This is a genomic window from Williamsoniiplasma lucivorax ATCC 49196 (genome assembly GCF_000518285.1).
GTDB classification, from domain to species: Bacteria; Bacillota_I; Bacilli_A; order Mycoplasmatales; family Mycoplasmataceae; genus Williamsoniiplasma; species Williamsoniiplasma lucivorax.
This window is the reverse complement of sequence record NZ_JADH01000004.1, coordinates 1-57,671: the sequence shown is the minus strand read 5'-3', so window position 1 is coordinate 57,671 and position 57,671 is coordinate 1. Positions and strand designations below refer to the sequence as shown.

Here is a 57,671-nt window from a genome sequence, read left to right as displayed (position 1 = left end):
CATTATTGCATTTTAATTGGTCAATCAGTTAGAGTAATGTGACTTAATCAAGGTTTATTTGTGTTTTTGTGGTAATAAAGACTTGATATTTTTCACCTTTTACAATAGAATTAAAAAGTCTTTCGGAATATAGCTCAGCTGGTTAGAGCACTCCGCTGATAACGGAGAGGTCGTTGGTTCAAGTCCAATTATTCCGACCATTGAAAAAAACAAAGCACACAACGTGCTTTTTTTGTGTATAATTCCATAATGAAGGGTATTAAAAGGTAAAAAATTAAAAATGCAAGAATTAAAAACAACTAAAAATAAAACATCTCGATTATTTACTAAACATCAATGATATAAAGCTGCCATTTTAATTATTATCTGAGCAATTTTGCAAGAAATGATTATGGCATCAAGTGATATTATTGATAATATTTTCGTTAACTTCTTACATGAAGATCACGTTGATGGTTTGAAAGATTTAAGACATTTTATTCAAATAAATTGGGTGGATGGAGTAAAAAACCCCGAATGACTAAATCAAGCAAATATTAGTCTTAATTATTTTGGTGATAAATTAATGTATGATGCCGGACAAATCGCTGTTAATGGTGTCACTGCATCTAACCAATTATATGTCATCATGTTTGTTTCTATTTCAGGATTTTGTTATGGTTGTGGAGTTTACTCATCACAATATTTTGGGTCTGGTGATCACGAAAAATTAAGAAAAGTAACCACTATTAAAATTTATGTTGTTTTTGCCATCACTTCTTTATTTGCCATCTTTGCCATTCCAGGGATTATTGATGGTTTGATTGGCTTTACAACCCAACCAACACCAGCCTCTTGACAAGATGGAACGCCAGTCACTCAAAATAATGTCAAACAATTATTTGATTATATTCAATATCGTGCTGCTGTCTTGTCCACTCAACAAGGAATTCAATACTATCAAATTATTGGACCAACTTATATTTTATTCACCATTAACGAAGTAGCGATTACTACATTAAGAGAAACCAAACGTGTATTTTACGCTTTCTGAATGTCAATTATCTCACTAGCTGCTAATGTTGTGATGAATGTATTTTTAACTTCACCAACTTTCTTAGGAAACTTCCACGGGTTGGGAGTGCAAGGAACTGCACTAGCAACTGTGCTTGGACGTGTATTACAAACCTTATTTATCATTGGTCTTTTAAGTTGAAAAAGATTTGAATTTATTCCTCATTGGTCATCATTTAAAGTTGAAAAACCAATTTTGATGAAAACGATGCATAAAGCAGCACCGTTGCTATTCAACGAAATTCTCTTTTCAGTTGGGTTAATGATTCAAGTGAAACTAAGAGGTTCTTACTCATTGGATGCTTTAACTGCCAATGCAATGTTTGCCACAATTACGGGTGTGATTTTTTCACCACTCTATCATGGCATTAATGCCGGAATCACGACCTTTGTTGGTAATGATCTCGGGGCGAATAAAATTGAGCAAGCCAAACAAAATTCTAAACATTTAATTTTTATTGGACTTGTCATTGCCTTGCTTGCTGGAGCATTGCTTGCTGGATTATCATTCGTGATTCCGGGAGTATTGTTTTCTAACTCGGTAGCTGAAGCCCAAAGAATTGCTATTTGAATGATCTTCATTTATAGTTTGTTTTATATTTTTGTGATGACTTCAAATATTTTCTATTCTGTCTTGCGAGCTGGAGGAAAAGTCTGGTGATCATTGGCGATTGATTCGATCTTTACTTGAACCATCACAATTCCAGTTTTAGCAATTTTGATTTCCTTAAATGGTAGTGGTATTATGCCATTAGATATTATTTATATTCATTTAATTGTTTGTAGTTTAGAAGTGTTTAAAGTGTTCATTGGCTTTATGTTCTATAAAAAAGGAAACTGAGCACAAAACCTAACCATTGACCAAGAAAGTGAAAAAAATAATTGATTAAAATTATTCACAGCTAAAGTGAAAAAACCAATCAAGAAAAAAACAATTAAAAACTAAAAAGTTAATTTCTTAACAAGGATAACTTTCTAGTTTTTTTGTATAAATATGGAAATTATTTATCTCTTTTTTGGAAAATTTATTCTACTAAATATATGTTACTTTGTGTTTTAATAATTTTGTAAAGCGAGGTAAAAAAATGTTTAAATCTTTACTATTATGCAGTTCTGTTTTAACTGTATCTCCAACAATGAATATTGTTGTACAAAAAACACAAAACAAAAATGAAAACCCATCACTTTTTACATTACAAAATGATGCTAAAATAAGTAATTTATCACAAAATGAAAGAAAAAATAATGTAGAATATCGTTTATATTTGGATTCAACAAACGACACATTATCACCCGAAGATAATAAAATTGATTATAACTTGGGTTATTTAGCTAAAGATAAGTGATATGACGTAGAGTTACCATTAATTCAATATAATTTTAGTGATTTTGCCACAAATAATAAATATGAATTAATTTCTAAAATTGGTTCTAAAATTGAATTGAAATATTACTATGCATTTAATATGTGAGATTCTAAATTAGGTTGAAGATATAGTGAAGGGAAAAATGTGCCATTAAAATGAACAACCTCTGACATATCTTTAAGACCTGAAGAACACACAGAACAAGTGCAATATGAAATGTCTGGTACAGACACTGAAGCTGGAAGAATTGAGGTTCAACAAAAATGGGATTCGTCTGGTTTGAAAATAAATGTAAAAATGGGTGTTTGATATCATTGAGCTTGGGGTAGCATATATAATCATGCAACTTTAACAAAGTTTAGTTTGGATAAAATTGAAGGAAATAATTCAAATATTAATTTGGATAATAAAACTGAACCAGTATTTGCCAATATGCCATTATCAATAGGAACTCATTATATTTCATTAGATTCCTTATTTGATAAAGCAAGAAATATTTTTGAAGACAAAATTAAGAATTCTTGAAAAATGGTTGCACCAACATTAGTTTCTTATACAGTTTCAGGTTTTTGTAATAGTGGTAACCAAAGCATTTATGCAACCATAAATGCTTTGAACTACTCATATTTGTTAAATGATATTTCGTTAACAATGATTTCTGGAAGTTTATTAAATGGGAAAATAGTTTTGGAAAATAGTCAAGTTGGTTCGCAAATTCGTAGTTCATTATATTATAAAAATATTAATAATGCACTATATTTTATGGGGCAAGCTTCATCAAAAAGAATTTCAGGATGTAACAATATCTCACTTATTGGACTTGAGAGTATAAATTACATATATATGAGCAATTCAATTTAGGAGAACGATTAATGGAAATAAAGGTTACTAATTTAACAAAAAAAATTAAAAATAAAAAAATTTTAATTGATGTTAATGCTATTTTTAAGCCAGGAAAACACTATGGATTATTAGGTAATAATGGAGTTGGCAAAACGACACTTTTGAAATGTATTTTTAATGAATATGATTATGAAAGTGGAACAATTACATTTGATAATCAAAAAATGAATGAAAAAAATTTAAGTCAAATCTATTATTTTCCTGATAATAATGATTTACAAAAACATTTATCTATTTATAACTTATTAAGAACACAGTATTTATTCAACAAACAAACACTAAAAGGTTTTGAAAAAAAACTCAATGAAGAAAACATTTATTTTTTACAAAAAAATTTGAAAAAAACATTAATTTCCTCTTTATCTAGTGGGCAACAAAAATTGGTTTCTTTGTTAGCTTGTAAAATTTTGAATCCAAAAATTATATTTTTTGATGAACCAACAGCAAATTTAGATCTTTCAAATAAACAAATGATTATTGATGAAATTAAAAAAATTGCAAATAGTGATAAAACAATTATTATTATTACTCATTTGGTCGAAGAGTTTAGCAATTTTTTTAATGAAATAATTATTATTGATCAAGGAACCGTCAAATTTCAAGGGCCAGCTAAGCCAAATGTTAAACAGCAGTTTTTAGAAGCGATCAACTACAAGGGGGAAGTTTATGAATAAAACAAAAATTATTTACTTTGGATTAAGATTTTTCGATTTAATTAAAACCCCATATTTTATTGGCATTGTTTTTTTCAATTTAGTTTTCGGAATTATTTTTGGGTTAATTAGTTCATTTGGACTGAATGCTTATATTGATCATACTAACATTTACTTTTTTTATGTTGCTGAAACTTTGGTCTATTCATTAATAAACATTTTGTGAACTATATTTTGTTTTTCAAAATTATACCAATATGATAATGTTGAAGGTGTCAATAAAATGGAAATGCGTATTGGTCTAAAAAAACATTTCATGTATTTTTATCGTTTATTGATTATTGTTTTATTAATTTCGATAAGTTTATTTACTCAATACATGGTTAATACTATATTTTATGTAAGTACAGTTCAAATTCATGAAACACATTCATATCGTTTATTTATTTCGTTTTTTGGTTGAATTGCCTTCATCGCCTTTTTAACACTACTAATATCTATATTTTTGTTATTTATTTTTAAAGCAAAAATGACAAATGTTTTCGCAACTGTTGTTATGGTATTGCTTTTAATATTTAGTGCACTGTCTGGAAATTTCATTAGCAATAAAGTAAAACCAGAACCTTTATCTAGAAATATGATTTTCTCTAGTTCAAAATCAGAAGTTATTGGTGGTGGAGTAACTAGTTCATCTGATGATTTTTCAGATGGTGATTATATGGGTATTGGTAATTATTTAAATGAATCTTTTGAGTTTTATCAATTGATGGAAAATGATAATAAGTATAATTTTTTAAAAATGATGAATGAAGGATACTTGCCAAATGAAACCGAAGAGATAAATCGTAATAATTTTTTAGAATTGGCAAATAAAAAATTTATAGAAATAAATGATGTTTTTAAAAGTCTTGAAAGCAAATATCCGAATGATAGTTGAGGTACTGAAACGGCTCAAGACTTAATACAAAGTGATGATATTATTTTATCTAAATTTGGTGATTATTTATCTAAAGCTAAATTACGCTCTTATGCAAATAAACGTGTGAACATCAATGAGACTGCGCCCAGACTACAATCAAAATTGTACACCTTACTTTATGATGCGTTCTTGCTAAAAGAAAAAGGAAAAATCATTTCTGATGCTGATTTATTTAAATTAGAATTATTTCAAAAATTTAATAATAAAATGAAAAATAACAATTTCTTTAACCCATTATTTGGTTTGAATTTAATGTTTTATGGTGGTAATAAAAATTATTATTATGATAATTGAGATGGTTTAAACAAACCATTATTCCCACAAGTTTTAAATATAAAATTTGAAATAGCATATGATCAAATTCCTTTGCAAGGAAATCCAAATGATCCAACTAATCTTCATGATAAAAAAATTCAACTTAAATCTATAAACCATAACAAAGTGGTTGATTCATCTTATTTAATACCGATTAATATTACTGTTTTTCTTATTCTATTAACAGCACTATATTTTGGTTATAGAATTAGAACATAATCATCTTAGCTACACTAAAAAAGCAATTTCACTAATTAGGAATTTAATGTTTTAAAATCGAAATTTTAAAACATTACTACTGACCAAATTAGTGTTTTTCTTTGCATTTTTTTGAATCTCATTATTATCCAACATTTAGTTTTTTAATTTTCAATAAAAATAGTACAATTAATAAATGAAATAAAGGAGTAAAATGGATTTTTCACATAAAGCAATTGAAAAAAAATGACAAAAAATTTGAAAAGAAAAGGATGTTTATCAAACCACATCAAACAAAGATAAGAAAGCTTATATTTTAGATATGTTTCCATATCCCAGTGGGTCTGGTTTACATGTTGGGCATGTTAAAGGTTATACAGCAACTGATGTCTTTTCTCGTTTTCGTCGTATGCAAGGTTATGATGTTCTTCATCCAATTGGATGAGATGCTTTCGGGCTACCAGCTGAACAATACGCTTTAAGTACAGGGAATGATCCAAGAGAATTTACTTTAAAAAATATTGATACTTTTAGAACTCAACTGCAAACTCTTGGTTTTGGTTATGATTTTAATAAAGAAGTGAATACTGCCCATCCAGAATTTTACAAAACAACCCAATGAATTTTTGAACAATTATACAAATTAGGCTTAGCTGAATTACGAGATATTGAAGTTAATTGATCACAAGATTTAGGAACGGTCTTAGCAAATGACGAAGTTGAAATTAAAGATGGAATCATGGTTAGTGAACGTGGGGGTTATCCTGTTGTTAAAAAAACTATGAAACAATGAGTTTTAAAAATCACTGCTTATGCTGAAAAACTCTTAGCTGGATTAGAAACATTGGATTGACCACAATCAGTCAAAGAATTACAAAAAAATTGAATTGGTAAATCTGAAGGCGTGGAAATTAGTTTCAAAACTCAAACTGGAGTTGATTTAAAAGTTTTTACAACCAGGGCTGATACGATTTATGGAGCAACATATTTAGTTTTAGCCCCAGAACACGAAGCTGTGCACTTAATTTCAACTTCAAACCAACTATCTGAAGTTGAAACTTATATTAAACAAACCAAACAAAAATCTGAAATTGACCGTAAAGATGATTCTAAACCAAAAACAGGTGTCTTTACTGGTGCTTATGCCATTAATCCCATCACAAAAGAAGCAATTCCGGTTTGAATTGCTGATTATGTGTTAAATGATTACGGAAGTGGTGCTGTCATGGCAGTTCCTGCTCATGACCCACGTGATTGAGAATTTGCCACTAAATTTAATTTAGCAATTAAATTTGTTTTAGCAGCAAAAGATCAAAGTAAAGCATTTGTTGGTGAAGCTAAACATATTAATTCTGACTTTTTAGATGGTTTAGATCGTCAAGAAGCCAATCGAAAAATTCTTGAAAGACTAGAAGCTGAAAATTTAGGAATCAAAAAAATCAATTACAAGTTAAGAGATTGATTATTTTCTCGCCAAAGATTTTATGGTGAACCATTTCCGGTTTATTATACAAATGATGGGAACATTGGTTTAATTGATGTTAAAGACTTACCAGTCACTTTACCACAAACTAGTTATATTAAACCAAGCGGCACTGGCGAATCACCTTTAGCAAACGTTAAAGAATGAGTCGAAATTGAAGTGAATGGTCAAAAAGTTAAACGAGAAACTAACACTATGCCCCAATCTGCTGGTTCATCTTGATATTATTTAGCTTATATTCTAACTGATCAACCAAATCAATTAATTGATTTGGAAAGTGAAGAAGCAAAAGCGCGTTTTAATAAATGAATGCCTGTAGATTTATATATTGGTGGACAAGAGCATGCTGTTGGACATTTGTTATATGCAAGATTTTGAAATCATGTGCTCTATGATTTAGGGATTTTAAAAACTCAAGAACCATTTCAAAAGCTTTATAACCAAGGAATGATTTTAGGACCTGATGGTAAAAAAATGTCTAAATCTTGAGGGAATGTGATTAATCCTGATGATGTGATTCAATCACATGGAGCTGATGCTTTAAGATTATATGAAATGTTTATGGGGCCACTTGATGCCTCCTTACCTTGAAGTTATGATGGATTAGATGCTGCTTTGAAATGATTGAACCGTGTTTTTAGATTAGTCAATAACACTACTTTTTCAACAACAAATAATCAAGAACTTGATTTTGTGTATCATGATGTTGTTAAAAAAGTGACCATTATGGTTGATGAATTAAAACTCAATACAGCTATTTCACAATTGATGGTTTTAATGAATGCTTTTTATAAATATGAACCATCAACAATTTATCAGCCTTATATTGAGGGGTTTGTCAAGATGCTGGCTTTATTTGCCCCACATCTAGCTGAAGAAATCTGATCAATCTTAGGACATGAAACTAGTTTGGTCAATGAAGCATGACCAATTTATGATGAAACCAAATTAATTGCTTCAACAGTCACAATTGCTTTCCAAGTTAATGGTAAATTAAGAGGAACCAAAGAAGTGGCAATCGGATTAGATAAAGAAACTTTAATTAAATTAGCAAAAAGCGATGAAAATGTGGATAAATTCATAAAAAACAAAAAAATAGTGAAAGAAATCGTGATTTTTGATAAAATTGTAAATATTGTGGTTAATTAACCATAATGGCCAAAACTACGTTGGCGTAGTTTTTATTTGGTAAATAAAAAATAATAGAAAGGAAATATTTTTTACATGAGAAAATTAACTAGACAATTAGTTATTTTGTTTGTCGTGTTTGTAATCTACTTTGGATATACAACTTTTGTTGATGGGGTATCACTATTTCATACAAATTTTGACGTTTATGACGCGCAATCAACATTAGATAAACTTATTATTGTAGTTGGTAAGGGTGCTCAACAAGGTTCATCATCTTTTGATAAATACATCGCCTTCTCTGATGGAAACTGACAAGTCAAAGAAGCGCTTATGATAATGGTAGATGGAGCATTAAAACCATTGGCAAAAGGTGATATCATTAACGCCACAATTCCAAATTTCTTTGGCGGATTCTGAGCTGCTAATTCATTAACAGCAACAATTCTGGCACCATTTAAATTAGTGTTAGTTGGGGGGGTTTTTGCAATGTTAGTACCATTGACAAAAACAATCTTCTTTGGAACTGTGATTGGCATCAAATCTTACTTGAAAGCAAGACGATCAAACATTTTATTCAATTGTCAAAATGCAATTAAATTTGCAAATGATTTACACGATAAACTAGTAGCTGGAGACTTTGAACAAGTTAAAACTGCTTATGGTTCATACAATGGACTAGCATTTAAACCAACATACTTGATCAATATGATGGATGAAATCGGAGACGTTTTAATCGTCGAAGGAAACTTAAAAAGATTTATTAAACCATGTGAAGTGGTTATTATGTCATTAAAAGAAATGTATGAAAAAGAACGCATTAATGCAATGACAACAAAACAAGATGAAATGTTCTTTGACTTTAAACGTGGTTATGAATATACATCAATCGGATCAAAATACTCAATCGCTTATTACAAAGCTGTTGAAACTAAAGTGGACACACAATCTAAATTAGCTTGAAAACTATTCTCACTAGAGATGTTTAGAATGTATGTTTTCCTAATTTTTGCAATTGTGCCAACAATTGCAATTAATGCAGTTATTCTGCCATTAATTGGAGCCTTAGGAATTTCAGGAGCAGCATCAAACACTGCCCCAGCCTTAATTATTGTGACTTGATTCATCATCACTATTGCATTACATGCTGGATTCACAATTTCTAAAGCCTCATACAAAAACATGAGAAAAGATCTAATTATTCCAGCGGTATCTTACTATTCATTATTCATAGTGATGGCAATTACTTTAGCAATTGGAATTAATGGAATTATTGCCATGGGACCAATTACTGCACCCGGAACATCTTCATCAATGATGAACATCTTCTTCTCAAGATTAGGGACAGCTGTTCTATCAACTTGCTTAATCTTATATGTTATTGCAACATTAATGGATGCAAATAAATCTCCAGAAGGAATGAGCAAAAAAGTTTTAATTGATGGAGTAATCTTACCAATTATCGCTTGATTCTTATCAGTCGGAATTAACATTTTAGGAATAATTCTAGGAATGTTGAATGTAACTTGAAATACTGATTTACTTTCAACATTATCAATTTTAGTTTTAATTCTATTCTGAGTTTATCTATCAGTTTCTGGTGTGTTATTAAACAACATCGTCATCCCTTCACGTAAAAAAAGACAAGAAATTAATCTTGCTTTAGCTGAAGAAGGAAAACAAGCAGAAGCTAAAACCAAAGCTAAAAAATAAGACTTATCAAAAACACTAAATTTAGTGTTTTTTTTATTTTATAATCATTAGTAGAGGTATTTGTTGTGAGAAAACGAAAAATCATGTTTGCTGGTAGTTTTGACCCTTTTCACCAAGGGCATTTAGCTTTGGTTAAAAGAGCTTTAACTTTTTTTGATCAAGTGGTGATTGTGGTCACTAACAATCCTGATAAACAAAACCAAACCCCTATTGAATTACGAGTTGAACAAATCAAAGCGATGATTAAAGGGAATAAAAAAATTAAAGTGATGGTGAACTATAAACAATTAACAATTGATTTTGCGATTGAACATCACTTTAATTTTTTACTACGTGGGGTAAGAAACAAACAAGATTTTGACTTTGAAGTGGAAATGGCCCATGCTAATAAAATGCTGAATCCACACATTGAAACTATCATTTTAATTGCTGATACTGAAGAGTTGGCCATCTCTTCAAGACTACTGCAACAAATTAAAACAATCAGGGAAGCGAAATAAACACTTTATCAGTCAATCTGATTTGACATTAACTAGTACATAATTTATTATCTATATGTTGCTATATATGGCGTATATGGCGAAGTGGTTAACGCACCGGGTTGTGGTCCCGGCATTCGAGGGTTCAATTCCCTTTATACGCCCCATTATTTTAGAAAATACTAACCTTTTGGTTAGTTTTTTATTTTTTTTAGCAAATCTTCACAAAAAATTTCTAATCTAATAAGGGGTATGTATGATTGGAGAACATATAAATATTAAAAGAGATATGCTAGTCAATGGTTGAAACATTCAAACTTCAGCCACATTTATGAACAAAATTGTCCATAAAGATAAAGAAGCATATTACAAAATGTTGATTTGATTTAAGTCAACAGATGTTAAAACTTTAAAAAACTTTAACATCAATTTTTTTATTAATGCAAATAATAAAAAAATTAAATTAGAAACGAGTGAATTCAAAACCGATTTCACAACTAACCAAGATGTGTTAGTTGTGAAAATTCCTCAAGAAGCATATGCTGAACAAATGCAAATTAACTATGCTTATCTTTTTGATCACTATTATGAAGGACGAGGAAATATTAAAATCGATTTAAAACTGAAAGATGAAAATTTCATTGATAATGAAATTTTAATCTTTGATGATGTGGAAAAGCAAGCAATTGTGCGATGAGTGAAAAATGAGTCGCAGGCATTTTTTTATAACTATCACTACCAAAATTTATTAAAGGTGAAATATAAAACGATTGTGCCAAATTATGCCCAATTACCAAATTTGGGGACTAAAGAAATGGTTGATAATGTTTTGGATGAAGTTTATGCACCGAATTTTAATTTTGAAAAATTTGCAATTATCAGTGATTCTGAAAAAAAATATGAATTTAAAGCTCAAATGGATATTCAAAATCAGAAAGATTATTTTGCAATTAACTTGCATAATAATTTATTTATTAATCAAACAAAGCAAACAATTCAAGAAGGAGGAGAGGAAAAAGGTTTAATCTTTAACCCATACAATAATGGAGGTCAATATCTTAATTTGAATTATGAATTATTTGGCCACAAATATTTTATGAATTTAAAGTTAGCGATTCCGCAATTAAGTTATGAAAAAAATAGTCATTAGTAAAAGCAAAATGTTAAATTTAACTTTTGTCTTGCTTTTTTGATTAAGTATTATGGGAACAAGTATTGCCTTAATTTTAAAATTTACTAGTTTTAATCAGCAAACAAATGAAGCATTAGAACCAATTGTCTTAACTCAACCAGAAGTTAATATGATTAGTGACCAAAAAACAATCAATATTGATAAGTTATATCAAGTTTTAAAAACAAGAAATCCGCATCTTAAATATGATATTCAATTTGATCAAAACAAACCAACACAAGTAAAAGTTAACTATGAAAATAATGGTAGTGCAAATTATTGGATTTATAAACTTTCTTATGATTAATGTTGATACAATAGTTTCAAGTAAAAAGTAAGTCAGCTTTGCGTTTATGAATTGATGATTTATAATTTTTATAAAAATAGTATAATAATTTAAGAGGACAAAGACATGGATAAGATATATGATCAAATTATAAAAGCACTAAAAACAAAAGGTGCCAAAGGTGCTATTAACAAACAAACCAAGTTTGTTGATATGGGTGTCGATTCTTTAGATTTAATGGATATGGTTATTCAACTAGAAGACGAATTATCAATTCGTATTCCTGATGACCAAATTTTAAGTATTGAGAATATTGATCAATTACTTAAAATCATTGAAAAACTAAGTAAATAATGGATGCGATAGCTCAAAAAAAATATGACCAAATTATTGGCAAACTAAAAAAAGATGGCATTCGCGTCACTAACATTAGATCTGAAGTGATTAAAGCCATTATTACCACTGATCACCCAACAATTAATGACATTATTAAAATTGTTGAAAAAACAAGTGCCAACACTAATGTAATGAGTGTTTACAACACCTTAAACTTGTTGTTAGAAAAACATCTCTTGTTTGCCAACACATTTAATGGCAAACAAATTGTTTATGAAATTCAAGATGTTAAATCAGTTCATTTAAAATGTGATAGTTGTTTAGCTATTCAACACTTAGATGATCAGGAGTTGCAAGTTATTGATGAATCAAGATTAAAACAATTGGCCCAAAATCACCAGATGACTTTTGACCATTTTAAAATTGAAATTCATGGTTTGTGTCAAAAATGTTATCAAAAAGCCACTTAGTAAAAATAAAAGTATGACAATCACAATGTTATCGTTTGTCAAGAGTAATCATATCAACTTTGAGTAAGCTATTTCAAATGCGAAATAGCTTTTTTTAAATCTTCATCTTGCCTTATTAAGGACTGATTGCTATAATTAAAAAGTCTTTTGACAACTATTATAGGGGCATAGTTCAGTTGGTAGAACATCGGTCTTCAAAACCGAGTGTCACGAGTTCAAGTCTTGTTGCCCCTGCCAATTTAAAACTATCGCGCATTTGTGCGATTTATTTATTTAGGGGTGTAGTTCAATGGTAGAACAGTGGTCTCCAAAACCGCGTGTTGAGAGTTCGATTCTTTTCACCCCTGCCAATAGCAAATAAAAAAACGACTTTTTTAAAAGTTGTTTTTTAATATTTTAAATCAGTCACTAAGAAACCAATTGTTTCAATTCCGGCATGCACAGGATAGAGTGCAGAAATTGGTTCAGTGATGTATTTAATTTTAGCTTCTTCAAAAGCCTCTTTAACAGCATCAATATATTTTTGACTAACTAGTTGTGAACATAAGAAGTAAACACGAGCATTTCCGCCATTAAATTCGGTTTTAACGGTTTCAATCACTTTATGCATAATGGAATGCATTGTTCTTCCGATTGCTTGTTTTTCTGGTTTTTCGTTTCATCTAATTAAAACTTTAGTTTTCAAAATATTCAAAACTGTAGAAATAACTGTTTTCGCTCTTCCACCACTAGCAAGTTTTTTCAAATTACTTGGCACAATTGCAATGTACATTGAATGACATTGGGCATTGTATTCTTTAACGATATCAGCTGGTGTTGTTAATTTTTCTTGTTTCACTAGTCCATCTAAATATAAAGCCATTTCACGAATTCCTTGAGCAGGAATTGTTTTGTTATCAATAACTGTAACTTTATTTTTAAATTCATCACTTTTTGCAACCATCATTGCTGTTGAAAGCATTGATGATAAGTTTCCTGGAATTGGAATATGAATCACATGATCATATTTAGTTAACATTTCATTATATTTAACTTCTAATTCACCTGGAGATGCTTGGCTAGTTTTGAAATCTTTACCATTTTTAATTAATTCTCAAAAATTAATCTTTTTTACATTTTCTGGAGTATCTAAAATATCAATTCCATCAGAAGAAGTAATATGTAATGGAATTACTTCAATGTGCGTTTTTGTAAAATCATCAGTATTAATAATAGCTGAACTATCGATTAAAAATCCTATTTTCATTTTATTCTCCTTTATCTCATGCAACTAAGGCCACTGTTTCTGGCCCAGTGTGTGAAGCAATTACTTTTGGTAGTTTTGCTTCTAAGTTAATTGTAAAGCCTTCTTTAGCAATTAGCGACTTTAATAATTCTAATGTTTCTTCTTGAATCTTAGAATAACTGATATCAATTTCTTTGATACCCTTCTTCTCTTTTTTAAGTAGTTCTAATGCTTCAAGAACTGCTTTTTTAAAAGTTCTGGCAGTTCCTTGTTTGTCGATTTGGCCATTATAGCGTAAGATTGGCGTGATTTTTAGCATCTTAGCTAAAGCGGCAGCAGCAGGAGTAATTCTTCCTCCACGTTTTAATGTTTCTAAGTTTTTAGGAATAATAAAAGCTGAGAATTTGTTATGTTTTTGTAAAGTTAATTCCATAATTTCAAACCCAGTTTTATTTTCAGCAATTCACACTGCAACATTTCTAACTAAATGTTGCAAAATAATTGAAACACCATTAGTGTCAACGACAAATACTTTTCCTTTATATTTATCTTCAGTTTCACTTAGCATTCTAAAGGTTGCAAACTGACCACTTAACCCTTTTGATAGTGACATGAAGATAATTTGATCATATTCAGTCAGTAATTTATCTCACATCTCTAACATGGTTTTGGGAGTTGTTAACGAAGTTTTTAAAGCTTGTTTTTCTAAAAGTTCATAGAAATAATCTTCTGTTAAATTTTCGTCATCTGGGATGCCATTTCCGTTTTCTTCAGTAATCATTAATGGGACTTGGTAAAGATCTTTAAAATCTTTTAAGCTACCACCATATGATGAATCTGTTAATATCGCAATTTTCATTTTCCTTTTTCCTTTAAATTTGTACAATTTATATTATACAATATTATATATAAAAAGGAGTTTTTGCTAATGGAAAAAAAATATGGCATTTTTTATAATGTTGAATTTGATACACTTTTAATCACATTAGAAAAACCAAGTTCTCATCCAGAAATTGAAACAAAAGGAAATATTACAATTATCAAGTCAGGTGATGAAATCACTGGCTTTAACATTGCAAATATTAGTGATGAAATTGTTTTCACCCCAGGTTTAATTAGTGAAACAAGAAAAGCAATTAATTTTGTTGAACAACAATTAAGAAACATTTATCCTTTAACCCAACTTCCACAATTCGTGATTTGCCAAGTTTTAGAAATCCAACCAATTGAAGGCACACAATTAAAAGCATGTAAAGTGCAAAACAATGATGGTGTTGTTGATGTTGTGACGGCTGCTAAAAATGTGGCTGTTGGGACATTAACTGTGATGGCGACTGATGGCACTTGATTACCAAACGGAAATGTAATTCACAGCGGGATGATGCGTGGTTATCCGACTGTTGGCATGTTTTGTTCGGTTAATGAATTGAATTTCCGAGACAAAGACTTTAATGAAGAAGGTGTGATTATTTTAGATCAATCATATCAGGCACATGTTGGAGCAAGCTTTTGAGGTGTTTATGAAACTCGTCAATAATTTTCAATTCGACCCCCGCATTAAAGATGGTTATTATATTGCTGATTACTTTAAAAAAACAGTGCATATTTTAAAAACATTTCATCCCAATCAACAAATTACAATGCAATGATTTCAAAGAAAAGACAATATTATGTTGTCTGGTATCCAAGAAGTTTTAGCTTTAATTAAATTTGCTTCACCAAATTATCAAAATTTAAAAATTTGAACTTTAAATGATGGTGATCTCATTTCGCCACTAGAACCAGTTTTGAGAATTGAAGGATTATATCAAGACTTTGGTTGATTAGAAGGGATGATTGATGGAATTTTAAGTCGCAATTGTTCAATTGCAACTAACTTTTATGAAATTCAAAAAGCTGCCAATCATAAAACAGTTTTAAATATGAATGATCGTGCAGACCTTTATGCGAACCAACAAAGTGATGGGTATTCTGCTTACATTGCTGGATGTAAATTTTTTGTGTCTGATGCATCGATTGAATATTTCAAAGATGATTTAACCATTCCTCAACCGAGTGGGACTATGCCACATGCTTTAATCCAAGCTTTTGATGGTAATACCTTAGAAGCGACCAAAGCTTTTGCTCAAGCATTTCCAGATAACAATTTAGTTTCTTTAGTTGATTACAATAATGATTGTGTCACTCAAGCTGTGGAAGTGGCTAATTATTTTGGTGAAAAACTTTATGCTGTGCGTTTAGATACATCAGGTAATTTAATTGATCAAACATTAGCTCAGAAAAAAGATCAATTTCCCATTGATGCTAATCTTTATGGAGTTAATCAATATTTAGTTAGAGAAGTTAGAAAAGGTTTAGATGCTGCTGGCCATCAGCATGTTAAAATTATTGTTTCATCTGGTTTTACTGCTGAAGTTATTGCCCAATTTGAAAAAGCAAATGTTCCTGTTGATATTTATGGTGTTGGTCAAGCCATTACTAAAAAACGCACTGATTTTACTGGGGATGCTGTTTTAATTGATGGAGTCAAACAAGCTAAAGTTGGTAGAACTTATCTAGAATCAACAAGATTAAAAGTCTATAAATTTTAAAGGAGAGAAAATGAATATAATTCAAGAATTAGAATGAAGAGGATTGCTCAAGCAAGCAACCAATGAGGACAAAATTAACCAAGCTCAACAAAATGGGGCTGGAGTTTATTGTGGGTTTGACCCAACAGCTGATTCATTGCATGTGGGACATTTAATTCCGATTATTTTATTATCACGTTTTCAAAAAATGGGTTTTAAACCAATTGCTTTAATTGGTGGGGGGACTGGTATGATTGGTGACCCATCATTTAAATCACAAGAACGTGTTTTACAAACTAATGAACAAGTTTTAGTTAATGTTCAAGGCATTCAAAAACAATTAAAACAAATGTTACATGATGTAACATTTGTGAATAATTATGATTGATTAAATAAATTGTCACTCCTTGATTTCTTACGTGATGTGGGAAAAGATTTTACGCTTTCTTATTTATTAGCCAAAGAATCAATTGCTTCTAGAATTAGCACAGGGTTATCAATTACTGAGTTTTCTTATACTATGCTGCAAGCTTATGATTTTTATCAATTATATACAACCAAGAATTGTAAAGTGCAAATTGGTGGTTCTGACCAATGAGGAAACATTACAAGTGGTATTGATTATATTGGTTCACAAATTGGGAGAGATAAAAGTGAAGCTGCTGGAATTACCATTCAACTATTAGCAAAAAAAGATGGTCAAAAATTTGGAAAAACTGAATCTGGGGCTGTTTGATTAGACCCGAACAAAACTAGTGAATACTCATTTTACCAATTCTGATTTAACCAAAATGATGATGATTGTGAAATGTTTTTAAAATTTGTCACTTTCTTAGACCAACAAGCAATTCAAGATTTAATGGCTCAACACCAGAAAAATCCAGCCCAACGCATTATGCAAAAAGTCTTAGCTGAAGAAGTCACTAAGTTTGTTCATGGAGCTGAAGGTTTAAAAAAGGCATTATTACTCACAGAAGCTTTTTTTAATGGTACTGTGCAAGATTTAGATGCTAATTTAATCACTATTGCAATTGCTTCTCTACAAGCACCAGAAATTGATAGTCATGAAACTGTGATTGATGCTATTGTGCAAAGTGGTGCTGCTTCTTCAAGAAGAGAAGCTCGTGAATTCATTAATAATAAAGCAATTTCCTTCAATGAAATTATTCTTGAACAAGAAGATCAATTGCTCAAAGATTTCCCAAAATTAATCAATAATCAATTTATTTTGATTAAAAGAGGGAAAAAAAAATATTTTGCTTTAAAATTAAAAACCTCACAAAACTAGACATTCCTCAATTAAAATATTGTTTTATAGATTAAAAATGTTATTATATTTGTGTGAGATGCAGAAGCATCTCCGAATTTACCTAATTTATATATCATTATTTTGCTTTAATTTTCTTAGGCTATTATATACCAGAAAATTATTAACCTTAAAGAGCATACATATAGCTAATAAAGCTTCGTTTTCTCTCACGTTCTTTAAAAGTTAAAAAAGAGCAAAAGAATGACAAAAAAACACCATTAATGGTGTTTTTTTTGATCCACAGTTGACCAAAGTAAGAAAAAACACCAATGCGGTGCTTTTACTATTTAATCAAACGATTGTATCATTCTACGATCAATGCGTCGTTAATTTCTTGGTTTAATTCTTGACGTTCAGGTAATCTAACAAAAGTACCTTTAAATTTAGTTTTATCAACTTTAACAAATTCCACTGTTGATTCATTGTTTTGTAATGCTTCAGCAATTTTATCGTTTTTCTTCATTGATTCCTTGATTTCTAACACATCATTTGGTTGTAATGTATATGAAGGAATATCAATTTTTTTACCATTTACTAAAATGTGACCGTGGTTAACTAATTGTCTTGCCCCTTGTCTTGTCATAGCAAATCCTAAACGATAAACAATGTTGTCTAAACGTGATTCTAATAAGATTAAGAAGTTTGTTCCAGTCACACCTTGTAATTTTTTTGCTCTAGCAAATGTGTTACGGAATTGTCTTTCACTTAATCCATACATGAATTTAACTTTTTGTTTTTCTTGTAATTGTGTACCATAACCAGAAAGTTTGGTTTTTTTAGCACCATGTTGTCCTGGAGCTGATGTACGTTTTTTACCTTTGCTAAATTCTTTTCCGTTTTCAAGAATTGAGAAACCATAACGACGAGATTTTTTGAATATTGATTCAGTATATCTTGACATGTTTTTTCTCCTATATTGGCGTTATTAAAAGACATTTGAATAGATCCTGCTTTAATCAGTTTATCGTTTCGCCCTTTGACTGCTATGGGTTACTTTTTAAAGTGATAAACAGGTTTTAAAACATATCTAGATGCAGATATCGAAATAACATTGTTTATTATAACTCAATTTTTTCAAAGGTGTTAATAAGTATTCATTTTTATCATTGCATTTTTATGTTGGGGTAAACTATTTTGGATAGTTAGATCTGAAATAAATCTTTTTCACTATATCTTTTCTTGGTAGACAAAAATTTTCAAAATTAGCATGGATGCATAATCATGTTTTTACTACTAAAAATTTGCTCTACTTGATTAAGGAGATTCAAAATGAATTTTGTAGCTTAAAGTTATGCACATTGGCGTGCGTTTAAGGTCCCTAAAATCACCCTTTGTTGATATAATTAAATAAAAGAAAAGTAGGTAAAAATGATTTTTAGTAAAGGCTGAAACATTTCGCATGGATTATCAACCATTCAAATCACGTCATTAGTGATCTTTTTTATTTTGTTAGCCATTTTAATTACTTCTTTTTTAATGATTTGAATTTATAAAACAATGTTAAAAAATTACATTGATGCTTATCAAGAAGCAACCAAAATTGCTCGTAATGCTGTGCAAGTGCGTTTAAAAAGATTATCAATCACAGTGATGAAAAACCAGACAAGTTCAGCGCAAGAAAAACATGTTGTGGAAATATGAAAAGTTCGTTATAAAAATTTAATTGAAAATAATTTTTATAACGAAATCAACAATATGATTACCTTTTTTCAAAACTTTAATTATAAAAAACCAAATTTGCAAAATTTAAAACGTTCAGCTGAAGTGAAAAAACATTTAAAAGAAGTGAGTTGAGAACTTTATATTATGTTTAAAGAAATGGATAAAATTTTGCAAACAGAATTTATTCAAAGAGATGCCCGCATTCAAGTGCGTGAAGTATTTAATGAAGTCAAAAAAGAAGCAATGATGAAAATGAAAGATAAATCACTGAAATTTAATCAAGAACTTTTAAAAAGGTTATTAGAAAATATTGAGAATGCCATGATTGCAATTAATATTAAATTAAAAGAGGGGATGTATGGTGATTCATTAGTTTATCAAGACAAAACGAGTGACAAAATTATGCAATTAATTCGAACTTTGGATCTTTTTGAAACATCAGAAAAGTTTTTAAATAAAACTTTACCTTTAAAAATTTTGGCAATTAAAAAAAATATTATTGAAACAATGTATGAAGTTAAAGAAAAAGTGATTAATGAAACCAAAATTCAAAATTGTGAGAATCAATTCCTTTTTTATAAAACTAACATTCAAAATAGTGTATTTAATTTAGATTACACGAAAGCTTTTAATGAGCTTTCAGAAATTTCAGAAGTCATTATTAATTTTGAAACCAATATTGAATTTGAAGAAATTATGAAAATGTTTATTGAAAATAATTTTAATAAAATTAGCCAAATTTTTCAAGATATTAAACAAGACTATATCAATGGGATTAAAGCGATAAAATCTAATGAAAAAGCACATATTAAGTTAAACAAAGCCATGGAATTTGAAAAAATATGATCACCAATTCCGCTTTTAGAAACTAAGTGGTCGCAGCTTTATGATGCATACAAAATTAATTTAGCTCAAAAAAAGAAAATTGATTATTCATGATTAAAAAATGAATTGATCCCAATTGTTGCCACACTTTCTTTAACTTATAAAAAAATGATTGAAATCACAAGGGGAATCAAAACAACCAATCCTTACAAAAATCAAATTGAACATGATTTAAATTCAATTAAATCAATTGTAGCTTTAAATGAAAACTTAAGTAAAAAATTTGCTCGCATTGTTCACTTTACAAATATCGGTAAACAAAATGATCACATTTTAGAAAAGTTATTAAAGATTGAAAATATTATTCATGCACCCAACTTTGAGTTCACAGAAGAAGAATTTACACTAGTTAAAGCTCGCTTTTCTAATTTAAGAAGTGAGGCATTAGCAGTGAGGCATAGTGTAATTAATGCAATTGAGCAAACTTTAATTGCTGAAGCTTTGATTTTATATTTTGACCGCTATGCAAATTACATTAATTTTGAAACTTATTTCAATCAAGTCATGGCCAACTATGACAACAAAGATATGGCATTAGTGATTAACCAATTGCTCAGCACCATCAAACAATATCAAAGAGAAAAGAGGTAAAGATGAAAAACATTTTAATTAGATACGGAGAGTTAACTTTAAAAGGGAATAACCGCAATGTTTTTATTAACAAATTAATTCAAAACATTAAATTTCAATTAAAAGAATTTAAAGAAGAGGTAACTTACATCAAAGATTACAATTCTTTGATGTTAAATGTTCAAGAGAATGTTTTAGATTTAGTGTTAAGTAAATTACAAAATGTTTTTGGAATTTACTCGATGTCTGTGATTGAAAAAACCTCATGAGATTTTGAAGACATCACCCAAGCTGTTTTAAAAATTGCCCAAAACTCACAAGCTAAAACTTTTAAATTAGAAGTGTATCGTAAAGACAAAGCTTATCCAGTCACATCGACTGAACTAAAACAAAAATTAGCGCCCATTGTTTTAAAAGCAAACCCACATTTAAAAGTTGATGTTCATCATCCAGAATTAAAAATTGAAGTGGTGATTAAAAAAGATCATGTCGACATTTTTGATTCACGTATCCCAGCTTTAAAAGGTTTACCAGTGGGAGTTTCAGGAAAAGCAATTTCATTATTGAGTGGAGGGATTGATTCTCCTGTGGCTTCTTTTCTAACAATGAAAAGAGGTATGAATGTCGATTTCATTCATTTTATGACCCCGCCCCATACTTCAGCTGAAGCACTTGGTAAAGTGTTTGAATTAGCCAAAATTATTGCCAAATATAACTACAACCACTTTAGTTTATTTGTCTGTAATTTTACTCCATTACTTGAAGAGTTAAATCATATGCCAAATGAAGGTTATAAAATTAACATCATGCGTCGTATGTTTATGCGTATTGCTAATCAATTAGCATTTAAAATCAACGCCAAAGCCTTGATTACAGGTGAGTCTTTAGGTCAAGTGGCATCACAAACCATTGAATCAATTAATACGATTAATACTGTCTCAACATTGCCGATTTTACGACCACTATTAACTTATGATAAAGAAGAAATTGTGCTCATCTCGAAAAAAATTGGCACTTATGAAACTTCCATTTTACCTTTTGATGACGCTTGTTCAATGTTTGTCCCAAAAAATCCAGTCACAAAACCCAAATTACGCGAAGCAGAATTTAATGAAAAAGATTTACTTTGAGAAGAATTGTTGCAACATACAGTTGATAATTTAATTGAAGAATTTGTTTGAATGAATGGAGAGTTCACTAAAAAAGAAAGGGGATAAAATGAAATTTTCACCACAATTGAATGTTAGAACTGAATATAATTTTCAAGAGTCTTTAATTAAAATTAAAGATTACATTTCCTTTGCTAAAACACAAAATTTTGACTTTGTGTTTTATGCTGAAAAACATTCAATGTATGGTGTTGCTAGTTTTTATACCCAAGCTAAAGAAAATAATTTAAAACCAATTATTGGTTTAGCAATTGATAATCCACAAACAAATAAGACCACGCTTTTATATGCCAAAAATAAAATTGGTTATCAAAATTTGTGCTTTCTATCAACGTGATTAATGGAAAACATTTTCACAAATTTTGATGAAAATTTTTGAACTATTTTCAATCAAGCACTGGATGGTAATATTTTGATTTCAGAAGATGAGGAAATTATCAAAGCATATCCGACATTAGTTGAACAATTAAATATTCCTAAAATTAGTTATCTAGCACAAAATGAATATGAACATTTTGTTGTTTTATCTGCCATTAAAAATAACCAAACCATTAAAGAAATTACTAACGTTCAAAATGAACATTATTTTTCTGATCAAGAAATGCAACAAAAATACAATGTTGATCAAACTGCAAAAATTACGAACATTGCAGCATCATGCAACCTTACTTTATTTGCCCAAATTGAAGATTATCATATTGCTAATTTTAAAACTCCCAATAATTTACCATCCAATGTGTTTTTAAAACAGTTGTGTCATGAAGCTTTAATGAAACACTTTGAGAAAAATAAAACAACCATCAATCGACAAGTATATCTTGATCGTTTGGAATTTGAATTAACAGTTGTTGATAAAATGAACTTCAATAATTATTTTTTAATTGTTTGAGATTATGTCAATTTTGCGCGCAGTCAAAATATTGTGGTTGGTCCTGGTCGTGGTTCTAGTGCTGGTTCATTAATTGCCTTTTTATTAGAAATCACCCAAATCGACCCAATTAAATATGACTTATTATTTGAACGTTTTTTAAATCCTGAACGAGCGACGATGCCTGATATTGACATTGATTTTCAAGATGATCGTCGGGAAGAAGTTGTTGAATATTTATTTAATAAATATGGTGCTTATAATGTGGCGACGATTTCTACCTTTCAAACCATTGGGGCTAAATCAGCGATTCGCGATGTCGCAAGAGCTTATGAAATCAATTTAGAAATTGTGAATGCCATTACTAAAAATATTGATTTAATTTATCAAAATGATTTAGCAGCAGCGATTGCTAATAATAGTTATTTACAACAATACGAAAAAGAGTATCCCGAACTTTTTGAGATGGGTAAAATTTTAATTGGTTTACCTCGTCAAACTAGTACACATGCCGCTGGAGTGATTTTAGCAGATTTGGATTTAAGAAATATTCTCCCAATTAAACTCGGACATAATGGAATTTATCAAACCCAATTTGATATGAATTTTTTAGAAGCTCTTGGCTTAATTAAAATGGATTTGTTAGGTTTAAGAAACCTCACAACTTTACAGATGATTCAAAATAACATTTTAAGAAGTCGCCAAATAAAAATTGATTTAAGCAAAATAGATTTAGATTTAAAAGAGGTTTTTGAAACTTTAAATAGTGGTGATACTTCAGGTATTTTTCAATTAGAATCTCCGGGAATGACTAATGTCATCAAAAAAATGCAAGTCAATTCGATTGAAGATATGTCGATTGTTTCTGCTTTATTTAGACCTGGTCCGCAAGATATGATTGATGACTTTATCCAAAGAAAAAAAGGTAAAGTAAAAAAATATTTAATTGATCCGACCTTGGGTGATATTTTAAATCCAACTTTTGGGATTATTGTTTATCAAGAACAAGTTATTCAAATTTTACAAAAAGTTGCTAATTTTTCATTAGCAAAAGCCGACATTGTCAGAAGAGCGATGGGTAAAAAGCAAGCTCAATATATGGAAGAAGTAAAAGCAGAATTTATTGAACAAGCAATCAAAAACAATTACCAAGCAGAGAAAGCTGAAATTATTTGAAATTGAATTGAAAAATTTGCCTCATATGGTTTTAATAAATCACATTCCATTGCTTATTCATATATTAGTTACTGATTAGCTTATTTTAAAACTAAATATCCAGCAGAATTTTATGCTGCTTTATTAAGTGGTGTGATTGGAAATGAACATAAAACTGCCCAATATTTAAACGATGCTAAAAAAAGAGGGGTGGCGATTAAAAGTCCGAATGTTGCTAACATGAGCTTTAATTACAATTCAAGTCAAAAATTATTGTTTTTACCTTTAATTACGATTAAAGGCATTGGCAATGAATTTGTCAGAAAATTAAGAGAAACTTACGAAGAAGATAAAAATTTATTTAGTTCAATTTTTTATTTTGTGACTAGAATGTTGAGCAAAGGTTTGAATAAAAATCTCTTTAAATCATTAGTTTGATCTGGAGCTTTTGATGCTTTTAAATATAGTCGTCAAACATTAGAAAATAATCTTGAACAAATTTTTACTTTTGCTGAATTCAATAAAAATTCTTTAGTCATTGACACAGAATTAATCCCTATTTTAGAACCAGAAAAAGATCGTCCTGAAATCGTTTCAGCAAAAGAAAAAGAAGTTTTAGGATTTTATGTTTCCACTCACCCAATGACTATGATTAAACACGAAAATGAAAAACTAAAACCATTACCCATTGAGTTCATCAAAGAAAACCAAGGTTTCACGAGAATTATTGGTGAAATCCAGAACATCCGTATTTTAAAAGATAAAAATCAAAATGATATGGCATTTATGGAAATAGCCGATGAAACTGACGCCCTTTCTGTGACCATCTTTGCTTCAACATTTGAAGATGTGAAAGAAAAAATTAAACTTGGTTCAGTTCTGGCATTGGATGTTAAAATAGAAAAGTATAAAGGTAAAGTTTCTGCGAGTTTACTGAAAATAGTTAAGGTCATTAAATAATGGAATCAACATATCAAGCACTAAGTGCTTTGGTTTATAATTTCACAAATGGGGTAAATCATGACATTGATGGTGACATCACTTTTTATAAACCACACCTTTTACCTTTAGAAGAACCAATTTTAGAATTAGGGACTGGTAATGGTCGTTTTCTGATTCCATTTTTAAGGTATGGCTTAAAAATGGAAGGATTAGAAAATTCACCAGCGATGTTAGAACTTTTAAAACAAAATTTACATGACTATGGTGTGCAAACAACAATTCATAATTTAGATGTTTTAAAAATGGATTTCAATCAACAATTTAAAGCGGTTTTATTTACGAACGGATTTTTAAATTTGCTTTTAAATGAAACAAATATGCAGTTAGCTTTAAGAAAAACTTATCAAGCTTTAACCCCGAATGGTTTTGTGATGATTGATTTGATTTATCCTCAACAATTTGTTCAAGGCAAAGAAATTAAAAACATTTTTGTCATTGATGGGCAGGAAATTATCGTCACTAATAGTTTTCAAAACATTAATCTTGTCCAGAAAACCACCACAAACATTATCCGATATCAAAGTGGTGATCAGATTGAAACACAAAATTTTCAATTAACTTGAATTGAGCAAACTAACATTGCTGCAATGTTAAAGGAAATTGGTTTTTCTCAAATTGAGTTTTTTAAACAAAGTGAGCATACAATTATAGTTAAAGCATATAAATAAAAAAGGAGAAATATGGCAAAACAAATTCTTTTAATTGATGGAAATTCATTAATTTATCGAGCGCATCACGCAAACAGTTACCAAGGACGGGGTGCTTATTTAACTACTTCAAATGGTGTCCCAACAGCTGCTGTTTACTCTTTTGCTAATATGCTTTTGAATATTTTAAAAAATAACGACTTTTACGATGTTAAAGTTGCTTTTGATAAAGGCAAACAAACTTTTAGACATGAACATTTAGAAAATTATAAAGCCGGGAGAAGTGCAACACCAGAAGAATTAATTCCGCAATTCAAATTAGTAAGAGATTTATTAACGGCGATGAATATCCAATGATTTGAATTAGAAAATTTTGAAGCTGATGATATTATTGGAGCACTAACAAAACAAATTGAAGCTCTTGATGATGAATATGAAGTCAGAATTTTAACTAGTGATAAAGATATGTATCAAGTGATTTCATCAAAAACCAAACTCTTAAAACCAAAATCTGGAACTAGTGAATTAATTGTTTATGGGTTAGAAGAGTTACAAAATGATTGAAATATTACCCCTAATCAAGTTCCTGATTTAAAAGGGTTGATGGGTGATAATTCCGATAACTTAAAAGGTGTTAGTGGGATTGGTGAAAAAACCGCAATCAAACTAATTAGTGAATTTGGTTCAATTGAAAATATTTACACTAATATCGAAGGAATCAAAGGGAGTGTCAAGGATAAATTAATTGCTGACAAAGATTCGGCTTTTTTAACAAGAATGGTCGCCACAATTGTGACTGATTTTGCTATTCCCGGTTTTGTGATTGAAGCTTTAAAATTGAATTTAAAAACCTTGCATGAATTTCTTGTGCAATATGAAATGTTTTCGATTGCAAAAAAAATTGGATTTAAGGAAATTAAACCAGAACAAAAAATTGAATTCAAAATTATTGATCAATGATCAAAAGATTTTGAAGCCGAAGAGAATTTCATTTATGTCGAATCATTAAACCCCAATTACCATCAAGATAAAATTGTTGGGATCGCAATTGTGAATGAAAAAGGCAATTTTTATATTAATAAAAATGCATCCCAAATTCAATTAAAATTTTTTGAAGAATTCAATGAAAAAACAACTTTTGATCAACAGTTAAATCAATTTCTAAATAATCCTAACTTAACTAAAAACACATTTGATTTGAAAAAAACTATCACTTTATTAAAAAATGAAGGTTATGAAGTTTGTGATCAAAGTTTTGTTTATGACATGATGATTGCTGTTTATGATTTGGATTCAACTATTCCTTCGAACTTGCAAATTCAAACCAACTTCATTGATAAAACAATTATTTTAGAAAGTGATGAAATCATTTTTGGTAAAGGTGTCAAAAAAACAGCAAACATTGATTTGAAAACAAAAGCCAAGTTTATTGTTGAAAAAGCATGAATGATTCAACAATTAAAACCCATCATTTTAAAAACATTAAAAGATAATAACCAATTAAACTTATATCAAAAAATTGATTTACCTTTTGCTTTTGTTTTAAAAGATATTGAACAAACTGGTGTCAAAATTGATTTACCAGAATTAGCACAACAAACCAATGACACGATCACTAAAATTGCTGAAATTGAAAAAACTGTTTTTGCGATGATGAATTATCAAGTAGATGAACAAATTAATTTAGCATCACCCAAACAATTACAAAAGTTACTGTTTGAAGATTTAAAGTTACCAAATCTTGATAAAGGTAGCACCGGGAGAGAAACTTTAGATAAACTAAAGCATCTTCACCCGATTGTTGATTTAATTATTGAACACCGTAAGTATGCTAAATTGTATTCCACTTATTTGAAAGGTTTTGAAAAATATATTTTTATTGATCAAAAAGTGCATACGATTTTTAACCAAACATTAACTAACACCGGCAGATTGAGTTCGATGGAACCAAATCTGCAAAACATTTCCATCAGAGATGATGACCAAAAACAAGTCAGAAAGATTTTTATCACCGAACCTGGTAAAACATTTTTTAGTTTTGATTACTCACAAATTGAATTACGTGTTTTAGCCCAGATTGCTCCCGAACATCAAATGTTAGAAATTTTTAAGGCTCATGGAGATATTCATACTGAAGCTGCTAAAAACATTTTTAAAGTTGATGCATCCCAAGTCACTCCAGACATGCGTCGAGTTGCTAAAGTGTTTAATTTTGGGATTCTTTATGGATTAAGTGATTATGGTTTGGCTAATGATTTAGGGATTTCTATTCCCCAAGCTAAAGAATATATCAATGCATACTATGAGTCATATCCAGATTTAGCAAAATTTAAAACTGCCATTGTCGAATTTGCTAAAGCTAATAATTTTGTCTTAACTGATTCTAACCGTAAAAGATATATTAGTGAATTAAAATCACCAAACCACCAAGTGCGCGAATTTGGGAAACGCATTGCGATTAATATGCCAATTCAAGGAACGGCTGCTGATATTTTAAAAGTTGCAATGATTGAAATCTATTTTGCTTTTGAAAAAAACAATTTCAAAAGCAAAATGGTGGCCCAAATTCATGACGAAATTATTTTTGAGATTGCTGAGCAAGAACAAGCACAAGTCTTACCAATAATTCGTGAAAAAATGTTAAATGCTTATCAAGAATTACTAAACATTGTGCAAAAAACAGAAGAAGTAAAAGTTAATTTAGAAATCAGTGAGTCTTGTGGAGATAATTGATTTGTTTTAAAGTAAGGAAAAAATGCCAGAATTACCAGAAGTTGTGACGGTTGTTAAATTATTAGCACCAAAAATTATTCATCAAACCATTGTTAAATTCGAAATTTATTATCGAAAACTTTTGTGACGCAATGAAGTTGATGATTTTAAACAAAGAGTTGAAAATCAAACGATTCAAAATATTTATAATAAGGGGAAATATATCATTATTGAATTAGAAAATGATGTGATTATTTCACATTTGCGCATGGAAGGGCGTTGAAGTGTGGAACCACAAAAACAATTATCATACAAAGAAAATTGGCTAGAAGCGCAATTTATTTTTCAAGATGGCAATGTTTTAAGATATTATGATTCACGCAAATTTGGGACTTTGGAAATTGTTTCCAAAGCAACATTTTTAAGTGGGGAAGCACTTAAAAATGTCGGTCCAGCAGTTTTAGACCCTAATTTAACCGCTAAATACTTATATGATGTTTTCCGAAAAAACAAAAGACCAATTAAAACAGTTTTATTGGATCAAAGTATCATAGCTGGGATTGGAAATATTTATGATAATGAGATTTTATTTGCTGCTAAAATCAACCCTTTGACATTGGCTAATCAAATTAGTTTAAAAAAGGTTGAAAATATTTTAAAACATGCCCATAATATAATAGAACATTCAATAAGCGTTGGCGGCACAACAATTCACTCGTTTGCACCACAAAAAGACGTTATTGGAGGATATCAAGACTTTTTAAAAGTACATGGCAGAGAGAAGCAAGAGTGCTATGTATGTCAAACAAAGATTGAAAAGATGAAAATCCAAGGGAGAGGGACTTATTTTTGTCCATTTTGCCAAAAATAACGTTGAAAAGACGTTTTAAAAATTGCTTTTTTACAATGTGGAAAAGTGTAAATATTCAAATAAATCAACTCAAATAAGGGTTTTAAAATTTGCTAAAAACTAATTAAAAATATTCTCACACTTAACATTTTTTTTTATTTTTTATCCATTATTATTTATGTAGCAAGGAGGGCTAATCTATGGAAAAAACAACTATGATATATTCAATTGAGTTAAAAGATTCAGACATTTTAGCTCAACAACCAAACCTAGTTACTTTATACCAACCAATCATTGGATCATCAGCGGTTGGACTCTACCATTCGCTATTTAATGAGTACAAAACACTAAGAAAATTAAAATTAAAATTAGAAACACCAAGACTGAATAAGATTTCTGGTTTAACTGAGAAACAATTTGCCGACGATCTTAAAAAACTAGAAAGTTTAAGGTTAGTGAAAACTTTAGTTTCTAAAAATGGGAAATCAATTATTTACCAAATTTTTGCTCCATTAGATATTGAAGAATTTTTTAACAATGCGATGTTTGAACAAGCATTAACTAAAAAAATCGGTTTAGAAAACTTAGAAATTATTAAATTTACTAATCAAGAAGTGGTTTCTAAAAACATTAACGAATCAGAATATGATGAAGTCACTGCCATTTTTGAAGATGTTTTTGCTGATGAAATTGATGAAATGGAAAACACCCCAACGCTAAGAGAGACTATGGTGGTCCAATTTAAACATAAGAAAAACAGTTTATTTGATAAATTTATTAATGTCGAAATTTTAAACAAAATTTTGATTGAAAATAATGTTGCCCTTGATCTGAAATCAAGACGTAACCAAAAATTATTTGTTGAAGCTTTAACTAAACAGAACTTTACTGAAAAAACCTTGGCCAAATTAATTACTTCAGCATTTAATTTTGAAACAGCTAAAATTGAAACTGAAATTTTTTACAAAAATTTAAACAGTTTAATTGCGAAAAAATTAAAAAAAGATATCAAAGGTATGGAAAACAATTTAACTGCTGAACAAATTGAATATGTGAATTTAATGGAAAACTTAACTCCTGAGGAATATATTTTTGAAATGGCACATCATCTAGCTGATTATGCAACAAGAAAAATGATTGCTATCTTACAAGAAAAATATGCTTTGTTAAATGGACCAATCAATTGTATGATTCAACATTCAATCCACAAAAATAATAAAATAGTGCCAAATTATATTTATAAAATTGCTGATAGTTTAAATACTTATTCAATTAATAAAACAGTTGATGTCCTTTCTTATTTAAATTTTTTTCAAAAAGAAAATAATGAGCATAGTGAGGAATTAGTCCCAATTAATTGAACCAAAACAGATGAGGAGCTAATCGCTTTATTTGAATAAAAGAAAGGAGATTTTATGAAACATCTTAAAACACTAATGGATCAAGTTGCTTTAAATAGTGAATTAAAATCTCTGATTGCTTCTTTAAAAAACATGTTTATTAAAGAAGGCAAAACTGAAGATGATGCAAAATTAATTGTTCAAAAAATCATTGATAATAACCAAATTGTTTTAGAAGATTTTTTGACACATTTTAAAATTTGTACCAAAGCACCAATGACAGAGTGCGAACAATCAAATCCGGGTTACCAAACTTTTATTACTTATGAAAATGGTTTTTTCTATATTCGAACTAAACATTGTGCCCATTGATTTTTTGATAACAAGAATGAAGAATTAAAGAAACATTATTTATATTCAGATTTTGATATTGATAGTTTTTCACTATCTGCCAAAGAATACATTGATCAATTAAGTGGTGATGCTGATATTTTTAATGAAAATGAACAAAAAATCCGTAAACAATTTTTAGATTCAGCGATTACTAAAATTAAAACCAATAAACATAAAGGTTTCTTTTTAACTGGTGAACCTGGAGTTGGTAAAACAACATTGTTAAAAGTTCTAGCTAATGGAATTGCTTCTTTAAAAAGTGAATTTATGACCGTTTCTTTTATTAATGTTGCTCATTTAATGAGTCAGGTGAAAGGTTCAAGTTTTAATGAAAAACGCATTGAAACTCAAAAAAAATTATTTGATAAGTTAAAATATGCTGATGTTTTATTTTTAGATGATATTGGTTCAGAAGTCCCATCAAGCTGATCAAGAGATGATATTTTATTAAATTTATTGAATTTCCGAATGGAAAACAAAAAAATTACTTTCTTCAGTTCCAATTTTTCAATTAAAGAAATTCATAAGCATTACTTTTTAAAAAACCAAGATATGACAGTTGAACAAGTTAAACAAAAACGTTTTATGGAACGTATCCAAGCCTTATCTGAAGAATTTGTCTTACCAGGTAAGTCAAAAAGAAGTTAATAATCATTAAAATTATTATCTCCAAAAAACCACCAAAAGACAAAAACGTTTTTGTCTTTTGGTGGTTTTTTCCTGTTTCTTATTTAAAAAAAGATATAATAATCGTGTAAATTTTTTATTTACACTTCAAGACAATCTTTATGTTGTTGTAATATAGTTTGAAAATATAAAAAGTAGTAAAGCTATTTTTGATATTTTTTTTAAAAAAATAGCAAAGATGTTGTTTCTAATTAAGCTATCTAACACTTCCATAAATCTAAAAATTTTTACAAGAGGTAATTAAATGAAAAAAATACCAATAAAATATAAAATTTTTATTCCATTATTAATTTTATATTTTATCGTGAGCTGAGCTCTGATTATTCCCGGGATGGGACTTGATGCTAAATTATTTATTAATTCTGTTTCCAAACAGATTAATCGGATTATGCCGAAAAATAAATATGTTTTAGATCCAAACACAAAAATGTATGATGTCATTATGCATGGACCTGTCAAAAATTCATATATTGCTGATGCAGTTTCCACAATTAATTTTGCCAACCAAGAAGAATATGACATGCATTATGATCAATATATTGCATTTGCAACCAATTGATTTAACAACCGTTGAGGAGCAACAATTAAAAACAAAGAAGCAATTGATTTTAATGATGTGGCTAATGACATGATTACTTTTGATGAAGCAGTCGCCACTAAATTTCATTCTTTTGGTTTTGTACATACTGGTATTGAATGAATCTTTCATCAAGATGGCATGCAAGAATTGTTTTCATCAAATGTCCAAGCCATGGCTGAACACCAAGATTTTATTTGAACACAAGAATATTATGATGACCAAATTGAACTGGAAATGCTGCCAGAAATGTTAGGTTTACGAGTTAAAAATTCAATTGGTGCAAGCATTGTGAATAACAAAGTGTGATTTTTAAATAAACAAGTTGATTCACTAAAATTTGCCTTGAGTATGCAAATTTTAGAAAAACCATTTCTCGATAAAACTTTACAAGCATCTGATGTTACATCATATGTTGGGATTAATGATCTTTATCACCCTAACTTTGCACTAACAAAAAACTTAATGAAAGCAGCAACTATTCACTGATTATTAAGTTTTGCCATTGTGACATCAGCAACAGTTTATTTAGTTCTTAAAATTAAAAAAATTAAAAACACAAATAAAATGTTGCACATTCCAGCGGAGGTCAAATAAGATGAAAAAATTATTAAGCTGATTAACCCCAATTTTATTTGTTCTACCAGTGGTGGCAACGACTGTTGCATGTTTTCAAAAAACACCAATTAATCCCCATGAAAATCCGCTATATATTGGGCGAAATATTAATAAAAGTAATGCTATTGATAGTAGCAAACAAACAACATCAGGTTTTACCAACTACTTTGTAGTTGGTGATAGTTTATCTGATGTTGATGGTTTAGGAACTTTGGCCAATGATAAATTTGGCAGTGACTTACTTGAAATCACCGTTAAAACTGGCGGGGTTGGATATGGAGATAATAATCAAGCTGATAAAAATGGGCATAATGCCTTTACTAATGGAGTCACTGCCGGATATTTATTAACAGAAAAACTAGGTTTTGAAGAATTTGAGATGAAACCTAGTAATATATATACAAAGGAACCAAAACATGCTGCTGATTTTCAACGTACTAAAATGATTTATGGTAAAAATTATGCAGTTGGTGGTGCCACTGCTGGGAAACTTGCTTTTCCTACTTCTCTGCTTCTAAATGAAGCCACAATTGACGTTCAAACCAAAGCATTACTTCAACAACACCAAATTAAAGATCAAGATTTAGTGTTTATGGAAATTGGGGGTAATGATCTCTTTTCTTTAATTGGTTTTGAACCAGGAGATGATGAACATCGCGACAAGTTTATGCAAGATGCAATTAATCGTATTCGCATAGCATTATTTAATTTATTAAATAATGGTGTTAAACATATTATTTTCATGACCCCTCCAAGTATGAATTTTGTCCCTCGTTATGGACAACATTTTGATGATAATTTTAAACCAATTCAAGGTGATACAGAAGCGCTTCGTATTTTAGAAATTTGCCAAAAATTTTATCAAGGTATTATGCAAGTTTTGAACCAAGTCAAACAATATTATCCAGATGTTGTGAAATTATTTGATCTTTTCCAAGATGCAGTGATGAGAGAGTTGCAAAATGACTTCAAAGCAACAAGACCAGAAAGTGAACAAACCAAAGTTAATTTTAAAGAAAGTTTTTCTAAAGATGCTAGTTTTGAAATTAAAATTGATGGGCAAGCACTTGCATTAAGTGGGATGAATTGACAAAGTTTAGTCACAGATCAAGATGCACAAAGAGCATTTATCGCTACCAGACAACAAACCAGTCAAATTAAATTAGAAGTGACCATTAAAGCTAACGAAAACCCAAACCATGCTGGACAAAACATCGATAATTATTTCTTCACAGATTTTGTTCACCCAACTAAAGGAGTACATCAAATGTTTGCTGACAAACTATTCGAGATTGCTAAAGGAATTAAAAAATAATGAAAAAGTTATTAACCATCTTAGGGGTGATGATGATTGGTTCATCATCAGTTGCCACTTTAGTTAGTTGCACTAACAACACTATTACCAAACAACAACTTAGTGACCAAGACTTAACAAGATATTTACAAGAAACTGCTAAAATTGCTTATTTAAGTAAAACAAAAGGATATGATGCTAATTATTTGTTTGAAACTTTTGTTGCTCATCAAAAAAGTAATGGTCAAAATTTCAAACAAATTCAAGAGCAATTATTTACTAAGCAAGTTGTTGCTCAAGAAATTGAGTTGAAAGAAGGAAAGAAACCTGACAAAAGTACGAGTCTTCCTTTGGATATGCTTGCTAAAATTATCAAAATGGGTTCTGATAAAAATACTTTTTTAATGATCGCCAAATTAATTCCAGCAATTCTACCAGGTTTTCATCTTGATGGTGAAAATGGACTTGGGGGGATGTTAGAAAAATTGTTAACCAAAGATGATATCAACTATTTCAGTGCTAGTTTAGGTAATGAAAAATATCAAAACAAAACCTTTCAAGAAGCCATTGATATTTCTTTAATCAAATTTGTGAATGCAATCAATAAAATTATTGGTGTTCAAACTAATAAATTTGATGAAACTGAAACAAGTGCTAGTGGGTTAAAAGATGCGGCTTTAAAAAGTTTAGTTAAAAATTTAAACCAATTTATTCAAGAAAAACAACCACTTAATCTGACTGTTTTATCTAATTTAAAAGAGATTGCTGATATCATCGATTTTGTTAGATTGTTATTGATTTATATTAATGTGATTAATAAGGAAAAAGAACCAATCACTTGAGAAAGATTAAATGGAGAAAATGGTATCTTAAATTCACCAATTAATTCTAATGAAGTTGATTTTAAAACTATCCTTAGTGGACTTGGTAACAATGTCAAAACACAAAACTTATTCAAAGGTTTATTTTGAAGCCAAGAAACCTACCAAACAATGAATGGACTTGGGGATATTGGTAAATTTATGGAGAATTTTGATAATGAAAATTATGATGAAAAAGGTTTCACACCGATTTTCAAAGCTTTAATTAATGCATTTATACCTGGAATTGGTGGTTATATTACTGGACTTTTGGGAATTGTTTCGACAAATACACCAATAGGATCTGAAACTATAGCTGGTTTAGCTCAAAAATTCCCAGATTTAGTTATTGGGTTTCTACCTAGTTCTATTCCGAAAAATTTTAAAGAGATGTTGAAAAGAATGATGAAATATAAACAGTTATTTCTTCAACCATGAGAGTTTTTATGATCTGCAGATTTTATTCAAGCACTCACTGAAAAAGAAAGTATCAAAAATCATAATATTTTAACTGCACCATTAACTGAATTAACTGGTTGAACATCAATTTTTCAATACCAATTATCACCAACAACTTCTATCCAAAGCATCATTAATAAAATCACTACTCAAACTGGAAATTTTAAAATCAATTTTAATAACTTACAAAATGTAATCAAAAATATTCCAGAATTAATTAAAGTGATTAAAAATCCAAAATATCCAGCTTCTAATCTTGGAGTTAATGGTAATGCTTTTGTGAAAGGTAGCTTTTTTGACGGTTTATTTAACACCCTTGCTGATTTTCAAGGATTTGCTGGCTTCATTGAAAGTATTGCTCATGGTAAAACAACTTACCAAAATGAGCAAAACAGGTTAGCAACAGAAATGTTGGCAGCTTGAAAAGATGTGGAAGTTACTAAAACTTTCATAGCTGATGGATATTATGTGTTTAATTTTAATGAACCAATGCAAGATAAAAGAAGTGTTAGTTATGTTGATGGCAAATCAAGACTTGAAAAAATTAAAATTAAACTCAACAAAGTTAATCATAAAAACGAAATTTTAGAAATTAATTTTGATGATTAAAACACCAACTAAAGCAATGATAAATATAGATTTTCTTGTCAACAAGAAAATCTTTTTTGTGTTTTTTCAAAAACCAAGATCAAAAACAAACATAAAATTATCCAAACAAAGTTGGGCAAAAGATTAATTAACGTCATAAAATAAAAATTTATGGTCATCTTTTAAAATATTGGCATTAATTAAGCAACTTTTATTGAGTTTTTAGGGGGTTTAAGCAAAAAAAAAGATGATTTTCTTTTTACAAAAAGTTATAATATCCCTTGTATAGGAGAAAAATATGGCAAAAAAAGTTGCAATTAACGGATTCGGAAGAATCGGACGTCTAACATTCAGACAATTATGAGAAAAAGGTGTTGATATCGTTGCGATTAACGATTTAACAGACACAAAAACTTTAGCTTACTTATTAGAATTTGATTCAGCACATGGAAAATTCCACGAAGGTAAAATTACTTTTGGAGAAGGATTTATTATTGTTGATGGTAAAAAAGTAGAAATTTTCGCTGAGAAAGATGCTGCTAATTTACCTTGAGGTAAATTAGGAGTTGATGTAGTAATCGAATCAACAGGATTTTACACAAGCAAAGATAAAGCAGAAGCTCACATTAAAGCGGGAGCAAAAAAAGTAGCTATTTCAGCACCAGCAACAGGTGACTTAAAAACTATCGTTTATGGTGTAAACCACAAAGACTTAACTAACAATGACACAATTATTTCAGGAGCTTCATGTACAACAAACTGTTTAGTACCAATGGTTAAAGTTTTAGATGATGCTTTCGGAATTGAAAAAGGTTTAATGACTACAATTCATGCAGTAACTAATGACCAAAAATTATTAGATTTACCGCACTCAGATTTACGTCGCGGACGTGCAGCGGCATGAAACATTGTTCCAACAACCACAGGAGCAGCTGTCGCAGTTTCTTTAGTTTTACCAAACATGAAAGGTAAACTAGATGGATACTCATTACGTGTTCCAATGATTACTGGATCAATTACTGACTTATCAGTTGAATTAAACAAAAATGTGACAGTTCAAGAAGTTAACCAAGTAGTTAAAGATGCTGTTGCAAAAAACAAAGACTTAGGAACAGCTATGGAATACAATGAACGTGGAATTGTTTCATCAGATATTATTGGTTCACACTTTGGATCAATCTTTGATGGAACTTTAACAAAAGTTGTTGAAGTAAATGGAAAACAAATGGTTAAAGTATTTTCATGATACGATAATGAAAGTTCATATACTTCACAATTAGTAAGAACTGTAATTCACTGAATGTCTTTATAAAAACTTAAGAGAAATTTAATTTAAAAGTTAAAAGCGCTACTAGATGTGTCGCTTTTTCTTTATTTAATTTCAGAAAATAGTAAAATTAATAAGTATTAGGAGAAAAAAATGGATTACAACAAAAAGAAAACATTGCAAGATATCCAAGTTGCAAATAAGAAAGTGTTGGTGCGTGTCGATTTTAACGTTCCATTAAGTAATGGAAAAATCACAGATGATAATCGTATTCAAGCATCACTACCAACTATTAAATATTTAGTTCAACAACAAGCTAAAGTAGTTTTATTTTCACATTTAGGACGCATTAAAAGTGAAGATGATAAAAAAACTAAATCATTAGCCCCAGTGGCACTACGTTTAGAAAAATTATTAGGACAAAAAGTTAACTTTATTGCTCAAACCAGAGGAGAAGAACTAGAAAACGCCATTGAAAATATGAAAAATGGGGAAATTGTTTTAATTGAAAATACACGTTTTGAAGACGTTAAAAATAATGAAGTTGTGAAATATGAATCTAAAAATAATCCTGAATTAGGAAAATATTGAGCAAGTTTAGGAGAGGTGTTTGTGAACGATGCTTTCGGAACATCACACCGTGCTCATGCATCAAATGTTGGAATTTCAACATACATTCCCGTTTCAGCGATTGGTTTTTTAGTGGAACAAGAACTAAAAATGTTAGCTAAAGGAATTGATAATCCAGAACGTCCATTTGTGGCGATTTTAGGGGGCGCAAAAGTTTCTGATAAAATTGGCGTGATTGATAACTTATTAACTAAAGTGGACAAAATTTTAATTGGGGGAGGAATGGCTTATACTTTCTTTGCTGCTCAAGGCCACAAAATTGGTAAATCACTTTTAGAAGCGGATAAAGTTGAAGATGCTAAAAGATATTTAGAAATGGCTCACGGAAAAATTATTTTACCAATTGATTCAGCTAACTCAACAACTTTTAGTAATGAAAAAGCAACATTCTCAGGACCGGATTTACCTGATGATGTGATGGGATTAGATATTGGACCAAAAACAATTGAATTGTTTAAACAACAATTAGTTGGTGCTAAAACTGTCGTGTGAAATGGTCCAATGGGAGTTAGTGAATTTTCTCATTTTGCTCATGGAACCAAAGCAGTTGCTCAAGCAATTGTTGATTTAAAAGGTGCCTTTACTTTAATTGGTGGAGGAGATTCAGCTGCAGCTGCCATTGAATTAGGATTCAAAGATAGTTTTTCTTGAATTTCAACTGGTGGAGGAGCTTCACTTGAATATATGGAAGGTAAAGTGCTTCCGGGAATTGACGCCATTCAAACCAAAAACTAAAATTAGCAATTAATCTAAAAACAAAGATAGTTGGACTATCTTTGTTTATTTTTATTAAAATGATTAAAAGAGGAATTATGCAAGCAAAACCAAAAATGCCTAAATTAAGGGTTGTTGATTTTATTGAAACTGGATGAATATCCAATTTTTGAATTCGTAATCATCAAGTGTTTTTTACAGACACCACCCTTCAACACCAAAAGCATTTTTTGTTAAAGATGGACTTAAACATTCTTTTAGAAAATTTAAAAAATAAAAATACTTGAGAACGTAAATTTATTGCTCACCCTTCACCAATGTTTTCTGATCCTTTGGCACTTTCAAACACCGATTTGCAAGTTGAAAATGTTTTTGCTGATTACATTTTCAATCTTGATGAAAATGCTCAACCAATTTTAGTTACAGAAGAATATTTGTATTTAGGTTCAAACCAGAAATTTAAATTTTATAAACATCTAAAACTGAATCAGACTTTTTATTGAGACCAAGAATTTATTCCTTACAAATACAATCTTAAAAAAATTGTTAATATCAAAACTGAAACAATTTTTTTAACTGAAAATAAAGAAATTATTTATCAAGATGAAATCATTTATATTTCACCAAAAAATTTGATGATTGCTAATTTTGACACTAAAGCCTTTTTAGTTTCTGATGAAGCAACTGGTGAATTATTTTATCTCAACTTAGATAATCTGGCTGAAAAAAACGTCATTTGAAAAGGGGCTTTCTTTTACCGTTTGGAATGTTATGATAAAAAAATTATTATTGGTAAACCCTTAACTCGTGATGGTGAAATTAACTTTTATTTACCGATTAAATTTATTTTTTAATAAGAAAACCAAAAATTTAGCAAATTTGAAATAGGTTCAACCTATTTTTTATTTGAAAAAATTAATTTTTATGTTTTAAAAAACAAAAAAAAGGAGATAATAAAAGCAAGGTTATCGCAAAAAGATAATACGATGAAAATTAGTTTATTATAATATTCCAGAAATAGACATTTATCAAACTTTACATAAATTAATAAAACATAATTTCACCAAGACATAATAATTAAAGTCAGTTTAAACACAAAATTAAATTTTGATTTTTTTACATTATCTAGAGAACTTATGTTTCGATGTCACAACTAATAACTGAAGAATTACAAAGCATCTGTTATGCAAATCTTTATTATTATTGTGCATTCACCACAACTACATATTTAATATAAATTTCAAAATCAAGCATTCGCGATAAACTATTACCATAAACATTTTTTATTATCACTTTTTATAAATCGTGATTTTGAAATACATAAATGATCTATTTTTAAAAAAAGGAAAAAAAGGAGAAATATAGTGAAAAAACTATTAAGCATACTTGCTGGATTAGGTGTTGTTGCGAGGAACAACAGCATCAGTTGTTGCTTGTAACAAACATGAACATAAAAAAATAAACATTAACACACAAATTAAAAATAAAGATTTGGGTGAACTTGACAATAATCAAGAACAAACAATTAGAGATGCAATTGTGAATAAAAATCCAGAAGCTAAATCAGTAACTTTCGATGTTGCCAATATTACTAAAACTGATGCTGACATTATTGGTACGGGGGATTATGAAGGGACTCTAAAAGTTAGCTTTACAACGAAACAAGACATCCATGTTGATATTCAAGCTACTGCTTTGGGTTTGTTAGACAATGAAAATCCAGACACGATTAAACAAGCGATTTTTGATAAAAATCCTAATGCTAAACAAGATACTTTTGATGTCACTCAAATTACAATTAGCCATGCAGAGTTGAAAGGAACTGGACATTATTCAGGAACTGAAGAAGTTACTTATACTGTTAAAAAAGAAATTCATAATTTCATTACCACAACAGAACTAGACCCAATAGAATTAAGTGAAGAATCAATGATTAGAACGGCAATTATTGCTAAAAATCCTGATGCTAAATTAGCAAAATTTACGATCAAAGATATAACTAGAAATAGTGCCACAGTTGTGGGGACAGAGGATTTTTATGGTCAAGTAAATATTTCGTTTCATGCTGCCAAAGGTAATGTTTCTGATCTAAGTAAAGCAATGCAAAAATTTTTAAATCAAGAAGATAAGCAACTTCATACGCTTGCAGAAGTGCAAACGCAAATGAAAATAATTGCCCCTGATGCAGATGATGTTACTATTACTGTCAAAGTCGAGGATCAAAGTATTGGAGCAATTGGTTTTGAGTTTAATGCCAATAAGAGTCAACATTATTTTGATGACATGGTCTTGTATCAAGTTATTAATAAAAATGTGAATAGTAAAACAATTTGCATTGACCCTTTGACAAACAAAATAGTTGAAGTACCCAGTGGTAGTGCTTTACCTGCGAATGTGACCACAATAATTAATATTGGTTGAGAAGAAACCACAAAACAAGCGATTAATCACTTGCCACAAACAGTAACACATCTACCAGATTATATTAGTCCAAATATTTTAAATATTAGTTATTTATTGTCTGGATTGGGAGATGTTGGTGATATTTGTGATTGAGATACAACACACATTGTCAACATGGCCAACCTCTTTGAAAATAATTTAACATTTGATAGTGATATTTCCAATTGAAACACCGCAAATGTTGCTAGTATGGGGAATATGTTTAAGGGAGCTAGTGCATTTAACCAAGACATATCACAGTGAAATACTAGCAATGTCACTGATATGAATAATATGTTTAATGGAGCTAGTGTCTTTAACCAAGATCTTTCTAAATGAAACACATCAAAACTGACTAATTTAGATTTAATGTTCCATCAAGCTACTAATTTTAATGGTAATATTTCCACTTGAAATACGTCTCGGGTGACTACAATGAATCGTGTCTTTAATTCTGCTGCCGCCTTTAACCAAGATGTTTCTAAATGAAACACGACTAACGTAACAATTATGAGTAGTATGTTTGATGGAGCTAGTGCGTTCAATCAAGACTTATCTAAATGAGATACTTCAAAAGTGACTGATATGAGTTATATGTTCCATCAAGCTACTAATTTTAATGGCAATATTACAACTTGAAACACACAAAGTGTCACTAGCATGCAACATATGTTTGATGAAGCCAGTGTCTTTAACCAAGATCTTTCGAAATGAAACACATCAAAAATTACTAATTTAGATTTCATGTTTCATAAAGCCGCTAATTTTAATGGCAATATTTCCACTTGAGATACATCTCAGGTGACTACAATGGATCGCATCTTTAATGGTGCCACTGCTTTTAATCAAGACATTTCTAAATGAAACACGACTAATGTAACAATTATGAGTTGTGTGTTTGATGGAGCTGGTGCATTTGATCAAGACTTATCGAAATGAGATACTTCAAAAGTGACTGATATGAATTATATGTTTCATCTTGCCACTAATTTTAATGGTAATATTACAACTTGAAACACACAAAATGTTACTACTATGAATAGTATGTTTTCGGGTACTACTAAATTTAACCAAGACATTTCTAAATGAAACACCGCTAAAGTAACTCAAATGGATGAAATGTTCAAAGATAATCAAGTTTTTGCTCAAGATTTATCAAAATGAAATGTTGATGCAGTTACTTCGCACCAAAATTTCACAAATAATTCAAATTGACCAAAAGAAAAACAACCACATTTTAAATTATAATTTTAGATAAGTCTTAAAATTATGTAAATAAGAATAAATAATTTTAAGATTATTTTTCTTGATTTAATTGCTAAAATGGCAATTATAAATTTAAAATATGACTTTTTGCAATTTTTGTTAAAGTCATATTTTAAATTACATTGGTGTCTTTATTAGTGTTCAAAAATTTTTAAGATATTTATTTATTTATTTATTTGGTGAGAGTGATATGATAAAAGGGTTATTATTGAGAAATATTATTGAAAAAAGCAACAATTATTTAATATTTATTAATAAAATTTTTTAATTGCTAAGGAGGCAAAATGTTTAATAATTTACTTTCCAGTACAAATGCTGCAATTTTGCTTATTTATTTCATTTGTTCTGCTAGCGGACTGGTTTATGTAATTGTTGGTAAATTTTTTCTTTTAATCAAAGCTAAGAAAACAATGACTTTGTTTTCAGCTCAAGATGTTTTAAATGAAGAATTTTTAGCCAAAAACGAACTTATTTTTCATCAAAAAAAGATTTTTTTTAATTGCTGAACCAATTTTTGAAAACCAAAAATCATTTGGATTAAACCGAAAAATTTAGCAAGTGAAAATCTTTGAATTATTAGTCATTTAGCATCTAATTTAAATACTGCTAATAATTCTATTTTAGAAAATAGAATTAATCGCTGACAATTTTGAGGGATTTATTTTTTAACATTAGTTTGAATTGCAACTTTAATTGGGTCAATTTTATTATTATTGTTATCACCAATGACCGACACGATGGCACAAGGGCGTTTATCTTGGGGAGTGCAAACTGGATTACAAGCACTTGCTATTTTAGGGTGGTTTATCCAAGTGATTATTTTTGTTTGATGAATTAATCTAAATGGTACAAGAAATGACAAAATCATTATGGAAATGAAAAAACATTTACCACAAGAAGACTTAGGAAAACTAACTTTTTTCTTAAAAATACAATCATACATTCCTTTTTCAATTAATCCAATTGTTTAATTAAAAGCTTCATTTTTAATATAGGTTTCCACCTATATTTTTTTATTTTTTTCTTAAATTATTTTTAAATAAAAAGAAAGGTGGATAATTAAATTAAGCTTATCCTTTTAGGGGATAAGGATAATCAAAATAAGTAAACTTCTTTTTACATATATTTAAAATTAAAAATAATATAATTTAACTTCTGATCATTATGACCACGTTATCAATATCAAATGATGTGTTTTTTGCCATATCTTTTAAATTAAATAAAAGCAAAATTTAGATTACTGGGCATAAAAAATTAATTAATAAATATTTATAAAATTAGCAAACTTATTTTAAAAGGAGAAATAAATATGAAAAAAATACTATCTTTATTAGGATGTTTATCTCTTGGAACTGGAATTATGGCAAGTGTTTTAATGGTTGTTTCATGTGATAAAGAAAGTCCACATAATAAACATAATGTTTCAGATGTTGAAAAAGATATTCAAAAAGTTATTGATGCTAATAAAAAACTTTGAACAGCTGAAGATTTAAAAAATGAAATTGAAAAAACCATTCCCAAGACCACAGGAATTGCAGTTAAAATAGGTAAAAGCGATACTAAAATAGGGGCTGAAATAATTACTATTGATGCCACAAACACCAAAGAATTTGAAGGTAAATTAAAATTAAACCAAGTTTTAAATGAAGAAAATCAACATCAAACAATCTTTGTGGACCCAACTTGAGAAATCATCGTGGCAGTTGATGGATCTGCTCCAGATGGTACAACAGACATCTTAAATATTGGTTGAGATAATAACCCAAAAAGTGAAACATATCAACAAGCATATACATTACCAACAACAGTTTTGCAAGTACCTAACTATATTAGCCCACAAATCACTAGTCTTGCAAAATTATTCATTGGAGCACAAAAATTTAATTGCAGTGAAATTAGTTATTGAGATACTTCTCATATCACTAACATGTCTGGACTATTTGCTAACACCGAATTATTTAATCAAGACATCTCGCGCTGAAACACTGCCAATGTGACAAATATGAGTAATCTATTTGTTGCTAATTTTACATTTAATGGTGATATTTCAAAATGGGACACAAGTAAAGTGACAAATATGCAAGCAATGTTTAATTATACAACAGCATTTCAAGGTGATTTGTCTCATTGAAACACCGCCAATGTAACTGATATGAGAATGATGTTTTGGAATACTTCAATAAATTGTGATTTATCTCATTGAAATACAGCAAAAGTCACTGATATGGGCGGAATGTTTGCTTTAAGTAGAAATTTTAATGGCAACATTTCTCAATGAAACGTTGCCAATGTAACAAATATGAGTGAAATGTTTTTAGACGCACCAAAATTTAACATTGATCTTGCTAAATGAGATACTTCCAAAGTAACTGATATGAGTGGAATGTTTTTAAAAGCCGAAACATTTAATCAAGATTTATCAAAATGAAATGTTGATTTGGTCACCAATCACAAAAACTTTGCTGATAATCCAAATTGGCCAAAAGAAAAGCAACCGCATTTTAAAACTAAACAAATTAACTTTTTAAAGGAGTACTAAGATGAAAAGATTATTATCCTTTTTAGGAAGTTTGACCATCGGAAGTGGGATTATTGCAAGTTCATTGATGGTTGTGTCATGTGATAAAAGTGGTGATCATCCAAACCCGGGTGATAAACACCAAATAACTGAAATTGAAAAGAAATTGCAAAAAATAATTGATGATAATTCAAAACTTTGAACAGCAAAAGCTTTACAAGAAAAAATTGAACAAATAATTCCTGAAGCTATGGGTATTGAAGTGAAGCAAGACCAAATTGATGACCAAATCGGAGTAGAAATTTTTAATTTAGATGCCACAAAAACAAAAAAATTAAAAGGTCAATTAGAATTAAGGCAAGTTTTAAATGAAGAGAATCAAAATAAGACAATTTATATTGATCCAATGACTAAAAAAATTGCGATATCAAATGCTGGAGCACCACCCAACACATTAGAGGTTTTAAATATTGGTTGAGATAGTGATGGTGTGGCTTATGTAATGCCACCCACTATTCAAAAAGTCCCAAACTATATTTCACCACACATTACTAAGATCGATCATTTATTTGATAGTGCAATGAATTTTAATTCAAATGAAGTTTCATTTTGAGATACCTCGAAAATTACCAGTATGAAATCAACATTTGTTTCTAATAATATGTTTAATCAAGATCTTTCCCAATGAGATGTTTCTCAAGTCAAAGATATGACACAAATGTTTTGTTTAACACGAAACTTTAATCAAGACCTTTCAAAATGAAACACTAAAAATGTCACTAACATGACAATGATGTTTGCTGATGCTACTGCTTTTAATGGTGATATATCTACTTGAAACACAGCCAATGTCACTGATATGGGAAGTATGTTTGAAGGAGCATCGCTCTTTAATCAAGATATATCCAATTGAAACACAACAAATGTTCAAGACATGTCAATGATGTTTCATTTAGCATCAGAATTTGCTGGTGATCTTTCTAAATGAAATGTCGCCAATGTCACTAATATGAGTAAGATGTTTGAAAGAGCAGTAGCATTCCATGCGGATCTTTCAAAATGAAATGTCGCCAATGTCACTAAGATGAATGAAATGTTTGAAAGAACCGAACACTTTAATTGTGATTTAAAGGCATGAAATACTGCGAAAGTTACAAACATGGAATCGATGTTTGAAAGAGCAAAAATTTTCATTCAAGACCTTTCCAAATGAAATGTTGGTTTGGTCACCAACCATCAAAACTTTGCTGATAATCCAAATTGGCCAAAAGAACAACAACCACATTTCCCAACAAAATAAATGGTTAATTTGAAGGAGATAAAAATGAAAAAACTATTATCTTGTTTGGCATGTTTGGTGATTGCAAGTGGTGTGATAGCCAGTGGACTAGTTGTAGTGGCGTGCAATAAAACCGATAACCAACCTCAAAAACACCAATTGGTAGAAATTGAAAAAGATCTCCAAAAAGTAATTGATGGGAACAAACAACTTTGAACAGCCCAAGCTTTGCAAGCAAAAATTGACCAAGTATTACCCAAAGTCATTGGTCTTGAAGTGAGACAAGGAGAAATTGACCCACAAATTGGTGTTGAAACTTTTGATTTGGATGCCGATCATAGTCAACAATTTACTGGTCAACTCCAATTGAGTCAAGTTTTAAATGAAGAAAACCAAAATCAAACAATTTATTTGGACCACTTGACACACAAAATTACAATTGCCAAACAATGATCAGCCCCAGAGGGCACAAGAGAAATTTTAAATATTGGTTGGTATGATTATGGTCTGGCCCATGCATTACCAAGCACTGTTGAAAAAGTGCCGAATTACATTAGTCCAAAAATTAGTAATCTTGATGACTTCTTTGCAAATATCCAAAATTTTAATTGTTATGAAGTATCTTTGTGAGATACTTCGCACATTACACAAATGGCACGGACATTCTTCTTGGCAAAAGCTTTTAATCAAGATCTTTCCCAATGAAATGTCACCAATGTAACTGATATGCAATCAATGTTTTATGGGGCCCAAAATTTTAATGGTGATGTCACCACATGAAACACTGCGCATGTTATCAATATGGATAGTATGTTTCGTGAGGCTAGTGTATTTAATCAAAATCTTCACCAATGAAACACATCAAACGTTGAAGAAATGCCAGAAATGTTTGCTTCAGCAAAAGCTTTTAATGGTGATCTATCAACTTGAAATACAACAAAAGTGCGAGAAATGCCAGAAATGTTTGCTTCAGCAAAAGCCTTTAGTGGTGATCTATCCAAATGAAACACCTCGCAAGTGTTAGATATGAGTGAAATGTTTGTCCAAACAGATCATTTTAATTGTAATTTAGGGCAATGAGATACGAGTAAAGTGACTAATATGGAATCGATGTTTGATCGAGCAAAAATTTTCATTCAAGATCTTTCAAAATGAAATGTTGCTTTGGTCACCAATCACAAAAACTTTGCGAATAATCCGAATTGACCAAAAGAACAACAACCACATTTTAAAAACCATTAAACAAATCTAAAAAATAGTCTGATGAATTTTTCATCAGACTATTTTATTTTTTTATATTATTGTGTGTTTAATTTAGGTTTGGATAGCCGTTCTTGTTTTAAAGCTTGTGCTTTTTTGGAACCGACAATGTATTCGACCAACATTAGTGTTGAGGTGTAGAACACCACAACAACTGCAACTCATTTTAAAATTTTCATAAATTGTTCTTCTGGGACATTACCACCCACTTGGATCGCAACGAAGAAGACCAAGAATGAGGTGATGGCACCAAAGATGGCGGCCATCATCATTGTCGAACCAGTTTTTTCCATGTATTTTTTATTTTTGATAAATTTAATTGAACCAAAAATCATACATAAACTAGCTCCAGATGCCATAATTGGGAAAATAGCAGCGGCATTCATTCCTAATAAGGTTAAGATGGCCATACTTGGAGCATATAAACCTACTCCAAATGACATAATACATCCTAAGAAGAAGAAACTAATTGCTGAAACAATCATTCTTCACTCATCTCCTTGACCAAGGAACCCATGTAAACCGTCAGCTTCTGTAATAGTTTTAACAACATTAACATCTGGGTGAGTTAGAATCATCACGATTCCAACAATCAACAATGTTGAACCAACAACCAACTTAATAACACGCGGGTTTTTTAATTTGGCTACAAAGAATGAACTTGTCACTGTTCCTGCAATCACTGAAGCAACTAAGATAATTAAGGTTCAAGGATCAATTTTGATTGCTCCAATCAAGAATCCTGCTTCAAATAAGGCACTGACACCAAATGTCACGTTTAAAGTTCCTGGTAATAATGAATCATCTGTTAAAGTTCTCGTTCCTTTTAATAATCCAGTAGTAACAGCAAAGCTCCCAACTCCGATTGTATCTAGGAATGCGGCAATAAAGCCAATTCCTCCTACTTTAGTAATTTTTTGTTCAGCATCATTGAATTTAATTTTTGATACTGTTCAAAAATAGACAATTGAATAAACAACAGCAGTTGTGACCATCACCATGGTTAAAGCGAAAGCAATTCAATTTTCTTTGATTATAAATGCCTCACCCTTATTTTTATGTGGATAGAGAATTAAAAAGTTGATTGCAAGAGCAGTGGCACATCCGGCGAAAGCAATTGTTAGAATCACCATATAAACAGCACGTTTAATATCTTTTTCTTTGGCTTTTTCAAATTGGACACCTTTTTTAACATGTCAAGACTTTTGTTTGGCTTTGATTTTTTTTGTCATATTTTTTCCTTTCTTTTATTTTATATTTTTCTATTATACCAAATTTTTATCTAACCAAAAAAATAACTGCATTTTCGCAGTTATTTTTTTGCAGTAAAATTATCATTATTTTTTATTTAAAATGACTGGGATAATTAAAGGATTGCGACGTTTAGTTTTGAAAATATATGGTGATAAACTTGCTTTAATTGCTTGTTTCATCGCTCCAAATGTCGGTTTAGGCGAGTTTAAGACTTCTAAAACAGCATTGGTGACAATATTAATTGATTCACCAATAATATTTCCAGATTCACGAACATAGAAGCTTCCACGACTAATAATTTTTGGTTGACTTAATAATTTATTGGTTTGTGAATCAATTGAAACGACAACAGCGATTAAACCATCACTACTTAAAATATCACGTTCACGAATGACATTACTTGCTCGTCCTGTCATATCTTTCCCATCAACATAAACAGCATCAGCATCAATTCTTTTACCGATATTGGCTTCTCCTTTTAAAAGTTCTAATTGATCTCCATTAGCTAAGACAAAGCCATGACCTTTTTCCAGGTTAACGCTTTCAGCTGTTTCGACATGTTTTTTTAACATTCTAAATTCACCATGCATTGGCATAAAGTAATGTGGTCTTAATAATGAGAACAATAATTTTTGTTCTTCTTGACTAGCGTGACCAGAAGTATGGATTTTGCTTGTTGGTGTTGATTCAATAACATTTGCCCCAACTCTAGTCAATTTATTAATTAAACGTTCCACATCAGCTTTGTTTCCGGGAATTGGCGATGATGAGAAAATCACTGTGTCTCCAGGAATAATATTAATTTGTAAATGTTTTCCATTAGCAATTCTGGAAAGTGCTGCCATTGGTTCACCTTGTGAACCTGTCGAAATAATCATTAATTCATTTGGTTTATATTTATCAACATCAGTTACTTTAATAAATTGACGATCATTAATTTTTAAGTGACCCATTTCACGAATTATTTTAATAATTCGTTCAATTGAGCGTCCTAAAATTAAAATTTTACGGTCATATTTATTAGCTGTTTCAATGATGTGTTGAATACGGTGAACATTTGATGCAAAAGTGGTGATAAAAATTCTTCCTTTTGTTTTCAAAAATAATTTATCAATATTATCAATAATACTACGTTCTCCGGGTGTATAACCTTCAACTTCAGCATTAGTTGAATCAGAAAGTAATAATTCAATCCCCTGGTCTCCCATTGCTGCTAATTTGTTTAATTCAGCATAATGTCCTAATGGTGATCAGTCAAATTTATAATCACCTGTTGAAAAAATATTTCCATTAGGAGTTTCAACTAAAATTCCAAAGGCATCAGGAATAGAGTGGTTTAAAGCTGCAAAAGTCACACGGAAGTTTGATGATTTTCACACATCATCAGCAAAGTAATCTTTAACAATGGTGCTATTGGTTAGTTTATGTTCTTTTAAACGGTCTCTAATTAAAGCTGCTGCTAAGCTTGGTCCGAAAATTACTGGAATTTTTACTTGGCGCACTAAGTAGTGCACCCCACCAATGTGATCTTCATGACCATGAGTAATAAATAAAGCTTTGATTTTGTGTTCATTTTCTTTTAAGTAAGTATAATCAGGAATCACGGCGGTCACCCCTAACATCGAAGCGTCAGGAAACTTAACCCCAGCATCAATTAAAATGATTTCTTGGTCATATTCAATTGCATAAGTATTTTTTCCAATTTCTTCTAACCCACCAAGTGCAAACACTTTAGTTGGGATGTTAGTGTCTTGGTATTGTCTTTTCACTTCTTTTTGTTTAAAAATAAATGGCTTAATATCAGCCTTATCTAAAACTTTTTTATCAGTAACTTCTTTATTTACTGGAATATTAACTTTTGTTTCTTTTGTTGTCATATTTTCCTTTTCTGCATTTATAAATATTAAATGCTTTGCACAAGCAATGCTTTCAAGTGTTCTGAGCTTGAAGGTTTATTGCTCAAAAATATTGAGATCTTTTTCATTTTGATTTTGAATACGGTTTAAATTAAGATTCAAGATTCATCAACATAGTTTGGATTTTGGTTGTCAATTAAATCATAATACAAATGTCCTTCATTGTGTTCTAATTCATGTTGAAAAACGATGGAAGCATAGCCTCTTAATGTTAATTTGATGTCTTTTTGAGTTAAATAATCAAAACCTTCCACAATCACCTTATAAGCACGGGGCACAATTCCTTCGTGATCATGTTCTACACTCAAACAACCTTCACCACTTTCAATGGCGCAAATTTGAGCACTTTTTGAAAGACATTTTGGATTGATCATAGCATATTCTTCAATTATCATTTCATCATTTTCGTTTTCACCAGGTCATTCAATGCGGACATAAAACATATTTTTATTGACACCAATTTGCGGTGCTGCTAAACCAACTGCTGGTCTTAAATGTTCAATATTATTCACATCATTTAGTATTGGGTCCTGAGAAAAACGCACAAAATCAATTAACTTTTCTATGCATTCTTTTTCTTGACTAGTCAAGTTTAAAACATCTTCAACATTAGAACTAAAAGCACGAATGATCGCCTCATTGGTATCTTTAACTAATCAATTATTAGTTGGGATTTCTTTTTGTAATAAATTCTCAATGTTAAATTTCATAAAACCTCATTAGAAATTATACAACATTTATATATAAGTGTTTATAATATAAAAAATAAGAAAGATTGGTATGATTGTAATAAGTGGTAAATATAAAGGTAAGAAATTAAAAACTTTAGCAGGCATGAACACAAGACCAACAAGTGCTAGAGTTAAAGAAGACATGTTTAATATGCTTGCTAATTATTTTATTTTTGAAAATAAAATCTCGCTTGATTTATTTGGTGGGAGTGGTGCTTTAAGTATCGAAGGCTTGAGCCGTGGTGTAAAATTTGCCTATATTAATGACCATTTTACCCCTGCTTTGAAGGTGATCAAGCAAAACCTTAGAACAGTTGAACCAACGAGTTATCAATTAATGCAATTAGATTTTGAAAAATTGCTAGAAACTTTTAAATTCCAGCAAAAAAAAGTTGATTTAATCTATTTTGACCCTCCATTTACTCATCCTGAATATTATGAAAAGTTTTTTCATCAGGTTTTAGCAGATGAAATTTTAAACAATTGAGGCATTATTTTAACCGAAGCACCAATGCCATTGGACTTAACAAAAATTTCATCGTTAAAACTTTTAAAATACAAAGATTTCAAAAATAAACATTTATATATTTTTAGATTAGAAAGGCAAGAACATGCATAAAAGAGAATATAAACCAAGAATGATTGTTGTTTCTGGACCAAGTGGTGTTGGTAAGGGCAGCATCAATAGTAAATTAAGACAAGACGAACATTTAAATTTAGCTTTTTCTGTTTCGATGACCACACGTCAACCAAGAGATGGGGAAATTAATGGTGTCCATTACTTTTTTGTGACTCGTGAAGAGTTTGAAAAAGCGATTGCACAACATGAATTAATTGAATATGCAGAATTTGTTGGTAATTATTACGGAACCCCAAGAAAATATGTGGAACAACAAATGAAAAATGGCAAGAATGTCATTTTAGAAATTGAAGTCGATGGAGCAACACAAGCGATTAAAAATGAAAAAAATGTTTTATCAATCTTTTTAATGCCTCCCACACTGCAAGAATTAGCTACACGCTTACAAGGAAGACAATCAGAAGCTCCAGAAGTGATTAAAGCGAGATTAGACAAGGCGATGTTGGAAGTTCCTTTAAAACACAATTATCAATATGTGGTGGAAAATGACACTGTGGAAAATGCTGTTGAAAAAATGACTGATATTTTAGAAAAAGAGCATGCTGCCATTACACAAAACATCACCATTTATGACCAATTAAAAAAATTAGTCACTCAAATTGTCAAAACCAATTATATGTTTTTTGTTGAAAACTGAGAATTTAACATCAAAACTTTAAAAGATAAAGGATTAATTACAACTAAAGAATATAAAAATTTTGATGCAGAAGAAAAGTTAATTCATACTTTAACTGAAAATGTTTATCATCGTAATTTAGCCCATGGTGATTTTAAAGACTTATTAGATGAAAAGTATTTAATTGGTCGTGTCGAACGTCTAATGTTCAAAATCAATTTCTTTAGTATTGCACAAAAATATGATGATTAAACAAACTGCTAGATATCAAGCCTGACAAATTTTAGTCAAAGTTTTTGAACAAAAAAAGTATTCTAATCTGCTTTTAAATGATCTTGTCCGCACTAATCTTGATGTCAAAAGTAAGAATTTTGTTTTTGCTCTTGTTCATGGAACAATCAAAAACAAAATGTTTTTAGATTACTTAACTAAAACCTTGATTGATTTTAGAAAAACCCCATTTAACTTACAAGTGCTCTTATGAATGAGTCTTTATCAAATTCATTTTATGGATCGCACCCAAAATTATGCGATTGTCAATGAAGCAGTCGAAATTGCTAAAACTTTTGTGGAACCAAGAGTGGCTGGTGTGGTTAATGCGAGTTTGAAAAAAGTTTTAGCAACTGATGATTTTTTTATGATTAAGTTTAATGATTCAGAAAAACAATTATGTTTATTACATTCTTTTCCTTTTGAATTATTTAAAAAATTAAAACATGATTATGGTTTAGAGATTGCGACCAAGATTGTTGAAGACTCCTTACAGAAACCAAATATTAGTTTTAGAGTTAATACTCTTAAAATTCCTACCCAAAAATTTTATGAAATTTATCAAGAACAATATCAGTTAGAAAAAGGAATTAGTCAAGATGGTTTAATTGCTCATCTTCCGGTGGTGCACACCCCAATTTATGAACAAGGTTTAATTACAATTCAAGATCAAGCATCGATTTTAGTTGGTGAAATTGCTCATGTTAAACCTAATAGTCATGTTTTAGATATGTGTAGTGCTCCCGGGGGCAAACTCACGCATTTAGCAGCTTTAATGGGAGATACAAAAAACTTAATTGGGAATGAAATTAATCTTTATAAAATTGGCTTAATTGAAGAAAACATCCAAAGATTAGGGATTAAAAATATTACTTTAAAAAACCAAGATGCCCGCAAATTTGCTGAAAAAGAATTTTTTGATGCAATTATTTTAGATGCTCCTTGTTCGGGGTTTGGGGTTTTCAAACGCAAACCAGAAATTAAATTACACTATAATACAATTAATTTGAAAAGTTTGGTGGAACTGCAAAAAGAATTACTTGATATCGCTTATTTTAATTTAAAACCAGGTGGAGAATTAACTTATTCAACTTGCACATTCAACCAAGATGAATGTGCTAATCAAATTAAAAGTTTTCTTCATCATTATCCAGATATGGAAATTATTCTCGAAAAACAAATTTTTGGTTTTGAAAAAAACACTGATGGGTTTTATATTTGTAAACTCAAAAAGCTGATTATTAACTCTTAATTTATTAGGCAAATTAAATGACTAAAACCTATTCCAATGTTCATGGAATAGGTTTTAATTTTATCTTTTTCAAAATTAATTGTGATTTGATTAATTTTTATTAAAGGTTGGCTTTTTATTATCTTTTCATTCTGGATTTGCACGTAAAGCAAACCTATTAAAATCAGTGACTAATCCAACAACTCACTTAGAAAGATCATGATTAAATGCTTTAGCTTTTTCAAACATAGAACCCATATCAGTCACTTTTGAAGTATCTCAATTTGTAATATCACCATTAAATTTTTCAGCACCATAAAACATAGAACCCATATCAGTAACTTTTGATGTGTTTCATTTTACATCACCAGTCTTAATGTCTTTATCAAATAAAATTGCTTCATAAAACATAGAACCCATATCAGTCACTTTTGAAGTATCTCAATTTGTAATATTACCATTAAATGCTTTAGCCTTCCTAAATGTTCCATACATATTAGTTACTTTTGAAACATCTCAAGATTCAAGACCATTACCTTGAAATGCTGTTGCATTATGAAACATGTATTGCATGTTTTTTAAACTTGTAGTTTTTCATTCAGAAAGATTCTGGTTAAATCTAGGAGACCCACTAAACATATACTTCATATTTTCCACTTTTGAAACATCTCAAGATTTAAGGCCTTTACCTTCAAATGTTGTTACATCTTCAAACATAAAACTCATATCAATTATTTTTGAAGTATTTCAGTTTGATAGGTCTTGATTAAATTTTACTTTAGCACTATTACCGCGAAAAAAAAACATACTACTTAAACTAATAATATAAGGGTGAATAGAATCTTGCTCATTTGGAACTTTTTCAATCGTGACTGGCATTTTATGTACTTGACGATTACCATCTCAACCAATTTGTGTCACTTCTGTGACCCCTTCAGGAATTTTACCATTAGTAGATTGTTTTTCTTCATTATTAGTAGGATCGATATATTTAGTTTCACTTCCTAAAATATGTTTAACATCTACATGATTACTATATTGATGCTCTTGACTAATATCTCCATCTCCTGTAAAAGTGTACCTTCATTTAAAATCGTCTTCTTTGGTGATTGAGACAGTAATCCCGGCATATTCGCCCCCAAGATCATGAACAGCTTCGTCTAATGCTTCTTTAGTTCAAGCTTTGTATTCATAGTCTTTTAGAACATCTGTTCCATTTTTTTTTTCATAAACAAGATTGGTTAAGACATCTTTAATTTCTCAAATATCTGTACTTGTATCTTTGTTTCATCGATGTTCTAATTTAACACGACCATGATAGTGATGTTGGTTTGTTCTTGTTGCATTCCCAATGAAAATTCAACTATTTTTTTGAAGTTCAAATGTTCTTGTAGTTTGTTTGCTTTTTTCTACCGTAATTCCTTGATTTGAGTATTCTAAATCAATTTCAGCTTGTAATTCTTTTTCTGTTCATTGAGCTTTAACTCTTCTTTGTAAGATCTTTTCTAAATCACCACTAATTTCATTAATTTCTTTAACTGCTTGGATTTCTGGTACTTTAGTTGAACAAGCAATAACAGTTGTTGATGTTGTTGTAACTACTCCAACAATACCAAGCAATGTTAATAATTTTTTCATTTTTAAAAACCTTCCTAAGATTTATTACCTACTTTTTATATTAATTTAATTTTGTATTTTGTCAATTAAATATCTTTCTTGAACAGCTTAGTAAACAACAAATAACCTTATAATCTTGTTTGTTAGTCAATGTTATTTAATATCTCAATAATTTAAAAAATTGGTAAATTAGTGCAAAATGACAACTTTTTTATATTATTTTTTAAAAAAATGAAAAATTTTTATATTTTTTTCTAATCTATAGTGGAGGGTAAAGTGAAAAATATATGACCAATCTTGCCACATTTGTTGAATGTGGTAGCACCAACGAACACAGCAACAACTTTTTTGCGAGCAGCAGAACCAGTGAAAGAAGAATGAAAAAATTATCAATTTGATGGTAAGAAAACTTTTGTGAAAGAATTTCGCGATGCTTTGACAAATAAAGATGATCAAAACACCACTTTTGGTGAAAAATCAATTGATACAATTATGAAATTAAGTGATTACGATAAAAAATTACTGAAGTTAGGGTTTTTAAAACCAAGAATATCATTTGATTTTTATGGGGAGGCTGCCCCAAAAATGATTCAAAACGATCGTAGTTGTACCAAACCAGGCAGTTCAACTGTTGATATTGCTTTAAAAAATAATCTCTTGGTATATCCGATTAATGTTGGCGAAACTTTTATGGTCTCAACTAATTCTGGTAATGGGGGGATCAGTTATGATTATCAAAGTAAAATTAAATTACATTTTGATGCCAATTATGATTTGTTTATTCATTTATATATTGAAGATACAGCATCATCTTCACAACATGCTAATCATAATCAAAAAGTTAAACAGTATTTTGGTGATGGAAGTTATGGTTATCAACTTTCCAATATTAAAATCAGTTATGAAATGCCATTTGCAGTTGATGACTTAAATCAATGAATTTTTGTTTGAGAATATCGATTAGAGCATCAAAGTTTTGATGATTTCAATGCCTGGCTTTTATCAGAGTTGCAAAGGCAAAAGACAATCCAAGCATTGAATTTTTTTGATTGATGTGAACTAGAAAAATTATCAAGTGAAGAATTTAAAAAAATTTATCTACTACCTAATTTGGAACCAACAATGATTGAACTTAAATTTAAGTTCAAAAAAAATTATGATGTCGAACTTTTTAAATTAATCAAACCAGAACACTTTACTTTTCAAATTCGTTTAAACAAAGTGGTTGATATTAACCAATTAAATTTAAATAAAAATAAAATAGTCGTTGACCATCAAGATCAAGTTTATGCTAAATTTAAAGCCAATAATAATCATTATTTAAAAATGTTAGATCAAGAACTTCATTATGACATCATCGATTCGCAATTAGTGATTAAACCAATTTTAGCAACAAATTTTTTAAAAGGTGAAATTAAAATTGACTTTGAAATTCAAACTAAAAAACCGATTGACTTAAATGACTTAGATGGGAATTTAGGTGTCATCCGTGCTGATGCCATCAATGATGCTGAACTCTTTGCCAAATTTAAAGCTAAAAATATTTTAAAAATACCACAAGCTCAACAAAATGATTTTCTTTTGGCAAACAACACTTTTTATGCCAATAGTTCGCAATATATTGGGATGAAAAAAATTCATTACATGCTTATTGAACCAACAACAAAACTTGTTGATTTAGCTAGTACAAATTTCAACTTTGATTTTGGTGATTTTGTGATTATCATACGATTATGTCATAAGTATTTATCACTCGATTTTGTCAGTAAAATAATAACGAGGTGATAAATCATGAAAGGTGCAAAACTTAACATGAAAGAAAAAGAAATATACAAAGTTATAAAAGATTTTGAACAAAATAAAATACCATTAAAATTAGCAATTAGAAGAAGCGGTGTTTCTGAACGCCAACTTTACCGTAAATTAGCCATTTTCCGAAAAGAAGGCATTGATGGTTTTGCCCATAAAAATCGTGGCAAAATTCCGTCAAATAAAATTACCAGTTTGCAAAAAAATGAAATAAAAGAACTCTATGAAACAAAATAT

General features: G+C 29.8%; 44 protein-coding genes, 4 tRNA genes and 1 pseudogene. 42 read left to right on the top strand and 7 right to left on the bottom strand.

Translation table 4 applies throughout. The annotated features are described in order from the left end of the window. Positions 1-123 precede the first annotated feature (123 nt). The 15 genes from P695_RS0101975 (at position 124) to P695_RS0101905 (ending at position 12,884) form a co-directional block, all read left to right on the top strand. Positions 124-200: transfer RNA gene (locus tag P695_RS0101975), tRNA-Ile, on the top strand. Positions 201-280: 80 nt separating this feature from the next. Continuing rightward, entirely contained in the window at positions 281-1,999 is a 1,719-nt protein-coding gene (locus P695_RS0101970) for an MATE family efflux transporter (RefSeq protein ID WP_028126612.1), read from the top strand. A 139-nt stretch (positions 2,000-2,138) separates the two neighbouring features. Continuing rightward, a complete protein-coding gene (locus P695_RS0101965; RefSeq protein ID WP_028126611.1) occupies positions 2,139-3,281 on the top strand; it encodes a hypothetical protein in 1,143 nt (380 codons plus the stop codon). Between the two features lie 11 nt (positions 3,282-3,292). Continuing rightward, a complete protein-coding gene (locus P695_RS0101960; protein ID WP_028126610.1) occupies positions 3,293-3,997 on the top strand; it encodes an ATP-binding cassette domain-containing protein in 705 nt (234 codons plus the stop codon). Further along, entirely contained in the window at positions 3,990-5,489 is a 1,500-nt protein-coding gene (locus P695_RS0101955) for a hypothetical protein (protein WP_028126609.1), read from the top strand. Before P695_RS0101960 ends, P695_RS0101955 begins: the two co-directional genes overlap by 8 nt. Before the next feature lie 193 nt (positions 5,490-5,682). Continuing rightward, positions 5,683-8,100: a leucine--tRNA ligase gene (gene leuS, locus P695_RS0101950; RefSeq protein WP_028126608.1), complete on the top strand. Its 2,418-nt coding sequence runs from the start codon at positions 5,683-5,685 to the stop codon at positions 8,098-8,100. Between the two features lie 75 nt (positions 8,101-8,175). Continuing rightward, positions 8,176-9,792 carry a hypothetical protein gene (locus P695_RS0101945; RefSeq protein ID WP_028126607.1) on the top strand — a complete coding sequence of 539 codons (1,617 nt, stop codon included), beginning with the start codon at positions 8,176-8,178 and terminating at the stop codon, positions 9,790-9,792. 65 nt (positions 9,793-9,857) lie between these two features. Further along, positions 9,858-10,292, top strand: coding sequence for a pantetheine-phosphate adenylyltransferase (gene coaD, locus P695_RS0101940; RefSeq protein WP_028126606.1), 435 nt, complete (start codon positions 9,858-9,860; stop codon positions 10,290-10,292). A gap of 70 nt (positions 10,293-10,362) precedes the next feature. After that, a tRNA-His gene (locus P695_RS0101935) sits at positions 10,363-10,438 on the top strand. A gap of 89 nt (positions 10,439-10,527) precedes the next feature. Continuing rightward, a complete protein-coding gene (locus P695_RS0101930; RefSeq protein WP_028126605.1) occupies positions 10,528-11,421 on the top strand; it encodes a hypothetical protein in 894 nt (297 codons plus the stop codon). Continuing rightward, positions 11,402-11,749 (top strand): hypothetical protein, encoded by a 348-nt coding sequence (locus tag P695_RS0101925; protein ID WP_028126604.1) that lies wholly within the window; start codon positions 11,402-11,404, stop codon positions 11,747-11,749. Before P695_RS0101930 ends, P695_RS0101925 begins: the two co-directional genes overlap by 20 nt. A gap of 105 nt (positions 11,750-11,854) precedes the next feature. Next, a complete protein-coding gene (locus P695_RS0101920) occupies positions 11,855-12,082 on the top strand; it encodes an acyl carrier protein (RefSeq protein ID WP_028126603.1) in 228 nt (75 codons plus the stop codon). Continuing rightward, a complete protein-coding gene (locus P695_RS0101915; protein ID WP_035026229.1) occupies positions 12,082-12,534 on the top strand; it encodes a Fur family transcriptional regulator in 453 nt (150 codons plus the stop codon). Before P695_RS0101920 ends, P695_RS0101915 begins: the two co-directional genes overlap by 1 nt. A gap of 161 nt (positions 12,535-12,695) precedes the next feature. Continuing rightward, a tRNA-Trp gene (locus tag P695_RS0101910) sits at positions 12,696-12,771 on the top strand. 38 nt (positions 12,772-12,809) lie between these two features. Further along, a tRNA-Trp gene (locus P695_RS0101905) sits at positions 12,810-12,884 on the top strand. 38 nt (positions 12,885-12,922) lie between these two features. Here P695_RS0101905 and P695_RS0101900 read toward each other — a convergent pair. Next, a complete protein-coding gene (locus tag P695_RS0101900) occupies positions 12,923-13,780 on the bottom strand; it encodes a DegV family protein (protein WP_028126601.1) in 858 nt (285 codons plus the stop codon). A gap of 1 nt (position 13,781) precedes the next feature. Further along, positions 13,782-14,618: a DegV family protein gene (locus tag P695_RS0101895; RefSeq protein WP_028126600.1), complete on the bottom strand. Its 837-nt coding sequence runs from the start codon at positions 14,616-14,618 to the stop codon at positions 13,782-13,784. Between the two features lie 69 nt (positions 14,619-14,687). Here P695_RS0101895 and ytpR point away from each other — a divergent pair, with 69 nt between their 5' ends. From ytpR to tyrS, 3 genes are read left to right on the top strand one after another with little or no spacing between them, the layout of a single operon-like run. Next, positions 14,688-15,296, top strand: coding sequence for a YtpR family tRNA-binding protein (gene ytpR / locus P695_RS0101890; RefSeq protein ID WP_028126599.1), 609 nt, complete (start codon positions 14,688-14,690; stop codon positions 15,294-15,296). Then, a complete protein-coding gene (locus tag P695_RS0101885) occupies positions 15,280-16,350 on the top strand; it encodes a nicotinate phosphoribosyltransferase (protein ID WP_028126598.1) in 1,071 nt (356 codons plus the stop codon). Before ytpR ends, P695_RS0101885 begins: the two co-directional genes overlap by 17 nt. Before the next feature lie 10 nt (positions 16,351-16,360). Next, a complete protein-coding gene (gene tyrS, locus P695_RS0101880; protein WP_028126597.1) occupies positions 16,361-17,617 on the top strand; it encodes a tyrosine--tRNA ligase in 1,257 nt (418 codons plus the stop codon). A 304-nt stretch (positions 17,618-17,921) separates the two neighbouring features. Here tyrS and rpsD read toward each other — a convergent pair whose 3' ends face one another. Beyond that, positions 17,922-18,539, bottom strand: coding sequence for a 30S ribosomal protein S4 (gene rpsD, locus P695_RS0101875; RefSeq protein WP_028126596.1), 618 nt, complete (start codon positions 18,537-18,539; stop codon positions 17,922-17,924). A gap of 467 nt (positions 18,540-19,006) precedes the next feature. Here rpsD and P695_RS0101870 point away from each other — a divergent pair, with 467 nt between their 5' ends. The 19 genes from P695_RS0101870 to P695_RS05855 all read left to right on the top strand — a co-directional run bounded on the left by P695_RS0101870 (position 19,007) and on the right by P695_RS05855 (position 47,332). Next, the gene (locus P695_RS0101870) at positions 19,007-20,776 is read left to right on the top strand and encodes a hypothetical protein (RefSeq protein ID WP_028126595.1); all 1,770 of its coding nucleotides are present in this window, start codon (positions 19,007-19,009) and stop codon (positions 20,774-20,776) included. A 2-nt stretch (positions 20,777-20,778) separates the two neighbouring features. Further along, the gene (gene thiI, locus P695_RS0101865) at positions 20,779-21,972 is read left to right on the top strand and encodes a tRNA uracil 4-sulfurtransferase ThiI (protein ID WP_028126594.1); all 1,194 of its coding nucleotides are present in this window, start codon (positions 20,779-20,781) and stop codon (positions 21,970-21,972) included. A 1-nt stretch (position 21,973) separates the two neighbouring features. Then, entirely contained in the window at positions 21,974-24,907 is a 2,934-nt protein-coding gene (locus P695_RS0101860; RefSeq protein ID WP_028126593.1) for a DNA polymerase III subunit alpha, read from the top strand. Further along, the gene (locus P695_RS0101855) at positions 24,907-25,617 is read left to right on the top strand and encodes a class I SAM-dependent methyltransferase (protein ID WP_028126592.1); all 711 of its coding nucleotides are present in this window, start codon (positions 24,907-24,909) and stop codon (positions 25,615-25,617) included. The genes P695_RS0101860 and P695_RS0101855 overlap by 1 nt, the downstream gene beginning before the upstream one ends. Before the next feature lie 12 nt (positions 25,618-25,629). Beyond that, positions 25,630-28,344 (top strand): DNA polymerase I, encoded by a 2,715-nt coding sequence (gene polA, locus P695_RS0101850; RefSeq protein WP_028126591.1) that lies wholly within the window; start codon positions 25,630-25,632, stop codon positions 28,342-28,344. A 7-nt stretch (positions 28,345-28,351) separates the two neighbouring features. After that, positions 28,352-29,179: a DNA-formamidopyrimidine glycosylase gene (gene mutM / locus P695_RS0101845; RefSeq protein WP_028126590.1), complete on the top strand. Its 828-nt coding sequence runs from the start codon at positions 28,352-28,354 to the stop codon at positions 29,177-29,179. A gap of 179 nt (positions 29,180-29,358) precedes the next feature. Further along, positions 29,359-30,558 (top strand): replication initiation and membrane attachment family protein, encoded by a 1,200-nt coding sequence (locus P695_RS0101840; protein ID WP_028126589.1) that lies wholly within the window; start codon positions 29,359-29,361, stop codon positions 30,556-30,558. A gap of 15 nt (positions 30,559-30,573) precedes the next feature. Beyond that, positions 30,574-31,539: an AAA family ATPase gene (locus P695_RS05865; RefSeq protein WP_051437335.1), complete on the top strand. Its 966-nt coding sequence runs from the start codon at positions 30,574-30,576 to the stop codon at positions 31,537-31,539. 283 nt (positions 31,540-31,822) lie between these two features. Further along, a complete protein-coding gene (locus P695_RS05380; protein ID WP_051437333.1) occupies positions 31,823-32,752 on the top strand; it encodes a hypothetical protein in 930 nt (309 codons plus the stop codon). Between the two features lies 1 nt (position 32,753). Continuing rightward, positions 32,754-34,088, top strand: coding sequence for an SGNH/GDSL hydrolase family protein (locus P695_RS0101820; RefSeq protein WP_028126588.1), 1,335 nt, complete (start codon positions 32,754-32,756; stop codon positions 34,086-34,088). After that, complete coding sequence (locus P695_RS0101815; protein ID WP_028126587.1) at positions 34,088-35,995, top strand: Vmc-like lipoprotein signal peptide domain-containing protein; 1,908 nt, start codon at positions 34,088-34,090, stop codon at positions 35,993-35,995. The genes P695_RS0101820 and P695_RS0101815 overlap by 1 nt, the downstream gene beginning before the upstream one ends. A gap of 277 nt (positions 35,996-36,272) precedes the next feature. Next, positions 36,273-37,286, top strand: a complete 1,014-nt coding sequence (gene gap, locus P695_RS0101805; protein ID WP_028126586.1) for a type I glyceraldehyde-3-phosphate dehydrogenase — start codon at positions 36,273-36,275, stop codon at positions 37,284-37,286. Positions 37,287-37,394: 108 nt separating this feature from the next. Next, a complete protein-coding gene (locus P695_RS0101800; RefSeq protein ID WP_028126585.1) occupies positions 37,395-38,606 on the top strand; it encodes a phosphoglycerate kinase in 1,212 nt (403 codons plus the stop codon). Between the two features lie 77 nt (positions 38,607-38,683). Beyond that, entirely contained in the window at positions 38,684-39,439 is a 756-nt protein-coding gene (locus P695_RS0101795; RefSeq protein ID WP_028126584.1) for a hypothetical protein, read from the top strand. A gap of 544 nt (positions 39,440-39,983) precedes the next feature. Further along, on the top strand, positions 39,984-42,275 hold the full coding sequence (locus tag P695_RS05860; RefSeq protein ID WP_146063655.1) for a BspA family leucine-rich repeat surface protein: 2,292 nt from the start codon (positions 39,984-39,986) through the stop codon (positions 42,273-42,275). 302 nt (positions 42,276-42,577) lie between these two features. After that, on the top strand, positions 42,578-43,264 hold the full coding sequence (locus tag P695_RS0101785; protein WP_028126583.1) for a hypothetical protein: 687 nt from the start codon (positions 42,578-42,580) through the stop codon (positions 43,262-43,264). Positions 43,265-43,602: 338 nt separating this feature from the next. After that, positions 43,603-44,832, top strand: coding sequence for a BspA family leucine-rich repeat surface protein (locus tag P695_RS05370; protein ID WP_051437328.1), 1,230 nt, complete (start codon positions 43,603-43,605; stop codon positions 44,830-44,832). 1 nt (position 44,833) lies between these two features. Beyond that, entirely contained in the window at positions 44,834-46,111 is a 1,278-nt protein-coding gene (locus P695_RS06275; RefSeq protein ID WP_051437327.1) for a BspA family leucine-rich repeat surface protein, read from the top strand. A gap of 24 nt (positions 46,112-46,135) precedes the next feature. After that, on the top strand, positions 46,136-47,332 hold the full coding sequence (locus P695_RS05855; protein WP_051437326.1) for a BspA family leucine-rich repeat surface protein: 1,197 nt from the start codon (positions 46,136-46,138) through the stop codon (positions 47,330-47,332). Positions 47,333-47,388: 56 nt separating this feature from the next. Here P695_RS05855 and P695_RS05360 read toward each other — a convergent pair whose 3' ends face one another. The 3 genes from P695_RS05360 to def form a co-directional block, all read right to left on the bottom strand. Continuing rightward, entirely contained in the window at positions 47,389-48,582 is a 1,194-nt protein-coding gene (locus P695_RS05360; protein WP_051437325.1) for a TSUP family transporter, read from the bottom strand. 105 nt (positions 48,583-48,687) lie between these two features. After that, on the bottom strand, positions 48,688-50,481 hold the full coding sequence (locus tag P695_RS0101760) for a ribonuclease J (protein ID WP_028126581.1): 1,794 nt from the start codon (positions 50,479-50,481) through the stop codon (positions 48,688-48,690). Positions 50,482-50,606: 125 nt separating this feature from the next. Next, the gene (gene def / locus P695_RS0101755; RefSeq protein WP_084331589.1) at positions 50,607-51,230 is read right to left on the bottom strand and encodes a peptide deformylase; all 624 of its coding nucleotides are present in this window, start codon (positions 51,228-51,230) and stop codon (positions 50,607-50,609) included. A 70-nt stretch (positions 51,231-51,300) separates the two neighbouring features. Here def and rsmD point away from each other — a divergent pair, with 70 nt between their 5' ends. The 3 genes from rsmD to rsmB are packed head-to-tail and all read left to right on the top strand — an operon-like array spanning position 51,301 to position 54,029. Continuing rightward, positions 51,301-51,870, top strand: a complete 570-nt coding sequence (rsmD, locus tag P695_RS0101750) for a 16S rRNA (guanine(966)-N(2))-methyltransferase RsmD (RefSeq protein ID WP_028126579.1) — start codon at positions 51,301-51,303, stop codon at positions 51,868-51,870. Continuing rightward, complete coding sequence (gmk, locus tag P695_RS0101745; protein WP_028126578.1) at positions 51,863-52,759, top strand: guanylate kinase; 897 nt, start codon at positions 51,863-51,865, stop codon at positions 52,757-52,759. Before rsmD ends, gmk begins: the two co-directional genes overlap by 8 nt. Beyond that, positions 52,752-54,029, top strand: coding sequence for a 16S rRNA (cytosine(967)-C(5))-methyltransferase RsmB (gene rsmB / locus P695_RS0101740; RefSeq protein WP_035026226.1), 1,278 nt, complete (start codon positions 52,752-52,754; stop codon positions 54,027-54,029). Before gmk ends, rsmB begins: the two co-directional genes overlap by 8 nt. A 90-nt stretch (positions 54,030-54,119) precedes the next feature. On the opposite strand, the gene P695_RS06270 is transcribed toward rsmB, so the two are convergent. After that, positions 54,120-55,646 carry a BspA family leucine-rich repeat surface protein gene (locus P695_RS06270; protein WP_051437324.1) on the bottom strand — a complete coding sequence of 509 codons (1,527 nt, stop codon included), beginning with the start codon at positions 55,644-55,646 and terminating at the stop codon, positions 54,120-54,122. 255 nt (positions 55,647-55,901) lie between these two features. Here P695_RS06270 and P695_RS0101730 point away from each other — a divergent pair, with 255 nt between their 5' ends. Both P695_RS0101730 and P695_RS05355 read left to right on the top strand, forming a co-directional pair. After that, on the top strand, positions 55,902-57,413 hold the full coding sequence (locus P695_RS0101730) for a hypothetical protein (protein WP_028126575.1): 1,512 nt from the start codon (positions 55,902-55,904) through the stop codon (positions 57,411-57,413). A gap of 3 nt (positions 57,414-57,416) precedes the next feature. Further along, positions 57,417-57,671 (top strand): annotated as a pseudogene (locus P695_RS05355) (leucine zipper domain-containing protein); the annotation flags it as partial.